Genomic DNA, 57,182 nt, shown 5'->3' with positions numbered 1-57,182 from the left:
CCGGAGATTTTTCCGCTTGGATGCGGGAACAGCAGGGGTCCCGTCCGCCAAGTCTTTGCAGGCAAGGGGTCGCTCGCCAAAAAGCGGTAAGCGATTTTCGATCTAGACCTTGAGATAAGATTGTTCCTGAGCCAGTCAGCTCAACGGCTGCCGGGTGGGATCCCAGGAAAAGGGAACCTTGCCAGCTCAGGCTACCATGTGAGGATCCCTCAACTTCCTCAGTCTGGAAAAGAAAAAGAATATTTACGGCTTTCTGCTCCTATGGAGTCTAACGACCGGCACCATCCATCGGCCAACTTGATTGGGGAGCGGGTGCGCTGGGTACGGGAGAAGCTGCAACTCACCCAAGATCAACTGGCGGGTCGCTTGGCCAAGTACGGTGTGCAGTTGGACTACGTCAAAATTGGCCAGGTGGAAAAGGGAAAACGGCGCGTCATTGACAAGGAACTGGTGGCCTTTGCCAAGGCGTTGGGGGTATCGGTCACTTGGCTGCTGAGCGGAGATGAATCCCACCTGTAGCGGCCTGCGGGAAAGTACATCCGATACAGGGATCCCGAACAAAAGGACGTGAAGATACTTAAATACCTTGTACTCTCGGACGTGATCTCAGTCATTTTCCGTGTAAACACGGTAGGCTGGACTCATGAATAGATTGGCTTGAGGCCAAACCCCAGCTTTTCCTTGACCATCCGCGGGGGTGGGAAAAGCAGAGAGATACAGCGCCGCGCCGGAAGTACGGGTTTTTCCAAGAAGGATCGGGATCACGGGCTTCTTCACCTAAACTTGATATTGTTGACTTGGCGTTAAGCTGCCGCCGTCTATCTGGCCGTCTATCTGTTTGTGTGAGGTTTGCCGATGCTCTCTTTCTTCTTCAATTCCAACAAGGCCAACAGCCGACAAACCGGAGGCCACCGTCTGCCTGCTGCCAGCAAAACCACAGGCACGCAACGGATCCCTAACTACAGCCGCCTGTCCGCTCCCCATGAAGTGCTCAAGCAGGAAAGGCAGATCAAGCGGGAGCAAGAGTTTACAGAAATGGAGCAAAACATCAATCGCATTCGCTACTTCTACCAAAAAGCAGACATGCCCCTGGAGATGCGGCAAATTCTGACCTACCGTAAGCTGATGGAGCTGGACTACTTTACCCCGCAGGCGGCAAAAGAGCTGCTCAAGCAATGGCAGCAGCAGGAAGAGCAAGAACACCGTCGGGCTTGAGAAAAGGGCAATCGAACCTTGGCAAGTAGGCTTGTTGAGCCAAGAGTTCCCGGTCTCCAGGTGGGGGAGCGTCTACGGGTAAAGGCCGCGATCCTGTAGGGCTTGGGCCACTCGGCCTACCCCTAGGGTGTAGGCAGCCAGTCGCAGCGACACTTGCCGCCGTTCTGCCTCCTGCACCACCCGTTCAAAGGCACGTACCATCAGACCTTCCATTTCTTGATAAACTCGCTCTTCATCCCAGAAGACGTAAGAGAGTCCCTGCACCCACTCCAGATAGCTCACCACCACTCCACCGGCATTGGTTAGGATATCCGGCAATACCTGGATCCCTCGCGATTCCAAAATCCGGTCGGCGGCAAGGGTGGTTGGCCCGTTGGCAGCTTCTGCCACAATCCGGGCTTGAATTTGGTGGGCATTGGCTTCGGTAATTTGATTTTCCAGAGCGGCAGGGATCAACACGTCCGCTTTTTGCACCAGTAGGTCGGCGTTGCTGATGGGCTCAGCCTGTGGAAAGCCCGCCATGCGGCCTCCCCGTTCCTTCATGTAAGCTTTGAGGGCGGGGATATCCAGTCCATTAGGATTGTAAAGGCCCCCAGAACTGCCGGAAACCGCCACAATCTTAGCTCCCGCCTCATGCAGCAAGCTGGCCGCTGCTCCACCCACATTGCCAAAACCTTGGATTAACACCGTTGCCCCTGCCAGGGATCCACCGCGTCGGGCCAAGGCTTCCCGTACCGTGATCATCACCCCCCGTCCGGTGGCCAGTTCTCGCCCTCGGGATCCCCCAATCGAGAGAGGTTTGCCCGTCACCACTCCCGGCACCGCATGCCCAACATTCATGGAATAGGTATCCATCACCCAGGCCATCTCGCGGGCGGAAGTTCCCATGTCTGGAGCGGGAATGTCCTCTGCAGGGCCGATATCCTTGATCAGCTCGCTGGTGTAACGTCGGGTGATGCGCTCCAGCTCCGAGACCGAATAACGCTTGGGATCGAGGGGGATCCCCCCTTTGGCCCCACCGTAGGGAATGCCCATAAGGGCGCATTTCCAGGTCGTAAACTACCCGACACCAACCGCTAGGCGGTACGGAGCGGGCTTTTAGTAGCCCTGCAGTTAGCAAGCCAACCACGAGCCTCTGGGGTGGTTTACAGCACCCCCAATCGACCGTTACCAGTGCCTTAAACAACCGTTTCTGGTGTCCGCAGTATTATTATAGCATTCCTCCCGACACCGACCCTACGGGTACAGTGTGGGGCTCCTGCAATTTCTAGCTGAGGATCGCCACCCAGCCGGGATCCAGTTTCAGCTCGCCAGCTGCCCAATCTAGGTAGCTGCAGGCCTGGGCAAGGGGACAGATATGGGCGGGAGAGGGAGGGGCAGAAGAGGCCAGCGCAGGACTTGCAGCCATGGCGAAGAGAAGCAAGGGCTGTTTCCACACTATACCGCCGGGAACCGGAGAGGAACGTTCCGTAGCAAGCGTTACAAATAGTTGAGGATCTGCAGCAGAACAAAACAGAGGCCGGCACTGGCCAGGGGCACGGTCAGGTTATCCAACCCCCACCAAGAGAACACCTCCAACCCCATGGTTATCCCCCCCACCAAGAGGCTGATGGCCAGCAAAGGGGGGGAGAAGCCAAAGTACCCCAGCAGCAGAGCCGCGATCACCAAGCTGCTCACCGCCCACATGGTCAGGGATCCCTCCCAGCTTTTTTGAATGGATCCCAGTTGGTAGGGGTGTTGGCCCCAAGTTTTGCCCACCAACCCTGCCAAGGCGTCGGCCCACGTCATCACCAATATGCCGATCACCGCGAAGACCTGTCGCTGGGGACGCCAAAACCAAAACAGCAGCAGGCCAATGCTGATGGCGTAGAAACAGGTGCCAAAGCTGCGGCGACCGACCCCATTTAAGCTGGGCAAGATGGCCACTCGGTAGGAGAGCAGCGCCAAGCCGGCGAACACCAGAGAGAATCCCACCCCCAGCCAGCGGGGCACTTGCAAGGCCCAAGCCAACAAAATGATATTGCCCACACCAATGTGGATGACCTTACGCACCCATTCCCCGTCCACCTGGCGGGAGCGCAGCCATTCCGCAAAAGCAAATACGGCGGCCAGCCAGAGAGCATAGCAAGCAAGCTGCTGGGCCAGGCCCATGAAACGGCCTCAGAGGGTTTTCAAGTAGCTGAGCAGATCTGCCATCTCCTGAGGATCCGGCTGGAACTGGGGCATGGGAGGCGTTTTGCCACCGGTCACCTGCTGAATAATAAACCGATCCGAGCGGCGGCTGCTCACCCCCCGCAGACTGGGCCCTACCCGGCCATCCGCTTCTTCCCCATGACAGGCGGCACAGTTGAGGGCAAACAAGGATGCACCATGGCTAACCTGCCCCTGTAAGCTGAGGACGGCTTCCGTGTAGGGATCCAGACGAGCCTCAGCACTTAGCCAAGCCCAGGTCAATATCGCCAGCCCTAGGCCGAGGAGGGCAAGACCCAGCCGAGTTTTTTGAGACCAGACACTTGTAAAGAACTGCTGCAAGGATTTGAGGAAGGGTTGTAAACGCTGTTGGGATGAAGGCTGAAGTCGCTTTTGCTCAAAGCCGACGCAACTGCCAGTTGATGACTGGCTGCTGCGGGATTGAGTGGTCTCTGAGAGGGAGGGAGACACAGACAACGCTGAGAGAAACCGTTTCAATCTTTTACATTTCAACCAACACGATAACCCAGGAGCCCTTTCCTGCCAATAATCTGTAATGGCATTTACTTTTTCTTAATGGTTTGCCGAGCTGCCTGAGATTCCGATCCCTCTGAGGGGGAACGGTTGGGAAAGAGCCGCCCCATCACCTCCGCTTGGGCCCAGGGATCCCGGTTGAGGCTGTGGATGGCATTGGCCCATGGAAAGTGCGCCCGCAGGCGACGGTAGAGAGATAAATTACCATAAATGACGACCGCTGCCACCCGCTCCCGATGCTGTTGCAGCCAATCCAGCACATAGTTGGGCAAGGGATTCCCAAGGAAACCTTGGAAAATCAACCCTGGGGCGTTGTCTAGAGCGGCTTCCAACCAAGGCAGGGGGGTAAGGGCATCGCTGAGCACAGGAAGCATGCCCAGGGCAGCCGGAACATGCAGGGCGGGAGACTGCAACTGCACATCGGCAGCACCCAAGGGGGGATCCTGCCAGATCCAGTTCAACCATCCGGGCTCTGCGGGCGGGCTGAGGGGCCGGCCTCCTTCCACGCCACCGCGGGCCATAGCCGCTTGACAGGGGGCGATATCCTTCTCGGCCAAGAGGGATCCCAGCTGTGCGGCTCTGTGCAGAGCAGAGGTCAGGTGGGAGCGCCTGTTGAACAACTTTCCCAACGCCGTTCGCGTCCGCGGAACGGAGTCCTTGTCCTTGGAGATGGGATCCCCCAACAGCAAAGGCTTCAGTTGCTCGGCGGGAGAGCCACGGTTGAGGGCTGGATCTGTGGGATCCTTGGCTCCCATCCATCCGCCAAGGGCGCTGAAGTCGGTTTCTGCCAGGGCCGGCCACACCTGTTGGAGGAGAGCTGAGGCGGCGGGTAGGAGTCGCTGTTTGGCCCGCAGCACCCGCGTCACCGACTGGGCAAGCTGGTCTGCGCTGAGGGATCCCTGTTGCACCGCTTCCAAAACGGCTGCCAAGGATGCCGTTGGATCGGGGGGGGTCAGAATCAGATCGGCACCGGCCTGGAAAGCCCGCACGGCCAATGAGTTGGGAAAGGACTCCGTCCCGCTAACGCGAACGGCCAGCTCTGCCAGAAAGCCTTGATCGAGGCTATCCACGACGATAAGCCCACCAAACCCCCATTCCTGGCGCAGCAGTTGGGTCAGTCGCCCCGGCAGCAGGGTGATAGGCCAGCGCTCATCCCACTCCGGCAGCACCACGTGGGAAACCAAGATCGCCCCCACCTGCTCCACCAAACCTCGAAAAGGCAGCCAAGGTCCCTCTTGGAGCTGGGCTAGGGTCAGGGTTAATCGGGGGCACCAGGGGGTGTCTGTTGTCTTTGGGGATGGCTTCAGTCCGGCCTGAACCGGATCCCTCCAGCCTTTGCCCGGAAAAGAGCTGGCTGTGGTTAGGATCCCGCCTGTGCTGCCCGGGGTGGCTTGCTCACATCCGCGCACAAAAGCTCGCGCCAGTTGCAAAGCAGACAGGGGATCCTCCGCCAGCGCCCCTTCCCCCAGCGGCTCTGCCACCGGGCTGAGCAACCAATTGATGCCGATGGCCGCCGCCTCCCGCGCCGTGATCCGCCCCCACTGCTCGGCCCAGCGCTCGGCTTCCGCCCCCAGGCGGCTCAACCCTAGAGGATGGGGGAAAGGGGTCGCCCCCTGCAGGGCCAGCCCCCGCCCGACCTCGGCTGCCACCAAAAGGGGCAGAGCCGCCCAAGACTGGGCCTCCTCGATCAGCAGCAGGGCCTCGGCCACGTGGCCATCCGTGAGCCAGATGCCCCCGATCCCCACCTCCTGGATAAGCCGTTTGAGGATCTCTCGGGGAGGAGACTGGGATCCCAGACGGGCCGAGACCGGCACCACCAACAGTTGGGCTACCTGCCGGGCTAGGGACAAGGGTCGGTCAAGTTCCTCGAGCGGAGATCCGGAAACACTCATAGGCACAGCCGAAAGTTCGTCAGCAAGGGGAACTGCTCCCTTTGCAGAAACGCAGATCATGATAGCCACTCCTGCCGGTTGCGGCTCGCAGCGGGCTGTTGAGGGCTAACGAGAAAGCCGACAACGGTCACAGGTGCCACAGGGCAGGCCGGGCTGCTCCCCAGGGTAGCCAAAATAGGGCAAGATCGCCTGCCACCGACAGCCGCGGGCGTGGATGAGGGCTTCCATCCCTTGCCAGGGATCCTCTCGTCTTAAAGGCTGCCAACGGCGGTGCAACACCTGAAAGTGAAAGGGATCCGGCCACCGCAAACAGCCCATCTCCTGCAGCAGACCCAAGGCCACCCGTGCCTCTCCAGGCGGCAGGTCGGCGTAGGATCCCTGCTGAGGCAAGGTTTGCAGCAGGTGGCGTGCTCGGGCCTGAAGGCGCTCCTGCTGGGAATAGAAATAGGCTTGGCGCCGGCGATCGCTGGGATCCAGCAGGCCCGTCGGCTCCGAGACCAGCATCAGGGCCCGACAAGGGCCACCATCCCGACCGCCTCGTCCCACCTCTTGCAAATAATCCATCAAGCTGGGCGGGGGATGAAAATGCAGCACCCAACGCACATCCGGCTTGTTAATCCCCATGCCGAAGGCGTTGGTGCAGACCAGAAAGCGCAGTTCCCCCTGCAGCCAGGATCGTTCTAGCCGGCGGCGGGATCGCGCTTCCAGCCCCCCGTGATAGGTGGCGGTTTTCAAGTTCTGTCGGCCCAGCCACTCGGCCAGCTCTTCCCCATCCCGTCGGGTGCGCACATACACCAGACCCGAGCCGGGATTTTCCCCCAGGAATCGCAGCAGACGGCGACGGCGATCCGCCGGGCTCCAGGCTATCGCGACATTGAGGGAGATATTGGCCCGCAGGGGATCGGCGCGAATGCACTCCGGATCCCGCAGCTCTAGGATTTGGCTGAGGCGGCTGCAGGTTTGGGGGTCAGCCGTGGCGGTAAAAGCGGCAATGGGAAAGGAGGACTTCACCGGGGCCAGAGCCGGGCGCAGCAATCCCAGACGGCGGTAGTCGGGCCGGAAGGATCCCCCCCAATGCACCAACGTATGGGCCTCATCCACGATCAGGCCGTTGATGTGCACCTGAGGCTGTTGCAGCCGTTGCCAAACGGGGGGGCTGAATAGGGTCTCCGGCCCCAGATAGAGCAGGCGCAGTCGGTTTTCCTCAAGGGCCTTCAACACCCGCTTGCGCAGGGCTGGATCCAGTTCGCTGTGGAGACAGGCTGCCGGCAGCTTGCGTTTCCAGAGATCCTGAACTTGGTCTTCCATGAGGGCGATCAGGGGCGAGACCACCAGCGTCACCCCTGTTTGCAGCAGGGCTACTAGCTGAAAGCACAGGGATTTGCCAAACCCCGTCGGCAACACCACCAGCGCGTCGCGCTTGTCCAGCAGAGCGCGGATCACCTGATCCTGGGGTGGGCGCAGCGTCTCGTAACCCCAGTGTTGCTTGAGGGCCTGTTGGATTTGCTGCCAATCCTGCAAACGGCAACCCCCTTTTCAACAATTTCCTTCAGCAATCTACAGCGATTTCGGGAGAAGCTGTCTTATAGGCTATTTCAAATCCCGCTGAACCTGCTAGCTCCCCTCTCCCAAGGGGTGAGGGCGCAGAGGATCGGCCCCACCGGCTTGCCTGTAGGGGATCCCTGTCACACCTATCCCCGTGTCCAGGGGGCTGGGGCGCTAGCTGACCCCCGGGTGGCGCGGGTGGCGCCCACCTATCCCCGTGTCCAGGGGGCTGGGATCAGGATCCCCGGCAGAGAAGGGATTCTCACCTGCTGCATGGGTGAAGGTGTCGATGGCGGCGGGCTTGTGCGATCCTAGAGCTGGGACTTCCCGCCTGCTTCGATACTTTTCCCATGACTGCCCTCGACTCCTCGCGCCTGCTCCAGCCCAGAACGGCCTCTGTTCACCGTCGCACTGGAGAAACGGATGTCCAAATTCATCTGAACCTGGATGGCAGCGGGCGCCATGAGATCGATACTGGGATCCCCTTTTTGGATCACATGCTGGCCCAGCTCAGCACCCACGGGCTGATCGACCTGCAGATCAAGGCCATAGGGGATCTGCACATCGACGATCACCACACCAACGAAGATGTGGGCATCACGCTGGGACAAGCCCTGGCGCAGGCTCTGCAGGATCGGCGTGGCATTCATCGCTTCGGCCATTTTTGGGCACCTTTGGATGAAGCTTTGGTGCAGGTGGTGCTGGATTTCTCCGGGCGTCCTCACCTCAGCTATGGCCTGGAGCTGCCCACGGAGCGCATTGGCCGCTACGAAACCCAGTTGGTGCGGGAGTTTTATCAGGCGGTGGTCAACCACGCCCAGCTCACTTTGCACATTCGCCAGGCTGCCGGCCTCAATGCCCACCATATTGTCGAGGCCAGTTTTAAGGCGTTTGCCCGCGCCCTGCGCATGGCCGTAGAACGGGATCCCCGCCGACAAGAAGGGATCCCCAGTTCGAAGGGAGTACTCTAGGCATGAACTGGCCACGGAGACTGTTGGCCTTGGCTCTGGGATTGGGGACAGTTTTCTTCGGTCTGGGCCAGATGGGGGGTGCAATTCTCAGTGTGGGCCTGTTGGCTCCCGCCTCAGCAGTCCAGATGGGGCAAAGTCTGTCCGGTAGGGATCCCCATTTAGGTTTATTCTGGACTTAGCCATCTTTCCAGAGTTGCACCTCAGCTTATGCGGGATCCGGAGTCGAAAACGGTTTCACCCCATCGGGATTCTGGCGGTGGCCAGCCCTGGAGGCTCTTGTTCCAAGCAGTCGGTAAATCAATCTATGTTAGGGGGGGATGAAAACTATGGACATTGATCTCCGTCCGCTGATCGTTCTGTCGCCCATTGTTTTGGTGGTTGCCTGGGCTGCCTACAACATCATCAAGGCTGCCATCAAGGGAGAAGCCAAGCTCTTCGGAGAGAAGGGCAACAACCCCTTCGGCAAAGGCGGGAGCTGAACGTGCGGATCCGGTCACAGCTGGCAGGCTCAGTATGCTAGGTGAGGAGACCCAGGCAGCGGTAACCCCTTCCGAGAGAGCCCGCTCAACATCCGCCGATGTGATTGTCATCGGGGCGGGAGTGGCCGGCTTGGTGTGTGCAAGGCAACTGCTGCGGGCAGGGCTCCAGGTTCTGGTGCTGGAAAAATCGGCAGGCTTGGGCGGGCGCATGGCCACCCGTCGAGTTGAGCACGCTGGGCAAACGGTGCCAGTGGATCATGGGGCTCAATACCTGACTGCCGATTCGGATGGCTTTTATCGCTGGGTGAAGGAGCTGCTGGGCCTGGGGCTGCTGGCGGAATGGACGCGCTCGCTGCATGTGCTGGATCGAGAAGGGCTGCGCCCAGAGGATCCCAACGATGAAAAACCGCGCTATGTCTGCCCCCAGGGCATGACAATGCTGGCCAAACACTTGGCTGCCCCGCTGTCGGTACACACCCAAACTCGTGTGGTCAGCCTCAAACCTTTGGCAACAAGCTGGCAATTGAGGGCGGAGAACGGCCAATGCTACGAGGCTGCTGCCCTGGTGGCGACAATTCCGGCCCCCCAGTTGCTGCCCCTGCTCCGGGAAGGGATCCCTTCGGCTGAAAACCTGTTGCCTCTGCTGGAATCCGCCCAGTATCAACCCTGCCTTGCGGTTTTGGCGGGCTACTCTGAGCATACGCCGCCTTGGAAGGGGATCAAGTGCTTGGAGGATCCGATGTTGGCCTGGCTGGGACTGGACAGCAGCAAGCGCCTGCAGCCGCTCCCGCCTGTGGTGGTCTTGCATGGGGGGGCGGAGTGGTCATCTCTGTACTTGGAGGCCGGCCCCTCTGAGCTGGAAAAGGCCGGTCGAGAATTGCTGGCCCACGCAGCCCAACGGCTGGATCCCTGGTTGGCTTCGCCACAATGGATGCAGGTGCACCGTTGGCGCTACGCTTTGCCTTTGGAAACCACGGGATTGGCCAGCTTAAGCACCCGTGTGCCGGTTTCCGCTGCTGAGGGATTGCCTTTGGTTTGTGCCGGCGATTGGTGCGCCGGAGGGCGCGTAGAGGGGGCTTGGCTCTCAGGACACAATGCCGCCAAAACCTTGCTCGAAATGCTTTCTGGGAAATGAGGGTATGCACAGGCCGACCCGGTCGGCAGGGCAAGTGCCTGACCTGGCGCAGGACAGAGATGACGGCAAGACCACTGGGAGGGTAGGCTGAGGGCCGCTGAGAATTTCCACCCTCTGGGCCGGGGAGTGTGTCAAGCTAAAGGGTGGATCCCCCGGCAGATGCTCTCCTCTCCACTCATGTCCAGAATCTGTACAATCTACCGCCGTGCGCAATTTGCCGCCAGCCATCGGTACTGGTTGCCCGAACTCTCAGAAGCCGAGAACTTAGCCCGCTTTGGCCCAAATGCCCGTTTTCCCGGCCATGGCCACAACTATGTGCTGGAGGTGGGCATGAGTGGTGAGGTGGATGACTATGGGATGGTGCTCAACCTCTCGGAGGTGAAGCAGGTGATCCGGCAGCGGGTGATTCAAGATCTCAACTTTGCTTATCTAAATCAAGCTTGGCCGGAGTTTGCCCAAACCTTGCCCACTACCGAGTTTATCGCTTACGTGATTTGGCAACGCCTGGCCGATGCCTTGCCCCTAACCAGCGTCCGTCTGTACGAAGATCCTGAGCTTTGGGCCGAATACCGAGGAGAAGCCATGCAAGCCTACTTGACTGTTGCCACCCATTTCAGCGCCGCCCACCGCTTGGCTCTGGATCACCTGAGTTTTGAAGAAAACAGCGCCATCTACGGCCTCTGTGCCCGTCCCCACGGCCACGGCCACAACTACGGCCTGGAAATTACCGTCAAGGGATCCATCGACCCGCGCACAGGGATGATCGTGGACTTGGCGGCCCTGCAGCGGCTGATCGAGGAGCAGGTGGTGAAGCCGCTGGATCACACCTTTTTGAACAAAGACATTCCCTACTTTGCCCAGGTGGTGCCTACTGCCGAAAACATCGCCCTCTACATCCAGCGGCTGCTGACTCTGCCCCTGCGGGAGCTGGGGGTGCAGTTGCATCGGGTTCGCCTGCAGGAGAGTCCCAGCAACAGCAGCGAGGTCTACGGGGAGTTTCCGCTGGAAGAGCTGCTCAACTCCTCAGAAGGACAAGATGTGGCTTCTTCCGCTTCTGGCAGCCGTATTGCCATGCAGGGCTGATGCGGCCATCATGTTGGATCTGGTTAAGCTGAGCGGGCAAATTCCTACCTTCACGCGGCACCTGCAACAGGAGTCGAAAGCCAGCCAAGAACGCCTCCGCCAAGCCTGGCAAGTTTTCGAGCGCTGGCAGCAGGAGCCGCAGGTTTGGCAGTCCCGCTGGGCCGAGTGGGGACCCCATCTGTCGTTTGTTTGCGCCAGCCCCGCCGAGCCGCCGGAAGCTTGGGGATCCCTGCCCAAGGTTGAACCTCTGCAGGGGCGACACACGGTGGTGGCCACGGATGGATCCCAGATTTTGCCCAGCCATCACGAGATTGCCTATTGCTCGCTGATCAATGTTGGGCGCGTGGTTCTCCACTACGGCACCCAGGAGTGGCCGCTGTTGGACAGCCAGCCCCTGCTGCTGTATGGAGATGGGCCCCTTGCCCAGCAAAACCGCTCAGACTCCCCTCTCTCGGAACCGCGGGCAGAAGGGTTGCCGAGGGCCCCCCTTAACCGGCGAGACTCTCGCCCGCAGCGCGCTCCAGGTGAACGCAATCCTACCAGCGGCACGGAGTCCTCGTTGGGGCTGGAAGAGATACTGGCCTTACGACGCTCCCAAGCGGAACTGGAGGAGCTGGCTCGTTTGGCTCTGTCGGTGCCCCGTCGCCGCACCACGCTGGCGCTCCTGGATGGATCCCTAATCCCTTGGGGACTGGAGCCTCTGCCCCAGTCGGCCCGGCGCCCCTGGTTGGATCCCATTCTGGCGACCTTGGAGCAGTTGCGGGCGGCCCGCATTCCTCTCGTGGGTTACATCAGCGCCTCCCGCAGCAGCGAAACCCTCAACTACCTGCGCTTGGGGCTGTGCCCGTACCTGGGCTGTGACTGCTACCGCTACTGTCCCGGCGAGAAGTCTCCTCCCTGCCATCCCTTCGCCCCCCTGGCAGACCGCGTCTTTTGGGGATCCCTGCTGCAGCCGGGAGAGCGCAGCCCCCTTTGGCGCAGCGGCGCCAGCGTGTTGGACGCCTTCGGGGAACACCACGTCCACTGTTGTTACCTCAATGTTGGCGAGGGATCCCTGGGCCAAGCCGAAATTGCTCGCCTGGAGTTTCCCGCTTGGGTGGTCCAGGATGCGGAGTTGCTGCAGCGGGCTCTGGCAGGGGTGCTGAGCCAAGTGCACAAGGGCTTTGGCTACCCCATCGCCTTGGCGGAAGCCCATCATTTGGCGGTGGTGAGAAGCGGGGATCGGCAGCGGTTTTTTGCCTTGATCGAGCAGGAGCTGCTCCGGGCCGGCCTGCGCCACGTGGCCGTCTCCCGCAAGGAAGCCCAGAAGCGGAGTGGCATTGCCTGAACCGACGCCGGGGATCCCTGGCACCCAAGAGAAGGCTATAGCCTATTGAGGGGATCCCCATTCAACGGCTAGGGTTGCCAAGGTGTCCCAATCCTGTCTCTGTTGCCGACATGACCGACATGATGATCCGAGCCCCTCTGCGCAGCCTCATCTCCCCCCTCACCCACGACCCCCTTTGGTACAAAGATGCAATCATCTACGAGCTGCCGGCACGGGCCTTTTTCGACAGCGACGGCGATGGCGTGGGCGACTTCCAGGGCCTGACCGAAAAGCTGGACTACTTGCAAGAACTGGGGATTACAGCCGTCTGGCTGCTGCCGTTTTTCCCCTCGCCTTTAAAAGATGACGGCTACGACGTTTCTGACTTTACCAGTGTTCACCCTGACTTGGGCACCCTAGAAGACTTCAAGATCTTTCTGGAGGCTGCCCATAAGCGGGGGATTCGCGTCATCATTGAGCTCATCCTCAACCACACTTCGGATCAGCACCCCTGGTTTCAGCGGGCCAGACGAGCTGCCCCCGGCACCCCCGAGCGGGACTTTTACGTTTGGAGCGATACCCCCGAAAAGTACAAAGAGGCCCGCATTATCTTTCAAGACTTTGAAGCCTCCAACTGGACCTGGGATTCAGCGGCCAAGGCTTACTACTGGCACCGCTTTTACTCCCACCAGCCAGATCTCAACTACGACAACCCCGCCGTACAAAAAGCCATGTTCGAGGTGGTGGACTTTTGGCTGAGCTTGGGGGTAGATGGCATGCGGCTGGACGCGGTGCCTTATCTCTACGAGCGGGAGGGCACCACCTGCGAGAGCCTACCGGAGACCCATGCCTTTCTCAAGGCTCTGCGCCGACACATTGACCAAAGGTATCCTGGCCGCATGCTGCTGGCGGAGGCCAACCAGTGGCCAGAAGATGCTGTGGCCTACTTCGGCGATGGGGACGAGTGCCACATGGAGTTCCACTTTCCCCTCATGCCACGGCTGTTTATGGCCATCCAGATGGAGGATCGCTTCCCCATCATTGACATCCTGCAACAAACCCCTCCCATTCCTGAAACCTGCCAGTGGGCCCTCTTCCTGCGCAACCACGACGAGCTCACCCTGGAGATGGTCACTGACGAGGAGCGGGACTACATGTACCAGGTGTACGCCAAGGATCCCAACGCGCGGGTGAACCTGGGGATCCGCCGCCGCTTGGCCCCCCTGCTGGGCAACAGCCGCCGCCGCATCGAGCTGATGAACAGCCTGCTGTTTTCTCTGCCCGGCACGCCGGTCATCTACTACGGGGACGAGATCGGCATGGGGGACAACATCTACCTGGGGGATCGCAATAGCGTGCGCACCCCCATGCAGTGGAGCGCCGACCGCAACGCCGGCTTTTCGCGGGCCAACCCTCAGAAGCTCTACCTGCCCATCGTCATCGACGCCGAGTACCACTACGAAGCTGTCAATGTGGAGGCGCAGCGAAACAACCCCCATTCCCTGTGGTGGACCATGAAGCGGCTCATCGCCGTGCGCAAGCGATTCCAAGCTTTTGGCCGCGGCTCCTTTGAGCTGCTCCACCCGGAAAATCGCAAGGTGCTTGCCTTTATGCGGGCCTTTGGCGATGAGCGCATCTTGGTGGTGGCCAATCTCTCCCGCTACGCCCAGTGGGTGGGGCTGGATCTATCGCCGTGGGAAGGATTGATCCCGGTGGAGATCTTTGGCCACACCGAGTTTCCCCCTATTGGGCGACTGCCCTATTTCCTAACGCTAGGCCCCCATTCCTTTTACTGGTTTTCCCTTGAGCCCAAAACGGAGACCATCCACCTCAGCCCCAGCAAAGCGGAGGAGCAGGAACGCCTGGTCCCTCTGGTTGTTCAAAGTGGTAGTCCTCTGGTTGTTCAAAGTGGTAGTTGGGACAGTCTCTTGCAAGGGGAAAGCCAAAAGCAGCTGGAGGCAGTCTTGGCGGACTACCTCTACCGCTGTCGTTGGTTTGGCTCCCAAAACCGCCAGCTCCAGGCGATCCATATCCTGCAGGCTATCCCCTGCCGCCGAGAAGAGGAGTCCTTGCTGGGCAGCCAGATCTTGCTTCTCCAGGCCGAGTTTATCGAGGGCGATACGCAGCTCTACTCTCTCCCTGTGGGCTATGCCACCCAAGAAGCAGCCGTACACCTGCGCCTAGAGATGCCCCAGGCGGTCATCCTCCCTGTGCAAGTGGCCGGAGGGCCGGCGGGAGTAATTTTCAACGCTCTGGCTGACAAAAGCTTCTTGCTGCGGCTGCTGCAGCTAATTGCCCAGCAGGGCCGCCTGCGTCACCGTCAGGGAGAGCTCTGGGCCACTAGCTTTGCTGCCCTTGAGCATGACCTGGAACCCCGCCTCCTCAAGGCGGAGCAGAGCTACGCCTCCGTTGTCTATGGCAACCACTACCTCCTCAAGCTCTACCACCGGGTGGCCGAGGGGGTAAACCCAGAGCTGGAGATAGGCCGCTACCTGCTGGAGCACCATCCCCAGGTGCGGGTGCCACGGCTGCTGGGATCCCTGGAGTATCGCCGTCGTCGCGGGGCCCGTGGGTTTGATCCCGCCGATCAGCCCATTACCCTGGCCATTTTGCAGGAGTACATCCCCAACGAGGGAGATGCCTGGCACTACACCCTGGACAGCCTGGGGCAATTTTTTGAGGCGGTGCTGGTTCACTACCAAGAGGTGGATCCCGTGCCCGTGCCGCAGGGATCCTTCTTGGAGCTTTCCCAACAGCCCTTGCCGGAGCTGGCCTACGCCACCATCGGCAGCTACCTAGAATCGGTGCGGATCTTGGCCAAGCGCACCGCCGAGCTGCACATCGCCCTGGCTGCCGATACGGAGAACAAAGACTTTGCCCCAGAGCCTTTCTCCAGCCTGTACCAGCGCTCCGTTTACCAGTCCATGCGCAACTTGGTGGGGCAGGTGTTTCCGCTGCTGTTCGCGTCAGCGGGACGGAGTCCTTATAAGCAGCTCCCCAAGCTGCCGGAAGCAGAGGCCAACTTGGCTCGGGCTGTTTGCGACCAAGAAGGGGAAATCATGAGCCGCTTCCGCCTGATCCTGGAGCGGAAGATCACCGCCCTGCGTACCCGCTGCCACGGGGATTACCACCTGGGCCAGGTGCTGTTTACCGGCAAAGACTTTGTCATCATCGACTTTGAAGGGGAGCCGGCCCGCTCTTTGGGCGAACGGCGTCTCAAGCGTTGCCCCTTACGGGATGTGGCGGGGATGCTGCGATCCTTCCACTATGCTGTCCACACAGCTTTGCGCCAGCAACTGGAGAGCGGCTTGGTCTGCGCCGACCACTGCCCCGACATGATGCGGTGGGCCCAGTTTTGGCACCGCTGGGTCTGCGCGGGCTTTTTGGCCGAATATCTGCAGGTGGCTTCCCAAGCGGCTTTTTTGCCCCGCAGCCTGCAAGAGATAGAGGTGTTGTTGGACGCCTATCTGCTGGAAAAAGCCATTTACGAGCTGGGCTATGAGTTGAACCACCGCCCCGAGTGGGTGGAGATTCCCCTGCGCGGGATCTTGCAACTGCTGGGCATTTCCACCAAGGTTTAGGGGATCCTGTCGGCAGGCCATTTGGGGTGAGCGACTGGGGGACAAACATGTGTGGACGGTTTAGCCTGGCAGTGGCCCCAGAAGTGCTGATGCAGCATTTCGGCTTGCCGGCGGCAGCCCAAGAAAGGGCAGCTGTCCCCCGGTATAACATCGCTCCTTCTCAGCCGGTGCTGGCGGTGGTGGCGGGATCCCTTCAGCGCAAGGCAACCCATTTTCGCTGGGGCCTGATCCCCGCTTGGAGCCAAGCCGCCAAGGCCGGGTTGATCAATGCTCGTTCTGAAACGGTGGCCGAGAAGCCTTCTTTCCGCGAAGCTTTCCGCCGTCGTCGCTGCCTGATCCCGGCAGATGGCTTCTACGAGTGGGCCGACCAGGGTACAGGCAAGAAGGGCAGACAACCCTACTGGTTTCACCTGCTGGATCGACCGGTATTTGCCTTTGCCGGGATTTGGGAACGCTGGCGCAGTCCAGAGGGGGTGGAGGTGGAAACCTGTGCCATCCTCAACACCGCTGCCAACCGTCTGATGCAGCTTTTTCACGAGCGGATGCCCGTGATTTTGACGGAAAACGACTACGACCTCTGGCTGGATCCCCAGGTGCAGGATCCCAAGCTGCTTTTGCCCTTGCTCCGCCCCTACCCAGCAGAAGCCATGGCGGCTTATCCGGTCAGCACCTATGTGAACAACCCCCGCCACGAGGATCCCGCTTGCCGTGCTCCTATCGGAGAAGCAGTGCAGGGATCCAGCCTCAGCGAGCCCGCTGGTAGCGCATCCCCGGCAGTTGTACCAGCCAGCCTTCCAATTCCATAAGCAGCAGGGTACTGGAAAGGGTGGCAATATCCATCTGGCTAGCCTGGGCCAGGGCATCGAGGCTGAGGATGCCCTCCCCTAGCAGCTGCCAGAGCAGTTGCTGTTGGGGATCGCTGGGGCCAGTGGACGAGGGCTGCTTTAGCACAGGGGATCCCTGGAGGAGGCCCAAGTCTTTCAACAGCTCCTCGATCCCCAGGATCATGCCGGCGCCGTCGCGGATGAGCTGCAGGCAGCCGCGGGCTGCTGCCGTGTCGATGTTCCCCGGCAGGGCATACACTTCCCGACCGTAGTGGTTGGCCAGGTGAGCAGTAATTAGCGCTCCCGAGGTTTCCGGAGCCTCCATCACCAAAGTGGCGCGGCAGAGGCCGGCAATGATGCGGTTGCGCTGGGGAAAATGCTCCTTGGCCGGTGGCGTGCCGGGGGGATATTCGCTGAGGATGGCCCCTTGGGCCAGGATGCGCCGGTAGAGAGCTTGATGGTGAGCTGGGTAAACTTTGTCCACCCCCGTTCCCACCACGGCCACCGTCTTGCCGCCGGCATCCAGACAGGCCTGGTGGGCAATGCCGTCGATCCCCGTTGCCAGCCCCGAGACCACCACACAGCCAGCTTCCGCCAGGGCAGCGCTGACTTTCTGGGTCCACTGTCGACCGTAGGCCGTAGGGGCGCGGGTGCCGACGATGGCAATAGCCGGCTGTTGCCAATTGGGACATTCTCCTAGGGCATAGAGAATGGGCGGGGGATCTGGCACCTCCCACAGCAGCGGCGGATAGTCCGGATCTGCAGGCGTGAGAAAGGGGATCCCCGCTTTGAGGGTTTCCTCCAGGATCTGCTCGGGATCAAGGCCAGGACGGGCAGAGACAATAGCCTGGGCCAGGGTGGGGCCAATGCCTTCCACCTGCCGCAGGGCCGGGGCATCCGCTTGCCAAGCCCGCTCCAGGGATCCAAAAAACTCCGCCAGCCGCTTGAGCCGGTGGGGGCCAATCCCTTTGATGCGGGCCCAAGCTAGCCAGTAGGGCCGCTCCCGTTCTTCATGGCCTGGCCCACGGGAAGGCTCCCTCTTGCCAACAGGATCTGAAGGGGAAAGGGGAAAAGACAATTTAGCTCTGCGCAGTAGTGGCTGTATCTTAAATGATTGGCAAAAGGAACGCTTGGCAAAAAAGCAGGAGATGGGTAGATGTCAGGGTTGGATCCCGCCGGTAACCTTCAAGGATCAAGGCAGCTGCGGTTTGGGCGGATGCGCCAAGCTTGGGTGTGGGGGGCCTATCCCCTGCTGTGGCTGTTGACCTGGGTGGGATCCCGCTCGGCCCAGCCCCAGTTTTTGGGGATCCCGGCCTGGTATTGGCTGGCGGGATTGGCTGTCCTGCTGTTGGTACCTCTTAACTTCTACATTGTGCGCGTTTGCTGGCCGAGAGGCGGAGATGAGTAACACGGTTTTGAGTCTGGGTGTGGTGGGGGTGTACTTGCTGCTGCTGGCAGCCATCGGCTTCTGGAGCTATCGCCACAGCGGTCGGGATCCGGTTAGCTACTTTTTGGCGGGGCGGGGTCTGGGATCCCTGGCTCTAACCTTGACGACGCTGGCGACGCTGCTCAGTGCCTTTACCTTCATTGGGGTGCCGGCAGATGCCTATACCCACGGCCTAGGGATCTTCCTGGGGGTGGGGGTGACCACCGCCCTCATTTCGGGGCTGTTTTTGTGGGTGGGCTACCGGGTATGGCTAGCAGCCCAACACTTTGGCTTCATCACCCCTTCCGAGTTTTTCGGCCACCGCTTCAACAGCCCTCTTTTGGCTCTACTCTACTGCCTTAGCGCCCTGATGTTTACCGCCCCCTACATCAGCATCCAGATCATTGGCGGAGCCCGCACCCTGGCGGCGGTGTTGGGGGAGGGGATCCCCTACTGGCCCTTGGCGGTGGTGGTGGCGCTGGTGATCTTGGGGTATGTGCTCTTTGGCGGATCCCAGGCGGTGGTCTGGACGGACGTGGTGCAGGGGATCATCTTGATTCTGGGGATGGGGGTGGCCTTTGTTGCAGTGGCTTTCTCCCTAGGGAGAGAAGCGGGTAGCGAACTGGATCCCTGGCTGAGCTTGCCCGGCCCCCAAGGACGCTGGAGCTGGCAAGGGTTACTCGGCAATCAACTGCTGTTTTTCATGGCCACTCCCCTTTTCCCACAATTTTTCCAGCGCTTTTACATGGCCAGGAGTGCTCATCCCTTCAAGACCCTGATGGTAGTCTGGCCGCTGCTGATTCTGCTGGTCTTTTTCCCGGCAGCTCTTCTTGGGGTTTGGGGCCGCCTGGCTTTTCCCGGCCTGGAGAAAGCGGACCAGATCATGCCCCTGATGTTGCAAACTCTGCCCGGCGGTGTGGCAGCGGTGGTGATTACAGCAGCTCTGGCCGCCCTCATGTCCACGGCAGACTCACAGCTCCTTACGGCCAGCTCGTTGGTAACGCGGGATCTGGTAGTGACCCTCTTTAGACGCCAGCTTTCCCCCCACCAAGAAGAACAATTGGGACGCTGGGTGGTGCTGGGGATCGGTTTGGCCTCTTTTGCCATTGCCCTTAACCCGCCGGGGCTGATTGTGGAGATCGCCACCTGGAGCTTTCAGGGAAATGCCATGCTGTTCCCAATCCTGATAGCCGGTCTGTACTGGAAGCGGGCTACCCGCGCTGGGGCTGTAGCCGGGGCCCTCGTCTCCAGTGGCCTGACTTTAGGTTGGCTGTCGGGTCTGTTGCCGCGGGCTTGGACAGGGGGCTGGTTACCCGTAATCCCGGCAGTGGTGATCGGCAGTGGGGTGTTAATTGGCGTAAGCTTGCTTACCCAGCCGCCCAAGGAGCAGGTGACCGCCTACTACGAGGAAGGGCCTTGGGGAGAGTAGGTTATTCTTTATCGATCAGCTCAATCAACGCTTTTCCAGGTCTGCCGGTAGCCAGCCAGCTTGAGCCAGGCCGTTGAGAAATGCGAAAGTCCCTCCTAGAAAAAGCAAGCCCATCAGCCCGGCCAAGGGGTTGCCGCCGATCCCGGTCAGCCACTCGGGCACCCTGCCGGTGTAGTCTATCCAGGCCAAGTTGTTGACCCAGACCATGCCCCATACCCAACCCGCGTGCAGCCCCAGGCTTAAGCCCAGCTTGTTTTGGTTCCAGACCCTCGCCTGCACCAGCAGCAGCCCCATCAGCCACAGTCCGGGAAATTGCGGCCAGGTGGCGAGAATCTCAGGCAAAGGCTTCAGGAAATGGGCCATAGCAAACAGGAAGCTGGATCCCCACACCGCAGTGCTGCAACCGTAGTCCAGCAGCATCTCCTGCAGCAGCCAGCCGCGAAAAAACAGCTCCTCCGCCAGCGCCACCCCCAAGCCCAAAAGCAACCCCAGCAACCCATAGACCAGCAGGGATCCCCCTCCTACCGCCCTCCAACTCAGCCAACCCAGGGATCCCTCCAGGCCCAAAAGCAAGAAAAGCCCCCCGACCCCGATCCCCAGGCCCCAGAGGATCCCGCCCCGACAGGCCCAACTGCTATCTAGCCCATAGGCAGCAAATCCAGATCCCCACAGCCCCAGCCAGACCAGCAGCAAGGCATACAGGGGCAGCCACAGGTAGGCTCGCGCTTCCGGAAAAAACCACCCCCCCAGCCCGACCCACGGCAGCCAGGCTAGGAGGGGGATCCCCAAAAACAGCAACAGCCGCAGCGGCAAGGGCAAAGCCTTGAGTTTTGCAATCAGCAGGCCCACCCCAACCGCTCCTGCTTAGCGTTCCGGCTCAATGGAGCTGGTGAGGCCGTGCTGACGCAACTGCTCACAGTAAAACTCCGCGTGCTCCCGCGGCACCACGATCACCACAGCAACGCCGTTGTGGTGGGCTTCCAGCATGATCTCAGTGGCTTGCGGCGGCATCATCGCCGGGATCACCTTCACCAGCACCTGCACCACGTACTCCATGGTGTTGACATCGTCGTTGTGCAGCAACACCCGGTACATGGGCATGTGCTTTGGGGTTACAGAAGGCTTGACCAGAGTCTCCGTAGCCACGACGATCCCTCCTTCGGCAGGGTCAACAAGAAGTCTAAGGAACGCAAAACCGCAAAAATGGGGCAAAAGCAGGAAAAACTGTAATGAAATTTTAGCCTTCTCAGCAAGCTCTGTGAAAAGGCCGTGGGGAACCTGGGCGCAGGGGTCAGAGCCGTTAAACCAACCCTAACCCAACCTTCACCTGCCCACAACCTCAGCTTGGGGGCAAAAGTGCTTGACTAAAAAGGCGATTGGCCTTTGTTGCGGATCCCTTTACATTTGCCTGTGTCCCTGAGGTGGGCCCTATGAGTTCCCTGCGTTCCCGTCGCTTTTTCCTGCAGTTGCTGATGTTTGGAGGTGGGGCAGCCGCCCTGGCTGCCTGTGGAGGCACCTCCAGTTCCTCGATTCCCCCCCTGGGAGAGCCTGGATTTCCCCAAGGGGTATTTGCCGGGGATCCCACCTCGGAAGGGGCGGTGCTTTCCACGCGGGTGATCCCGGCCAGCGCGACAGATACGGTTGCGGTGACGTTGCAGGTGGCTGAGAATTCCGAGTTCAACCCCATTTCGCAACAAGTTTCGCTTACTGCTCGCCGTGTGGCGGGCCGCAACTACCGCACTGAGCCAGGCGACTACATTGCCCGCGCCGTCGTCACCGGCTTGAGGCCAGCGCAGCGCTACTTCTACCGGTTTGTCAGCGAGGGGTTTACCAGCCCTGTAGGCCAGTTTCGCACCCTGCCAGCTCCTGGGGATGGACGACCCATTCGCTTCTTACACATCAGTTGTGCCAACGAGCCTCCCTTTCCTATTGGGGCAGCCATGCTGGCAGAAGTCAGCCGCGGCGATATCGATTTCATTTCCTTTAACGGCGATACCGTCTACGCCGATCGCTTCTGGCTGGGGTTAGATCCCATCGGCAATCTGGAGTTCTACCGCAGCCTCTATCGGGATCAGCGGGATCCCAACTATGCCGGGCGGGAGTTCGCGCAACTGTTTGGCCGGACTTCCTTTGTTGTCAACTGGGACGATCACGAGGTGATTGACAACTACAGTGGCCAGAAGGCCCGCGGTGGCCGGGCCACTCAGCTGAACGACACCACCGGGCAAACCCGCGATGTGGAAGATCTCAAGGTGCTGGGCTACCAGGCTTTTTTTGAGTACAACCCCATTACCCCCAACCTGACAGATGTGGCCGGTGTGGATAGCCGGGATCGGCTGTTTCGCAGCTTCCGCTACGGGGCCAATGCCGAAGTCTTTATCCTGGATCTGCGCCAGTACCGGGATTTGGCGGCGGTCACCCCCATTTTGCCCATTTTGCCCCCCGGCCTGACCCGGCAGCGCTTTTTGGAGCTGGCTGGCATTCGTCTTACGCCCGAACAGGAAACCCTTTTCTTCGGCCCACCCGGCTCCGAACAAGCCCTGTTTAACCTGCTGCGCCGCACGCCCCGTACCCTCTTGGGCAATCCGCAGAAGCAGTGGCTGTTCAACGGCCTGCGCAACTCCACCGCCACCTACAAGTTCATCGTCAGCGAGTTTCCCATCACGGTGACCTACTTCCGCTCCAACGATGTTTGGGAAGGCTACTGGCTGGAGCGGCAGGAAGTCATTGACTTTATCGAGAGCAACAACATCCGCAACGTGGTGTTCTTGACCGGCAACAACCATGCCGGCTTCATCGGCCAGGTCAACCCCGGCAGCAGCAACCCCATCTGGGAAGTGTGGACTGGCCCCACCGGGCGGAGCGTTACGGCCCTGAGCATTGACGAGCTGGGCAATCAACTGGGGATCCCCAATGCCAGCCGCCTGTATTACCGGATTGTGAACGGCTTTTTGGCACCGGTGAACCCGACCAATCCGCAAGTGAGCGGGATCCCAGGGGTAACGACGGGCAACTTGCGCTTTTTGGAGCTGGCGGTGCCCAACTACAACGTTATTGAAGTGTCCGGCAGCCGCTGCACCATTCAAATCAAAGGCCCCGCCGGCAGTGTTTTGACGGATCCCTTAGGGCGAAGGGGGGAACTGAGCTTGCCACAATAAAACCACAATAAAGAAGTCGGCTCAACCGATGAGCCAGCTGCGCCGGATTGTCAATCAGAATTAAGGGATCCCTGCTCTACTCGGGATCCCTTTTTTTGTAACTCTTTTTCGCGATTTTCAGCATGAGATTCTTAAGATCCTTAACGTGATCTGAATCATTCGGGAGAAACGGATCTGGGTGCTAGAGTGTGGGCGTTGAGGTGGATCCCTGTAGAAAATCTATTCTTTCTCCGTTTTTCAGTAGGAGGGCAGTCTTATGGCTTCGGTGCGGGGCTGGTTGGTGGCAAGCTTAATAGGAGCGGCCACAGTTATCGGGGGCGCTGCCGCCTGGGCTCAGAGCCGTAGTTTGTGGCTTCTTAATGGACAATCGACCGTAGTTACAGGCTATTTCTACCGAGGTGAAAACATCTGGGCGCAGTGCGACCAGGATTGCTTCGATGTGGATCTGGTGCTTTACGATGCCAGCGGTCAGGTGGTGGCTGCAGACGAACTGTTGGACGATTTCCCCATCGTGCAGGCGCCCTACGAGGGCAACTTTTCTGTCAAGGTGATCATGGCTAGCTGTCTCCACCCCAGTGGTTGTGCTGTGATCGTAGACTCGGACTACAGCTTCTAGAAGGGTGCTGGCTGGCCTCACTTCGTCGCCACTGCTTGGGAAACCGATTCAGTAGCCTAGGCTGCTTTGTGAGCAGCTTCCTGGACTTTGGCGTGGGTAAACTTGCTCAGGCCGTGGATGGTCTTTTCCCAGTAGAAGGGCTTGGTGAAAAGCTGCCACAGAGCCATGTAAGCTGCCATAGAGTGCAGTTGCCAGTAGATGGGGTTGAGCAGGGCATAGAAGGCCAGATCGTAGTACCCTCGCCGGAAAACGGCCACCAAGTTGAGGTAAATCCCAATGGCATTGCCCACCAGGAGGTTAAACAAGCCCAGATAAACCAGCCAACTGGGAAATAGGTTTTGCAGCCAATGGGCGCGGGTGAGCAGCCAGTAAATAAACAGCAGCCACATGATGGGGCTGGTGAGAAAGGTAAAGAAGCTGCCCCCGATAAAAAATTGGTAGGATAGCCAGTTTTTGAGGCCCAGCTTGCGCAAGGAGCGCAGGGGGTTGCGGTTGTGGACCAGCCAAGTTTGCATGTAGCCTTTGATCCAGCGGGAGCGCTGCCGGATCCAGTTTTTAACGGCACAGTTGGCCTCTTCGTAGGTGGTGGAGTTGATCACGCCCACGGTATAGCCGTGCTGGCTGGCGCGGATGCCCAAGTCGGCGTCTTCAGTGACGTTGAACGGATCCCATCCCTGCAGCTCCCGCAGGCGGTCAGTGCGAAAGTGGTTGCTGGTGCCACCCAAGGGGATCGGCATTCTCAGAGTTTCCAAACCCGGCAGAAGGTAATCAAACCAATAGGAATACTCCAGGGTGAACATGCGGGTGAGGAAGTTCTCGCTGCGGTTGAAGTAGTTGAGGGCAGCCTGGACGCAGACCAAGCTGGGATCCCCTTTCTGGAAGGCGATGACCGCTTTTTTGAGTTGATCTGGGTCAGGAATATCTTCAGCGTCGTAGATGGTGAGATATTCGCCACGGGCAAAGGCCAGGCCGTAGTTGCAGGCTTTGGGTTTGGTCTTGGGCTTGCTATCCGGTACCAGCAGCAGGCGCACGTAGCGGGGGGGCTTGGCAGCCCGGGCCGCCTCAATGGTGGCGCGGTCGTTTTCTTCTAGCAAGATGAGCACATCTAAGCGCTCATGGGGGTAATCCAGCTTGGAGAGAGACTTGATCAAAATCGGCATTACTTCCGGCTCTTTGTAGACCGGCACCAGGATGGTGTAGATGGGCAAGGTGCGGTCATCGAGGGCGGCCACTTCTTCATCGGTAATCTGGTGGAAGCGATCGGCGGATCCCACTAGGCTGAGCAGCAGTTTGAACAGGATCGAAGCGACGTAAAAAAGATTGATCAGCAGCACCAAAATGGTCAGAGTCGTCCAGGGAGCAGTGGCCAACCCCAATAGAAATAGCAGCAGCAGGCCGTAGCCCACCGCAATCTGAGAAGGAGTAAACACCCGCGAGGCCGATTCCTCCGGCAGGCGGGCCATCAGCTTGTACACCGCCTCTTGGCTGAAGCGGGATCCCTGGTCTTGGCTGAGCAGTTGCGTGATATCCTGCTCGGTGCCCAGCACCTTTTCAATCCGCAAGCCTGGCCGCCAGCTGTAGAGCAGCTCATCCACCGCCCAGTCCAGGGGGTCATTGACCATCACTGTAAGGGTGTGCTCATCCGTCCAGCTCAAGGGGTAGAAGAGGTGGCGCATCATCACCTCGGGATCAAACTGCCGGCTCAGGCTCTCGTCGCGGTGGAGCAGCCCTGTCCCCATTAGTTCTGAGACAGCGGGGTAGCCCAGCAAATGGGCTAGGATGCTGAGATACTCGGGGGTGGAGAGGTAGCTCAGCCGGGTCAGCACCTGCCCCAGGCTGGAGCCGGTGCGGCGGCGGATCTCCAAAGCCTGCTGCCACTGCTCTAAGGTAAGACGGCTGCCCAGCAGCTCGGCGGCCAGCTTGCGCTCAAGGATGACCGTCAGGATCTGCTTTTCAGTGGCTGGGATCTCCCAGAGTTTTTCTGCTTCCGGGCACAGGTGTTTCACAGACTGCCAAATGGCGGGGAAGCCCGGCTCTTCTGTGGCCACCACAACAGTTTGCGGGTCAAGCCAACCACAGGGCAAAAAGCGCACCGGCACCAAATCAATAGGCTCAATCAGCCAAGGCAGCTCTGGATCTAGGGAGTGCTTGAGCAGCCAGTCTCTCAGCCTAGGCCGGTCCAGAATCTGGCGACACAAGTTGACAAACTTGCCCGGGTGCATGACTCGCAAGCTCCAAAGAGCCCTAGGCAAGGAGCAACTAGCTGCTTCGCGATACTCCTCAGCCTCAGCCAATTGCTGCCGGGTAAGGTAGCCCGTGCGCAAAAGCGAGGATTTGAGGGACTGGAGCATGGCTGGAAACCCTATTCGCGCAAGTGGGACGGAGTCCTTGCTTGGCTCAAGTCTGGTTTAACCGGAAGTCCTCTGCCAACCCCCCTAGGAAAGGGTGGGCGACTCAGGGCGGCGGGCCAAGCGTTGGTAGGTATTCCAGGCTCCTACTGCCAGCAAAAGGGCCAGCAGCAGCACTAACCAATAGCGGTATTGCCACAACAAAAGCTGCCAACTGAAGCGACCAGGGTAGCGCACTCGATAGCCTGCCGGCGTGAGATCCCAGCTTTGCACTTGGGTGAGATCGGGGGCAGCGGCATAGGCGGTGAGCACGTTTCCCTGTAGCTGGCTGGCCAGGCGGGTGCGCGGATCGGCAAGGCCGCGGCTGAGGCGCTCTGCCAAAGCCGGGTCAGATCCCCACCAGGAAAGCCAAAGGTTCGGCTTACCTTTCAGGAGAAAGTACTGCAAAAGGCCGAGGTTTTCTTGAGGCTGAGCGGCCAAGGCCACCTGCCGGTTGAGGGGATTGATGATTTCAAACTGGGATCCCAACCGGATGGGGCTATTAAGCTCCACCTGCTCCGGCCCGGCCACGATCACCTGCCAGGCAAAGTTCCCCGTCTCCAGGTTGGCTTCCTCTTTGGGCAAAACCTCAAGGGTGGGCAGCAGGGGTCGGGCAGCCAGCCGGCTGAGGGCACCGACCAGGTAGGCGGCAGCCGGCAGCAGTTGGGGATCCCCCAGCCCAACCCGTCCGGATCCCTGCAGCACCGCCGGGATCTCCTGCAGCTCGCCGCTAGGGGCTTGGTAGCCGCTCCAGAGAAGGCCAGAGCTATCGGAACGCACTTGCAAAGTCAGCGGGGTCAGGGATCCCTGGCAATTACCGGGGCTGGCGCCATAGTCAAAGCGGAGCTCCAGTTGATTAAAGCGGCGCAGCAGGCGGGTGGGCAGGGTCACAGTTTCGTTGAGCTGGGTGCGGCCTGTCAGGTTGTAGGTGCGCAACAGAACGCCATTCAAGAACACGTAGCCGGTGAGGCGATCCCCCACTCGGCCATCCACCGGGTTCATAATGACGTCTAGTTGCGCCGCCAGATCCCGCGGCCGCCCCCCCAATTGGGACAGGTTGAAGTTGAAGACCAAAGACTGGCTGCCAAACCCCCGCAACATGGGATCCACGATCCCCAGCTCTCGCAGGCTGAGGCGGTTGGCCCTGAGCGCTCTCTCCAGATCCGCCACCCTTGTCACCTGGATGCCGCGGCTGACCAGCCCCGCCCGCTTCCATTCTTCATAGAGAGCAAGAATAGCTTCCCGGCGGGCGGCCACTCGCAGGCGGGATCCCTCTGGGGTAATTTGATGCTGCAAGTGGGGGGTGAAGTCCGCCGGCTCCAAGATCACCTGTGGCCCTTGCGCCGGACGATTGCTCCACAGGATGGGCGTTTGCGGAAACAGGTGAGAAAGGAGGCTGTACAGCCACAGAGCTGCTTCCGCCGTCTCAGAGGAAGGATTGGCCGGCACTACCAAAGTAACCTGAGGATACAGCCGGCCCAGAAAACCGGCCACTGTGGCATCGGGAGCGCGGGGCACCAGCTCAAAGAAACTATCCCGCCCCACCGTCAGCAGCAGGTTGCCGGTATTCAAGTCGGCACAGATGTCGTCAGTAATGCTCAAAAAAGGCTGCACCGATAGGGTGATGAAGCGCTCGCTCCACGCCAAGCTGGGGATGGGCACTCGCACCACCGGCTCCTGCCGCAGATCTTGCACCAGGAAGATACCCGCCAGCTCGTCATTGATCAGCACCCGCACCGTGGACGTAGGTTTCAACACCGGCGAGGGATCCAGGCGCAACTGCACAAAGCTGGCCTCGGGGTCAAGGCCGTTGAGGGGGGCAGGGACAGTAACATCCAGGCGCGGGTTGGATCCCTGCAGCAGCACCGAGCGGTCGTAGCCCAACCTTTGCAGAGAGATGGTTTCCGCTGCGTGGACAGCCGTCGGCCCGCAACACCAAAGCAAACCGGCAACCCACAAAGCCCACTGCCTTGCCTTCTGCGTCACCTTGACCCCCTCTTGCTTATCCCTCACTTGTCTAGTGCAGGCAAGCCCCTTGGCCCACCTGACCCAAGTTTGCCCAACATGCAGAAATCTGTAAGCTTTCGGGGGTCTTTACGCACAAACCGTAGATTCGGATGCCCAGGGGATCCCTCTACTGGCGGGCGTAGTCATCCTCAAAGCGCACGATGTCGTCCTCCCCGAGGTATTCCCCGTTTTGCACCTCGATCAACACCAAGGGAAGGGTGCCGGGGTTTTCCAGGCGGTGCTTGGTGCAGGGGGGAATGTAGGTGGACTCGTTGGAGCTCAGCAGCATCACCTCTTCTCCACGGGTAACCTTCGCTGTGCCCCTGACCACGATCCAGTGCTCGCTGCGGTGGTAGTGCATCTGCAGGCTGAGCCGATGGCCAGGCTTCACCTCGATGCGCTTGATCTTGTACATCGGGCCTTCATCCAAAACCCAGAAGGATCCCCAAGGACGGGTTTCTGCTTGAGAGGGTACCAGCTCAAGCGCTGGAACTGCTGCATCATTCACGTCCCGCACAGCCTGCAACATAAGATCATGTCCTTGCAAAGTCACCCTCATTCTCTCTCAGCGTCCGAGACCTCCTCATCGACAATATGGCTGAATTGGCCTACGCCAAAACTCGTAGATAAAGTCTCTCAGGCCAGGGAATGCTAATCTAGCCCTGTGTCCAGTTCCCAGACACGTCAGCCCATCCCCATACTTTTTCTGAAACTTGTTCTCATCAGACAACTCTTAAGGCTTGATTCGCTGTTGAATGAGTTGCCTTCTAACTTCTTGAAGTCGTTAAAGCAACCCATGTTTCTCACCAAGCTCAGGGCTTTCTTGCGGCTCTTCGGGTCTACCGGGATCCTGTTTCTGCTGCTGGCTAGCCTTCTGTGGGGTTTGAAGGAGGGCTGGGGCTGGGTGAGCTTGGAGATGCAGTTTCTCGGCTACAAGGGATCCGTGGCGGTTTTGGGGCCGGATCCGCGCCTGCCCATTGTGGGCACCACCTTTCCTCCCTTGCTGGTGCTGGCTACGGCCATTCTGGGACGATCCCCGCTGTTGTTGCAGACTGTCTTCGGCTCTCTGGTGCTGGGCTGGGTGTGGCGGCAGTTACGCCGTTTGCCGGTGGAAGTGGGATGGCGCTGGCTGTGGGGTTTGTTGATGATGCTGCAGCCGGCTTTGATCTTGATGCTGCTGCGCAGCCCCGCTTGGACGGCCACCTCGCTTTTGCTGGGGGTAAACATGGCCTTGTTGTTTCCCCTGGCTGACGAGAAACGAGCAGCGGGGAAGTCAGTGGCGGCAGGGGATGAGCTGCCTATTACCCTGAGGCTGCTGCTCGTTGGGCTGGCGCTGGGGCCCCTGATGGTGCTGCGCTGGGAAAGCGGATGGCTGCTGCCCTGGGCGGGGATGCTGCTGCTGGTGGCCTTTCGCCGAGAAGTCTGGGGGTTTCGCTGGGCCTCGCTGTTGGTGGCCGGCTTTGTCAGCCTAGCCTTGATCCTGAGCTGGCTGTATGTGAATTGGCTGTCGGTAGGGGATCCCTGGGCTTTCACCTACCAGGTGGGCAGCGGTCTGCGGCTGCCGCAATTGCGGGAAGACTTGCAGCAGGCGGGTGGCTGGCGGGGGGTGCTGGAGGCTGGGAAATGGCTGGCGGTGCTGGCCCCTGCCTATCTGCTGTTGGGGCTGGGATCCCTGCTGGGCCGAGGCCCGGGTCGCTGGGTATGGGCTCTGGTCTGGGGGATGCCGCTGGTCATCCTGCTGGCTTCTCTAGGGCAGGGGCTGTTTTTGCGGGAGCTGAGCCGCTTTGGCCTTTTCTGGGTGCCGCTGCCTTTGCTGATGGGCGCCTACTTGTGTCGCGGAGCCGGCCCCGGCTGGGCTAAGCGCCTGTTGATCACTGCCCTCTTGGGGTTGAACTGCCTCACTGCCGGTTATGGGGTGAGCCAAGAGCCGGGTTTCCTCATGCCCCTGGTGGCCGAGGAGCGGGATCTCTGGGAGCGGCTGGTGGCAGGGGTAGTGCCCCTTAGTGGCGAGTTGGAAGCTGCCCAAAACCTGTATGAAGTAACCTCTGCTGGGCAAGCCCTAGAAGACTGGCGGAGGCTGCGGCAGGAAAAGCGCCAGGTTGGGCAGTATCTCTATCGCCACCTGTTGCCCGGACAAAAAGTGCTGGTGGACGACGACATCCACTTTGAGGCTATCTTTTGGGCAAGGGATCCCCGCTCTTTCCTTACTCCTCACCAGTACGAGTTTGCCCTGGCCCTTCAGCATCCCCAGGAAAGGGTGGACTACCTCTTGGTAGCGGGGCTGGCGGATCCCTTGCGGAGCGCCGATCGCATCCTGCAATTTTGGCCTGAGCTCAATTTTGAGGGGCTGCCGGGCTTCAGGGAGGTTTATAGCTCCCCCCAAGTGCGGCTGTGGGCTCGCCAACACCAAGAGGAACCGCAGGAGGAGAGGAGATGAAAAGGAGACGATCCTGGCAGCGGCGACAGGTGCTGCAAGCGGGCGGAGCGCTGCTGGCTGCCTATGGGGTTGCCGGCTGTGGCCAGGAGTTTTTGAGTCAGCAGGGGAGTCGCAGCCCGGAAAATGCCGAGACGGGAAGCATGAACTTGTCAGAGCTGCTGGCCCGCTGGCAGGTGGGCATTGGCGAGGATCCCGGTCGCTTCCTCTGGGAAATCGAGTCGGATCCGCAGGTGGCGGCAGTGGCGCAGGGGTGGGATCCCCATTTCCTGAGCGGTTGGCTGAACAGCTTTGATCACCGCCAGGGAGATCTCTCCTTTTGGCGCAACTGGCACCAGGCTGGGCTCTTGCGGCAGTGGTTTGAGCGGGGCTATACCCTGCATGTCATCACCTGGGAAGACGACACCCACCGCCCCTGCGGCGACTATCACATCTCCCCGCAATTTGTGGAGGACGTGGCCGAGCTGGCGGGCTATATTGCCCAAGCCAATCCTCAGGGCCGCCCTACCTATTGGAGCCTGGCCACGGAGTTTTCCTATTGGCGGATCCCAGCAGATACCTACAACGCCGACACTGCTTTCTACTACCAAGCCCTGATGCGCAATGTCCTCAAAGCCCGACAGGCCATCAAAGAGCGGCTGCCAGAGGCCGAAGTGGCCCTGTGCTGGGGGGGCTGGATTGCCACCTTTGACGACCCTTCCCAGGGGGCAGGCCGCAGCATGGTGGAGCCCTTTGCCGAGACTATGAGCCAAATGGACGGGATCGCCTTCCAGTCGATGCGCCAGCGGCGGCCCGGAGAGTTTAATCCAGAGTTGAACGGCCCGGATCCCGGTAACCCGGAGCAGATCCGCCTCTGTTGCCGCCTGTTTTCCCCCATCCACTCCAACCTGATGTTGGCCCACTACGAGCCATCGATTAAGGACAAGCACCCCAGCGGCGGACGGGCCGACACCGTCCATACAGACTTTCAGCTCATGAGCCAGCCGGAGTGGCTGCAGGAAGTGTCTCAACTGGGGCTGCGGCGCTTTTCTCTCATGCACTACGGCCTGTATAAGGGGGATCCCTTCGGAGCGCTGACCGCCGCTCGCCAATTCCGGGCACAGGTGGGCCTACCGGCTGCCACCTCATAGTTAGCAGTCGTTCCAAAGCCGGTTTTGTCCCGGATCTTGGCCCAAATCTTGATCCTAGGGATACAATCCCCCTGAAGCTGCCGGGATCCCTGCCATGGAGAAGCTGAGATTTCTAAGGGCAAGCCTGCTGGCGAGTCTAGTGGTTAGTGCAATGCCGCCGGAGCTGCCGGCCTGGGCAGGATGCGGTTTTCCCCGCGGTGCCGGCAAGACTTTTTTTTCGCTGCAGCCGGAGGTCTATCGGCCTCGCACCCGCTTTGATCAGGGGGGACGCCTGCAGCCGGCCCTTTCGGAGTACGGAGAAACCCGCCTCAACCTTTTCGCCGAGACTGGCCTTAGCGATCAGCTCACTCTCAACCTCAACACCAGCTACGTTTTCATCGAAAATCGCTTTGCCAGCGGGGCTGACACCGTTACCCAGCGCAACCAGGGCCTGCGGGATCTGGAACTGGGCCTGCGCCATACTTGGGGGAACGGGGATCCCTTCTTCTCGGCTCAGCTAACGGCCTTGATCCCGCCCGGATATGCCACCCAAGACATTCCCCTGCCCTTGGGGTACGGTGTTTTCGGCTACGATCTCAAAGTTGGGGTGGCGGCCAATACCCAGTTGGGATCCCTGCCTGCCTTTTTCGACTCCTGCCTCACGTTCCGAGATTACTTGGGCTATCCCGGGGATCGGGTCAAGGCCAACCTGACCTTCGGGGCAGACCTGACTCCTGAGCTGCAGGCCATCCTGGCCCTGGATGGGGATTTTACGTTGGGCAACGGCGCGCCTTTGTTGTTCGGGGATTTGGCCGTTCAGGATCCCGACTACGACAACCTCAAGCTTTCTGGCCAGCTCAACTGGCGGTTGGAGGGAGGGTTAACGCTGGGCTTGGGAGGGTTTCAATTCTTGACCGGCCGCAACACCAACGCCGGCGGCGGCTTTACCGGCTATGTGTGGCTAAGTTACTGAAACCAAACAAAATGTTGCAGGATATCCCCTACGGTAACAGGGATCCGCAGGGGCAGATCTAGGATGAGTCTTGGCAAACTACGGCCCGGAGAACGGATCCCATGTCTCGATTTGAGAACCTCATTGCCGCCATCGATGGCAGCGGCCCCACTGAGCAAATGGTGCATACCCTTCTGTCTCTGCCGGCCTTTGCCCAGTGCCACGTGACATTGCTGCATGCGGTGCCTTCCCAGACCTCTGCCGAGGAGATGCGGGCTGCCTGGCAAAAGGGGCAGGAACTGCTGGCCCAAACCCTGCAGACTTTCCCCCCCCGCCCAGGGCTAAAGATCAGCACGCAACTGGTGGAAGGGGATCCCAAGGTGGTGGTGCTGCAGGTGGCCGAGTCTATGCCCAATCCCTTAATTGTCATGGGATCCCGGGGGCGCAACCGCATCATGGCCATTTTGCAGAACTCGGTGAGCCAATATGTGTTCCAGCTCGCCTCCTGCCCAATGCTGCTGGTCAAAGACGACGCCTACGTCAAATACCCCAGCCATGTCATGGTGGCCCTGAACAGCTCCCCCGCTGCTCAAGCTGCCTTTGCCACGGCCCTTGACTTGATCTCCGGCATTCAAGGGGCCCAGATCTTCCTGGCCTCTGTGCAGTTGGATGCCGACAACCCAGGTAGAGATGAGGCCCTAGATCGGGCAATCGACATCCTCAAAAACCGGCAAATCGGCCACCAAGTGTTAACTGCCGTCGGGGATCCGGCTACGGAGATTGTCCGCCTGGCTGAAGAAAGCAAGGCCGATCTGCTGGTGATGGGATCCCCGGATCGCCGACCTACCATTGCCCGCAGCATCCCCGACCTGGATCGGCTGCTGGGGCGTTCCATCTCCGACTATGTGCGGGTGCACATCGGCTGCCCCGTGCTGATGGTGCGCTCCGTCCAAGACTAAACAGGACTCAAGAGCGAGGGATCCCTAAGGCAAGATAGAGCGGTGCTCTGTAACTCGGTCGCTCTGCTGCTGGCGATCCGGGCTGACGGCCCAAGCTTCAAAGATCAGCTCGGGGACGCCTGGGGGAATGGTCATGCGGGTTAAAGCTTGCCACTGCCCCTGATCGTCGCGGGAGAAGTCCAGCAACCAGCGGGGGCCATCCACCAACGAGCGGGTGCGGCCATGCTTGACCCAAAACTTGATCCAATAAGGTGGCTGGGAGGCGGCGCCGGCGGCGGAGGCAGGGGCCAAGGCCGGCAAACGCAGCACCACATCGAAATTGTCGCCCGCTCGCAATTGCTCAGGCACCAGCAGTTGTGGCGCCGGGCACACTTCTGGCGGCGGGGGCGAGTTTTTGGTGTCCTTGCTGGTGGCAGGCAGGGCGAATGCAGGCGGAGGTGGGGTGGCCGGGCTCCCTGCTGGGGCTGGCAGGGCGGCATCCTCGCCCATTGGCTCAGCTTGGGGGGGTGAGGGAAGAGGGGAAATCGGCGCCGCAGGCTGGGGGTTAGGTTCGGGTGCGGCCTTAGCAGAGGGCTCTGCCGGCTGAGTCGAGCCGGGATCCCCTCCAGCAGGAGCACTGTGCTGCCAGATGCGCAGCAGCTTTTGCAAGGTTCGTTCGGGAGAGAGCAGGGTTGCGGTCGAGGCAGGACTGGCAGCATCGGCCAGCCTCTCTTCCTCTTGCTGCTGCGGGAGGGGGATCCCTGCGCCAAGAAGTCCTGCCTCTTGGCTGCGACAGCGAATGGAAAAGGGGATGGTCAGGGTCTGAGGCGACGGCTCTGGATCCCACCAGGAGGAGGGAGTAAGGGCCAGTTCTCCCCGTAAAGGACGGGCCCACACTTGGCTGGGCAGGGTGATGGGGATGCTGAACACCGCCGTCCGCGCCCCCGCCGGGAGTTGAATTTGCCGTTGTCCCTGGAAAAGCGGCCTCTCCTCCCCTTCTGGCCAAACCTGTACCCGCAGCTCGCCGCTGCAGCCGATCCGCCCCGTCAACACCAGCACCTCCTCCGGGGATCCCTCCAATTCACTGTGCACTAGGGAAAACAGCTCTGGCGGGATGGCGACCTCTTTTTTCTGGGGGGGCTCAAACCCGGCCTCTTCAGCCACCGGGGCAGGGATCCCTCGTTCCGGCTCCAGAGGGGCAGGCACAACCTGAAAACGGAGACAATTGTCCAACTCGGTTTCACCGAACAGTTCTGCGATCAAGTCGGCATCTCGGCAGTGCAATTCCCAAAACCCAGGGGTGAGGCGGCTGGCAGGCAAAATAATGCCGATCCCTTCATCGTTGGTGCGCACAGAACGGGTTTGGACCTGTGGAGGAGTCGTGCCGGTGTTGGGGCCCTGATTCTGTGGCCCTAGAGGACGCTGCCGGACTTCCACCGTGATGGTGAAGTGGGGCTGGGGCGAACGGGCAACAATGGTGTAGGTATCTTCTTCCAGAACTGCTCCCTCGGCTGGTACTGGCTGCCAGTCTTCCTGGCCGTCCCGCCGAACCCAAAAATTCAACATGGCTCCATCACCTTAGGTGCTCCGCACTGCTGACGCGAATGGGATGCCAGATACTGAATCAGATCGGCTTGCAAAAGGGTTTGCTGTTGCCCTGTAGGCAGGTGCTTAAGCTGTACCTCTCCGGCTGCAGCTTCCGCATCCCCTAGCACAACAGCCCAAGTTGCGCCGCTGCGGCTGGCCCGTTTGAACTGCTTGCCAAAGGCGCTGCCGCTCAGATCCAGCTCGGTGCAGAAACCGGCTCGGCGCAGCGCTTGAGCGATCCGGAGGGATTGGGCCTCAGCCTTCGCCCCACGGGAGATCACGTAAACCTCGACCGGTGCTGGCGGAGCCTCCCCTTGTTTCTTTTGCAACAGCAGCACCAGCCGCTCCATGCCGACGGCCCAGCCCACCGCTGGGGTAGAAGGTCCGCCCAGCTCTTCCACCAAGCCGTCGTAGCGACCACCCCCACAGACGGTACTCTGGGATCCCAAGTCAGGTGAGACGATCTCAAAGGCGGTGTCGGTGTAGTAGTCCAGGCCCCGCACCAAGTAGGGATCCAACTGGTAGGGAATATCCAACATCTGCAGGTGAGCTTGCACCTGCTCGAAGAAAGCCCGCGATTCTGGGCCGAGGTAATCCGGCAGCTTGGGGGCCCCCTCGGCAATCTCGCGGGTGCGGGGATCCTTGCTGTCTAGAATGCGCAGCGGGTTGCGGGTGAGACGCTCTTGGGAGTCGGGATCCAGCTTCTCCCGCAAGGGAGTGAGGTAGTCCACCAGGGCCTGGCGATAGGCCCGCCGATCCTGCAGATCCCCCAGGGAATTGAGCCGCAAGCTCAGGTTCTCCGCCCCCACCGCTTGCAACAGCTCCCAGGCCAAGGCGATGACTTCCGCATCGGCGCGGGGATCCCGGCTGCCCAGCAGCTCTACCCCCAACTGGTGGAACTGGCGTTGCCGCCCCGCCTGGGGACGCTCATAGCGAAACATCGGCCCACAATACCAGAGGCGTTGCACATCTCCAGCCGTTTGCAGCCCGTGCTGGATGTAGGCCCGCACCACACCTGCTGTGTTCTCTGGGCGCAGGCTCACCTCTTGCTCGCCACGGGTGCTGAAGGAGTACATCTCCTTGCCCACCACGTCGGTGGCACTGCCAATGCTGCGGGCAAAGAGCTCCGTCAACTCCAGGATGGGGGTGCGAATTTCTTGGTAGTTGGCCCGTCCCAGGATCTCTCGGGCGCTGGCTTCCACCTGCTGCCAGAGCCGCACCTCCTGCGGCAGAATATCTCGGGTGCCCCGCACCGCCTGGATCATCTCCATTCTCGTTCTCCCTCCCTGGGGTGGGCCTGGCCGCCTGCTATGCCAATGGCTGTTCTCGTCAAAGGACTCCGTCCCGCTGACGCAAACGGCCTAGTTATTGATTATCGGCGACAACACTCCCCGTCGCTAGCGGAGCCAAATGACCCCGATCCAAGCTCGAGTCCAACCAGGAGTAGGTAGCGGCAATTTGGCTGGTGGCAACAACAGCGGCGGTGGTGGCTCGCAAGATGGTAGGGCCAAGGGAGACGCACACCCCCCCATATTCCTCAGCCTGCCGACGTTCGGCAACCGTCCAGCCCCCTTCTGGGCCAATGGCTATGGCCAAGGCCGGGATCTGCAGCTTTGGCAGGGCCTGCACCAGCAGGGGGGCGTTCTCGCGCGCCACGGCTATACCCCACCAGAAGGACTCCGTCCGAGTAGCGCGAACGGCTTGCAGCTCCGCCAGCCAACTTGTCCAAGGGGTGGGGGGATCGACCTGAGGCCAGCGCAACCGCTCACATTGTTCTGCGGCCTCCCGCACAATTTTTTGCCAGCGTTCCTGCCGCCCAGATCCCGGTTCCAACACGGTGCGCTCTGTCAGCAGGGGGGTAATTCGCGCCACCCCCAGCTCGGTAACCTGGCGGAGCACCTCGTCAAACCCCTGCCCTTTGACCACCGCCAAGCCCAGATGCAAAAAAACGGGCAATTCCCGCGGCAGCGTCTCCACCTCGCCCACAATTTGGGATCCCTGAGCTTGCCAACGGGCCGCCCACAGCTTGCCTGAGCCGTCCAAAACCAAAAAGAGATCCCCTGGCCTGAGGCGGCGCACCCGCTGCAAGTAGTGCTGTTGCGGGCCGGTTAAACGGAGAACACCACTCGGATCCCGCTGCGCCGGGTCAATCGCCAACCGGGGCAAAGCGCTCAGGTCATGCGTGCGTTCAGACAACACCATTCCCCCCGTCGCCAGAGGGCTGCCACCACCCATTCGTTGGCCTCCAGCATCTCCGCCACCAACTTGGCCTGCTCGATGAGGATGCCGCTGAGGATCAGCCATCCCCCCTCCTTCACCACCAGCCGAAACTCCGGGATCATATCCAGGATCACATCTGCCAGGATGTTGCACACCAGCCCATCCACCATTTCGGGAATCTGCTCCAGGCTGCCCTGAGCGACCACAATGCGATCCGTCAGGCCGTTGAGATCGCGGTTGTGCATCGTGGCTTGCACCGCCAGGGGGTCGATGTCCACCGCAAACACCCGCTTCACCCCCAACAGGGCCGCCGCCAACGACAAAATGCCGGATCCACAGCCCACATCCGCCAGCGTCGCCGCCGGGGGATCCCCTCCCCAGCTCTCCAGGCGCATCTCCAGCGACTCCAGACAGAGCTGCGTGGTGGGGTGAGTGCCCGTGCCGAAGGCCATACCGGGATCCAGCCGCAACAGGTGCCGACCGGGGTGAGGGGGCGGATCCAGCCAGGCCGGACAAATGAGCAACTTATCCCCGATGGGTTGGGGCTGCCAGTGCTGCTTCCAACTGCTGCTCCAATCTTCCGCCTCTATGCGTTCCCAGCGCAGCTTGGGAACCCGCTGACCGGCAATGAGGGCATCCTGCTGCAGGCGCAGGGAGAGGGCTGCCAAATCCAAGAGGCTGACGTGAGGCCAAGGCAGATAGGCGTGAATGCAAATCTGATCTTCGCCATAGGCTTGGCTGGTCATGCCCCGACAGCCAAAATTCTCCAGCCGCCAAAAGATCAGGTCTTCTTGGGCAGGGGAGGCGATGAGACTGATATCCCACCAGGCTCCACCGGGATCCGGCGCTTGTGCGGGCGAAAACGGAGTGGGATTGGCAACAGTTCTGCTCACAGGGATCCCTTCACAAACCTAAAGGAAAACCAAAGTGATGGCTAACAAGATGGCGCTCCAAGTCGCCAAGCCAGCTACACACAATGCGGTACTTTATATCAAAAATTGCAGCACTCTACTCAATCCATAGTTTAGGCTTTAAGAGCCTACTCCAGCTATCCCGGCTATCCTAGGATTTGAAGGCTTACGCCGTCGGTTCAGCAGCGAAAAAAGGGGGGGAGCCCCCCAATTGGGGGATGACCCTCAGCGGCTCTTTGGATGACCAGCTCAGCCCTGTGAGATAGATTAAGTCCAAAAGCATTGAACAAGAATTGGATGCAGCGTTGACATTCGTTCCGAGCCTCAGTGATTTTGCGGATAGATGGGGTTTGGCTGGGGCGTACTGAGCAACGATGGAGAAGGAGCAACGCAGGTGGCGAGGTCGATGTCAACTGATGAGCAATCAGCACAGCAGGGCACTCCCCAGCCCAAGGTGGCTTCTCTAGGAGTTGCCGGGGATCGGGAAGCGCGGAAGAGGGCTGCCCATGAAGATCTTCAGCCGCTCAAAGTCAGCACCCGCAAGGACTCCGTGCCGCTGACGCGATCCGCTCTGATGCGGCGTTTTAACCAGAGCTTTCCGCCTTTTTACAGCCAGTTTGTCAGCAGCGAGGTACAGGCCCAAAATCTGCGCTTGGCTTACACCCTCTACCAGACCCGCAAGGCGGTGGTACAGGTGCAGGACGAAGGTCGCAAGACGGTGGTCTGTCTGGCCTACCGCAACCGACCTTCTCTGCTCAGCGATCTGTTTGGGGTGTTCACCGCTTTTAATCTCTCGGTGCATGGCATTCATCTCTATGGGCAGATCTACTCACCACACCTGGTGTTTATCCGCACCATTGTCTCCCGCGATGGCCACAGCCTTTCTTCCCAAACCAAGCTCAGCCTAGAACGGGCCATTCACGAATGCCTGGCGGGTGTGTTTCGCGTTCATGAAACCTTGGCGCTGGAGTTTGATCTCAAGGCCGGCCTGAAAGAGGCGCAGGTTTCTTTTTACTTTGACCCAGTGTTTCATTTGCCCACACTTTTGGTGGATGTGGACAACCAGCCGGGCGCGTTTTACCGGGTGATGACGGCCCTCGCGCAGGAGGATTTGACCGTTGTTAACCTCAACTTGATGCTCCGCCGCAAGCAGACGCGCTTTATTTTCTACTTGCTGGGGCCGGATTCAACTCCAACCATGCCGGAGTTCCTGGGGCAAAAATTGGCCTTGAGCATCCAGCAGCGGCTGCAAGGGGATCCCGCCTAGATCTGCACGGGACTGGGAGGCAAATCGAAAAGGACGGTGTTCATGTAGCGCTCTGCCCAGGCGGGACCGAAGGCTTTTTCCAAAACGCGGCGGGTGCGGTCGTTCTGCTGTTGCTGGCTGCAATAGCGCTGCTGCCCCTGGTAGTGGGCCAAAATCTGGCCGGGATCCGTCTGTGGGGGGATCTGCTGCGCCAGCCGGCAGTGAATTTCCAGGAAACGGCGGGCAAAGTGCAAAAAGCGGTCGGCCTCTGCTTCGTCGGCAGGACGCACGAACAGACAGTAGGGAGAAAAAATCGTGCCCCACTCCGGCAACCGGCGCCGGTGTTGGAAAGGGACGAGATGGGATCCCAACGCTTCCAGCTCCTGGATATAGAGATCGGGCAAGCTGGGGGTCACCGGCGAGAGATCGACAATGGCGGCGCTCACCTGTCCGCGACCGACCACAATGTCGCAACCGAACAGCGGCAGCGGGTACTGCGGCTGCGGAAACATAACGCAATGGAGAATATCCAGGCTCTGCCCGGCCTGGGCCAGCTCCAGGTGCAGTTTGCGAAAGGGATCCCCTTGGTAGCAGCGGTTTTCAATTTGCAATTTCTCACCCTCTAGGCGGCCTTCCACGTAGCCCAGATCTTCAGGCAGAGGATAGGGGGCTAGGGTGAGGGTAGATCCCCAAACGTTCAGGATTGCCTCAGATAAGCCCTGAATGAGCGGATGCAGTTGGGCAGAGAGAGCAGGAGCGGTGAACATAAGACTCTAGAAGAAAGGCCAAGAACCCCATCCAACCTTGACCTTGGCTCCATGCCAAAGTGTTATGGGGGAACCGCACCGCTGATGCGAAGGGCTTGGGTGGGATCCCCAAAAATCCCAGAGGCCCTAGCTGGGCAAGGCGTTCTAAAACTGTATGCCTGAAGACGGAAGGGGTGGGATTCGAACCCACGGTGACCTTGCAGTCACAACGCTTTTCGAGAGCGTCACAATCAACCACTCTGTCACCCTTCCAGTCAGCTGTGGGGCTTTACCATCTTAACGGCAAACCGAGTCTCCTGCTTCTTCCCAGCCTCAAAGCCAAGCTTGCTTCCCCCACGGGGTGCGGTTGATGGGAAAGTGCTCCGCACCGCTGGCGGGAACGCCCAGATGAGATCATAGGGATATGGCTGCTCTATCCATTCACCACTTTCGCCAGGCCAAACAGGCGGGTCAACCTTTGGTGGCCCTCACGGCTGCCGACTACGCCACCGCTCAGATTTTGGATCAGGCTGGGATCGACTTGATCCTGGTGGGCGACAGCTTGGCCATGACCCACTTGGGGTATACCAGCACCCTGCCCCTGACGCTGGAACAGATGCTCCATCACGCCCAGGCGGTGCGCCGCGGGGTAGAACGGGCCTTTTTGGTGGCCGACTTGCCCTTCTTGACTTATCAAGTCCACAAAGAACAAGCTCTCCTCTCAGCAGGGCGGTTGATGAAGGAGGCAGGAGTCAACGGGGTCAAGCTGGAGGGGGGCTACCCCGACATGGTGGAAACGGTGGCCTTTCTGGTGCAGCGGGGGATCCCGGTTTTGGGTCATATCGGCCTCACTCCGCAGGCCAAACATCAACTGGGAGGCTATCGCCAGCAGGGAAAAACCACTCCGGAGGCGGAGCGTCTGCGACAAGAGGCCCTCAGCCTGGAACAAGCAGGGGCATTTGCCCTGGTTCTGGAGCACATGCCGGCGGAATTGGCTGCCCAAATCTCGGCCCAAGTGGGGATCCCAACCCTGGGCATTGGAGCCGGGCCGGCCTGCGATGGGCAGATTTTGGTCACCCACGACCTGCTGGGGCTGAGCGAGCGGCTCCCCCCTTTTGCCAAGGCCTATACCAATTTGAGACAGGCGATCCGAGAAGCAGTGGAAGCTTTCGCCGACGATGTTCGCCAAAAAGTATTTCCCCCCCGCTGAAGGGATCCCTTACCCATTCAAAGCTTGGGCAGAGCATGACTCTAGTCAATAATAAGCTCAACTATACTGAAAATAATGTATAATATGTTCAGTACGGATTACTACCAGTTGATCTTTCTGTTTACTTTCGAGTCTGCCAACATGGTAGCCAAAGCAAAGCAGAAAATTGGTAGTAAGACGACACGGAAACTGCGCTTTGGGTATTCTACTCAAAGCTTTGCGGGATACCGCCATTCTGTTTGGAAACAAACAGAATGCTATCGCTGCATAGTTGAACAGTGATGTTCAGCAGTGTTCAGCGTAAATGTATCAGGTGCTATGCCTACGGCACCTCATACTGCTACCTACTGCTACGCAATGCTTATGGGAACGGGAACCGCACCGCTTTCTCAAGGCTGGGCAAGGATAGGGCGACCTCAGGGATCCCTGAGCAGCACCGTCCCGGTCACCACAGCGCTTTGACCCAACCGGTCGAAGACCCGCAAGCTGAGCAGGTAGGAGCCGGGCACCAAGCTCAGGGGAGGGCGAATGCGGAAGCGGGTTGTACAGAACACCTCTCCAGACACACAATTCACCTGGGCTGCCGATAGCGTCTGCACCTCAATCCCCGACCACGACACCTGAAACGCCAGCTCCGCCGGGATCCGGCCCGGCACCGATACCGAAACCCCCAGCTCCAAAAAGCCGTTCCGATTCACCACAGAAGGAATATCGCTGCTGGTGATCAAAGGCGGCGGCGGAGTACTGGCCGTCAGCGCATCGGCACCACAACCGACCAAGGCCACACCCAGCAGGCCCAGCACCCATCCCCAAGGTTTGGATCCCAGCTTCATCACAGGGTTCATCTGAAAACTCACCTTCTCAGTATAGAGGGTGGGGATAACAGGCTTAGCGTCCTTTTCGAGAAAAACTAAAAATTCACGCCACATATAGTGGCGAGCTGGATTTTCATCCAGACCATCTGCTACAGTAAGGCCCATAACCTGTCGAGCAGCCTGGATATGGAAGGGGAAGAGGAGCTAAAAGCCTTGCGGGCGCGGGTGCGCAACCTAGAGCGATCCCTCGCCGAATCGGAAGCGCTGTCATTGCAGCAGATTGAGTGCATCCATCGCCTGGAACATCAACTGCTGGAAGCACAGGCCCAGATTCAAGAGCGGGATCAAGCTTTGCAAGCGTGTCAAGAGGAGAAAGCACGGCTGGCCCAGCGCCCTACCCCAGAGGCTTTTCAGCTTCAGCAACAGCACATCGAAGAACTGCAGAATCTCCTGTGGGAAATGGAGCGCCGTCCAACGCTGGAGCACTACCACATTCTGCAGCAGCAGTTGCAAACCAGTCAGACGGAAATTGAAACCCTCAAGGCGGAATTGCAGCGGCGCGTCGATCCGGCCCGATTTTACCAACTGCAGCAGGAGCTCCTGGAGCTGAAACAGCAGGCCAACCAATTGGGAGAATACGCCGTCAAGTTGCCGCAGGTGCAGCTTTTGCAAGCCCAACTGCAGCTCCGTGTACAGCAGCTAGAGGAGGAAAAAGCACAATTGCAAGCGCAAATCCAAGAGTTGGCTGCTCGACCTTCTGCACAAGAACTGGAAACCCTACGGGCGGAGCTAGAGGCTGCCCACCGCCAAGCGGAAGCCGAATGGCAGCGTTTGAAGACCCATCTGGAAACCGAAAAGGCACACATGGAAGCTGACCTGAACACCGCCCGGCAACGTATTCGCGAACTGGAAGAGCGTCCTACCCCAGAGCAATGGGCACGCTTGCAGGCGGAGCTGGATCATCTGCGCCAACAGGCCTCTTTTGCCAAGGCCGAGCGGGCCACCTTGCTGGAAGAGCTGCAGCAGAGTCAGCGGCAGCAGGCCGAGCAAGCCCAACAGATTGCCAAGCTGGAAGCGGAAGCAGCCCAGGCCGCCCACCTCAGGGAAACAGAGTCCTCACAGGCGCAGCGAATCCTTGCCCTGGAGGAGCAGGTGCAGGCTTTGACCCGCGAGCTTGGTGCTTTGCGAGCCGAGCGGGATCAGCTCATGCAAGAGTTGGCCCAGCGTCCCACCCTTGCCCAGTGGCAGGAAGTTCAGCAGCAGGTGCAGGACACCCGAGAAAGCCTGGAAGCAGCCCGGCGGGGGCGAGAACTGGCCGAGGCCCATCATCTGGTCAGCCAAAAGCAAATCGAGAAGTTGCAGCAGCAGGTGATGGCTTTGAAAACCGAGTGTGTGCAGGCCCACGCCTACGCGCAAACCCAAGAAAAGGAAGTGGCCCTGCTGCAGCAGCGCAATCAAGAACTGGAAGAGCAACTGGCCACACTGCGTCAGTCGGCCTCCGCTTCCCCTCAGCCAGCGGTTGTCGAGGCCAGGTCGAATCATCGGGCCCAGGAACGGATTCCTGCCGCGGCTGACGAGTCTGCTCCTTCCCCGGCCACCACCTGGAGAACACCCACCCCAGGGATCCCGCCGCTCACCCTGGACGAGCGGGAAGAAAGTGCCCCGCTCGGCTGGCGCCAACGGACAGAAAGGCTCCTGAAACGCTCCGCTTTGGCCGCTTCACGGGCAGGAGGGGAAACGGGCAGTCGCAACCGGATTGAGTTGCCGACTTTTGTGCAGCGGCGGCCCTACTGAGCGCTCCATTCTCGGGGATCCAACCGTTCTCCGGCTTGAAAACGAGGCCAAGCCCAGCGCAGCAGGGATCCCAATTGGGCGTGAAATCGCTCCGGGGCAAATTGCAGAGCATGGGCCCGAATCCGCTGCGGATCCCATTCCTGTCGATCCGCCTGCCGCAGCCCTTCCACCAGCGCTTCCACACTGGCCTCGGGAATGAGGATGCCGGTTTGGCCGTGGATGACCGTCTCTTGGGCACCTCCCCGGTTGAGGGCAACCACGGGGCGGCCGCAGGCCTGGGCCTCCACTGCCACTAGGCCAAAATCCTCCTCCCAGGGGAACAGCAGCAGCCGGCAATTGGCTAGCAGTTCCCGGAAACGATCGGGGGGCTGATGGGGCAAAAACTCCACCTGCGGCCCCGCCAGTCGCTTGAGCCGAGCCAGCTCCGGCCCTTCGCCCACAACCAGCAGCCGACGACCCAGCCGTTCACAGGCGGCAATCGCCAGATCCACCCGTTTGTAGGGCACCAGTCGGCCTGCCACCAGGTCATAATCGGCGCTGGGATCCGCCACCGGCTCCAACCCCTGCAGCGGAACGGGCGGATAAATGACCACAGCCTCGCGGCGATAGAGCTTGGCAATGCGGCGGCGAATGTGCTGGGAGTTGGCGATCAACAGATCTGGACGTTGAGCTGCCAGAAAATCCCATTGGCGCAAGCGGTGCAGCAGCCATTGGCCAATTGCGCCAACAGGCCCGCTTCTCCCCAGCCCTTCTCGCTGCAGATACAGCTCCCGGTTCTCCCAGAGGTAACGGGTGGGGCTGTGGATGTAGCTCAGGTGCAGGGTAGAGGCTCCCGTCAGGATCCCTTTGGCAAAGGCGTGGCTGCTGGAGATCACACAGTCATAGCCGGAGAGGTCGAAGCTCTCATAGGCCAACGGCATCCAGGGCAGCAGATACTTGAGGCGGGCATGGTAATCAGGGCGCAACACCCCCAGCCACTTGGCCCAGCCTTGCAAAAAAGAGGTGTGAATTGTCAGCTCCTGCCAGCTCGGCGGCAGGGTGTGAGCCGAGAAGAGACTAACGTAAAGGGGGGCCTGTGGGGCAAAGGCCACCAGCTCCTGCAAAACCTTTTCCGATCCCCCCGGCCAGATCAGGTACTCATGCACCAACGCCAGGCACCCAGGCCAAGCGAATGCTGGCCCGGGAGAAGGGGAAAGGCCACAGGAAGGGATCCCCAAGGCTCAGGCACTGTCAGGACTTGGCAGAGCGGCGCTTTTTGCCAATTGGGCCGCTCACCTGCTTGGCTTTCTCGTCGATCCGCTCATTGATGTAGTTGTAGATCTCGCGGAAGCGAGGCAGGGCCCGCATCTCCAGGCGACTGCCGTCCTTGAGGGTGAGCACCATGTCTCCCCACACGCCCAAGCCACGGGGCACCATAACCACCTTGGCAATCTCGCCGTAGATTACATCTGAGCGCTCCTTGCCGCCCCATCCCCCAATCACGGTGATGCGACGATTGGTAATCCGATAGTGTACCCACAGCTTACGCACCAGTGCCCCCACAAACAGAGGCAAGCCGACAAGTGTAGCCCCAATGAAGGAGTTCAACACCAAATCGCCACTGTGGGGGCCGCCCTCAAAAAAAACCTCCTCTTGCACCGCCATGCAGAGCACCGTCCGGTTGTTTAGAGTGTTGCCGTTAACGATCTTAAACGATTTCTCAGCTTTCCCCAACTGGGGCTAACGGCAGGTTCGGGATTGGGTCAGCCTTCGGACGGCTTGTAGGGAACGGCAGGTGGCCAAGACCAGGTAAACAAACAACACCATCACCACCACCGCCACCGCTGCGGCTCCGGCATTACCCAGCCAGCCCCACCCTTCCAGCCCCGTCAGGGCCACCAAAGCCCAAGAAGCCGGGTGCAGCATTCCCCCCAACAGGAGAATTTGCGAGAGCATTTGCCCAGCCGTAAAGCGGGATCCCAGCACCACCAGGGCCAGTCCGCCGCCGATGTTGATCAACCCCATGTTGCCCAAAAAGGCGTAGCAAATGTGCCAGGCGTACTTTTGTTTGGGCACCTCCTGCCAGAGGAGGGGCTCGGCAGGGATCCCCGAAGCCTCCTGGGGGGCGAGCGGCAACGGCTGAACTTGGCTGAGGATCCAGCCGAGGACAATGGCGGCAACCAGCATCGCCACGCCCGCCTTCACGTTCAGCTTGCCGGGGATGGTTAGCTCGGGGTGGGCCAACATCGCAGATCCTCCTGCAACCCGTCCTAGCCTATCCTGTCTTTGCCCCAAATTGGCCAACAGCCTCAATCCCTTGGATAGAGCAGTGTGCCGCAGCGCTTGCAGAATTGGGCATCCCCATCGTGCTGGGAGAGGCCACAGCCTGGGCAGGCCCATTGCACCGAGTTGCCGCTTTTCACCAATTGTTTGATCAGCTCCCCCACTTGCCAGGGAATTAGAGCGATCCCCGTCAGGATCATCAGCACCGTCAGCAGCCGGCCCAGCTCAGAAGTGGGGGTGAGATCCCCAAACCCCACCGTGGTCATGGTAACGACGGAAAAGTAGAAAGCATCCAAAAAGGTGGCAAAAGCGCCAGGATTCACTGGATGTTCTACCTGGTAGATCAGCCCAGAGTAGACGAAAACAATGGCAAAGAGGGTGAAGAAAATGCGCAGCAAAATGCGGCTATCGGCGGAGATCACTTGCCCAAACAGGGTTTTGCCCTCTACCAGGCGCAGCAGCCGCAAAATGCGAAACCAACGGAAGATGCGAATGAAGCGAATATCGGTTAGCCCGGCAAAAAAAGGCAAAATGGCGAGCAAATCGATGAGCGAATACAAGCTCACGACATAGCGCAACTTCTGCGGGGCCGCTGCCAGTCGGAGCAGATATTCCACCACAAACAAGCCGAGAATGAGGCGATCCACCCGCTCCAGCCAAAGACGTACCTCAGGGGGAATGGGATAGGTTTCCACCACAAAGAAGGTGGATGAACAGAAAACCAGCGCCGCCACCAGCAAGTTCACCCAGCGGCTTTCCGGGGTGTCTTGATCCCCCCAATAGCGCTGGAGGATCCCAGAACGGGCAAGATCGAGATCAGCTTGGGTGGGGAGAGTGGTCACAAACGGGATCCAGCTGGGAAGATATCGAGAGAGTTTCCTTTCAACGCCCATCAGGCGCATACTAACTAAGCTAATGGAAACTAGCTCACAGAGCGAACTTCCCCTAAGCAAACGTCCAGGCTTTGGGTGTTAATTAGGTGTTGAGTCGATGTTGCCTCCTATCGTACTGGCCTCGCAATCCCCTGCCCGCCGCCAATTGTTAAAGGCTGCCGGGATCCCTTTTCGCGTTCAGCCCAGCTATTTTGACGAAAGCCAAATCAAAAGCTCAGATCCCGTGGAGCTGGTGCAGAAGCTGGCCTCGGCAAAAGCCGAAGTGGTGGCGGCCCAGCAACGGGAGCCCGTCTTGGTCGTGGGGGCCGACTCTGTGCTCTACCTAAATGGCGAGATCCTAGGTAAGCCGCCCAATGCCCTAGAGGCGGAACGGCGCCTGCGGCAAATGCGGGGCGAAGTGGGAGAGCTCTACACAGGCCATGCCTTGATTGACACGAAGCAGAACCACCGCCTCACCCACTATGCGGTGACGCGGGTGTTTTTTGCCAAGCCCAGCGACGAGGAAATCCGCGCCTATGTGGCCACCGGTGAGCCGCTCAATTGTGCTGGCTGTTTTGCCATCGATGGCCGCGGCAGCCTGTTTGTGGAGCGGATCGAGGGGTGCCCCGGCAATGTTATCGGGCTGAGCTTGCCCCTGCTGCGGCGCATGATGCAGGAGTTGGGCTATTCCCTCACCGATGCTTGGAGCTAGCCGTCGAGGTGTTGCTTGAGCAGGTCGTTGGCCAGCTTTGGATCTGCCCGTCCCTGAGTTTTTTTCATCAACTGCCCGACAAAGTAGCCGAAGAGCTTGGTTTTGCCCCCCCGATACTGCTGCAGTTGCTCGGGGTTTTCTGCCAGCACCTCGGCGATCATCTGCCCCAGCAGAGCGCTATCCGAGATTTGGGTCATGCCCTTAGCTTCCACCAGGGCGCGGGCCGATCCCCCTTTTTCCAGCAGTTCCGGCAGGATCTCCTTGGCGATTTTGCTGGAGATGGTGCCCTGCTCGATGAGGCCAATCAGCTCGGCCAGGGTTTCCGGCTTCAGGGCAATGTCGGGATAGTCCAGCTTGTGGGTGTTGAGGTAGCTGGCGATGTCGCTCATCATCCAGTTGGCGGCTGCTTTCGGGTCGGCACCGGCGGCGATCACGGCTTCAAAGTACTCGGCAGTATTGCGCTCGTCGCTGAGGTAGCGGGCATCGTACACCGAGAGACCGTACACCTCCTGGTAACGTCGCCGCTTCACACCGGGCAATTCTGGCAGCTCTGCCTGCCAGCGGGTTTTCTGCGCTTCGGTAACGCGAATCGGCGGCAGATCCGGCTCCGGGAAATACCGATAGTCGCTGGATCCCTCTTTCTTGCGCATGCTGATGGTGCGCTGGCTGTTTTCTTCCCAAAGGCGGGTCTCTTGCACGATCCGCTCGCCCGCCTCCACAACCTTGACCTGGCGGTTGAATTCGTACTCGATGGCCCGTTGGATGGCGTTGAAGGAGTTCATGTTTTTAATTTCCACCTTCGTGCCAAAGGTCTGGGATCCCAGCGGACGCACCGAGATGTTCACATCACAGCGCAGGGATCCCTCCTGCAGGTTGCCATCGCACAGCCCGGCATAGCGCAGGATGCGGCGCAGCTCTTGCACGTACTCTGCCACTTCTTCCCCGCTGCGGATGTCCGGCTCGCTGACGATCTCGATGAGGGGAACCCCCGCCCGGTTGAAATCCACCAAAGAGTAGCTGGATCCCGATAGGCGGTCGCTGCCAGCGTGGACCAGCTTGCCCGCATCTTCTTCCATGTGCAGACGGGTGATGCCGATGCGCTTGGTACGACCGTCGCTGAGCTGGATCTCAATCCAGCCGTGGGTAGCAATCGGCAGGTCGTATTGGGAGATTTGGTAGTTTTTGGGCAAGTCGGGGTAAAAGTACTGCTTGCGGTCGAACTTGCTGTAGGGGGCAATGGTGCAATTCAAGGCCAAACCCGCTTTGACCGCGTACTCCAGCACCTTTTCGTTGAGCACCGGCAGGGTGCCGGGCAGGCCCATGCAGATGGGGTCAATCTGGGTGTTGGGGGGAGCGCCAAAGGCTGTCGCGCTGCTGGAGAAGATCTTGGAGCGAGTGCTGAGCTGGCAGTGAACTTCCAGCCCAATCACAGCTTCGTATTGCACTTTGGCGGGGGCAGCAACAGTCATGGGATAGGAAAAACTGGCGGTGTAACCATTCTAGTGTGACCTTGCAGGGATCCCAGCTCACAGACAGTTTCTGGGGACGGCAGCCCAGAACCCAGGACGAGGCCGAAGCAGCCCAGCTTGAAGCAGATCCTCAGAACAGCGAAACTTCCTCAAACGGTAGGGCGAATCTCAAAAGTGGGTAGACCTTCCGGCGGCTCGGAACGTTGCTCAATGGCCTCCACAACCGAACCGGGGCTGCCCTGTTGGCACCAGCGCAGCATGGCCTCCACCGCAGCAGGGGATCCTTCAAAAACGGCCTCGACGCGACCATCCCGCAAGTTGCGCACCCAGCCGCCAACACCGGCATTGCGGGCCATGGCTTCGGTGTGGGCGCGAAACCCCACCCCCTGAACCCGCCCCCGTACCCAGACGTGAACGCGAACCCTGTCACTCATGCCGACGGGGATCCCTCCGTTGTGCTGCAGGGTTCTGGCGACTCGGTCGGCTCCTCCGGAGTCTCTGAGGTCTGCCGATCCAGCCACCCCACAAGAACGTTGACCAGGGCAACCAAGCCTAGGAGCCCTAGCGAGATCCCACAGGCATACCCAATCGCTTGCCACAGCACGGAAGACATGAACCCAACCTCACGAACGCTTGTGCAGAGGATCCCACCCTTCATGCACCGTGACATCCTCCCGGCGCTCGTCCTACGGACAGAGCGCGGGCCACCCTTCCCGTCAGCAGGACGGAGTCCTTACCTCGCGGCTGGGCATTCCTGCCCCACGCCACTTGTCTGGGTCTACAACCCCCGACAAAACGACTGGACAGGTGGTTCCCCTTCCCCAGCCTCCCTGGCTACTGCCAGCTTGCAAAACAAGTCTAATCCACAGGGAACGGTGCATCGGCAGGCAGGATGGACTCCTGCACCCAGGAACCCCTGTCCACCGGACAAGAGCAAGAGGCATCTGGATCAATCCGGTACTTGTAGGTTACCGCCAGCATAAGTAGGTTTTACTACAGATTTCGCTCAACAGATTTCGCTCAGAGGTATGGCGGGGATCCCTGTATCCCGGTGCTCACCCTGCGGGTAGAGTGCAGGACTGATTGCCCCTGCACCCCCGTTAGTTACCGCTAGCTACACCGCCGGGAAGCCCCGCCCTCTATTAGTTAGTGGCTAGTGAATAGTGAATAGTCACTATCCACTAACCACTATCCACTATTCACTATCCAGGCTGAGGGTCGGGATGAAAGGCGGGGACATGATGTTTTGTCCTTACTGGTGCCATAAAAAGTAGCGGGGTTTTATACACTGCCGCTATAGACATCAAGTACAGGGGCGGGGCATCCCGTCCTTTTCGCGTTAGCGGGACGTAGTCCTTAAGCCCAGGAAATGTCCTTTTCGCGCTAGCGGCGCGGAGCGCTAACCGGAGTCACTGTTCGCGTCAGCGGGACGGAGTCCTTGAAGCCCGCACTCTCTCGCTTTAGCGGCGCGGAGCGCTTTGCATCAACATGAGTGCGGGAGTATGTCACTTAAAATGACTACACCAGTCTTGTTCAGCACCAATCTATTGGGTTAGCGCAACACCAGGGCTAGAGCAGTCCCTTGGGATCCCGTCTCGACCAACCGCAAGTCCCCCCCGTGGGCCTGCAGGATGCGCCTGGCGATATATAGCCCCAGACCTCCTGAGCCGGTTGGGTAGTGGTGGCCGGCAATGTGAATGGGCTGGGTCACGTAGGGTTGGGCCAACTCTTCTAGGGGAGCCGGCAAGCCGGGGCCATCATCCTGCACCTGGATCTGGTGGGGGCTGACGATTAACACCACCGCATGGCGTGCGTAGCGCAAGGCGTTGTCCACCAGATTCACCAGCGCCCGCTCCAGCTCTGCCTCATCGGCGTTGCCCCACCCTTCTCCTTCGACTCGCAGATCGATCCCCCGCTCCTGGGCCAGGGATCCCATGCGCTCGGCCACCTTTCTGGCCAGGGATCCCAGATCACAAGGCCGAGGATGCAACTCGATCTCTCCCCGCTCCAGGCGGTGAGCCTCCACCATTTTCTGCACCAGAGAGAGATTGTGTTGATTTTCCTGCAGGATGCGATCCAGCAGAGCGCGACGTTGCTCCGGCTCGAGCTGTTGATCCTGTTTAAAGGCGCTCAGCAGGTGCCCAAAGGCGATGAGGGGGGTTTTGAGGTCGTGAACGAGGGTAGCGGTAAAGGCTTCTCGCCGCATTTGATCGATCTGGATCTGGCGCAGCAACTGGGCAAAAGCCTGCCGCAAGATCAGGGCTTCCTGGGGATCCCCGGGGCGGAGCAGCAGATTCCAACGGGCGGGCTGGTTAATCAAGGTTTCCAAATGAGCCAACTCGCGGGCCAGCAGGGTGAGGGGGCGCAAAATCATGGAGGACAGAGCATAGCCCACCACCGCCGACAGCACCGCCAGCAACGGGATCCACAGCAGCAGCAGGAGGATCCCTTCAGTGCTGAACTGCGTGTCGGGCCAGATCCACTGCACCGACAGGATGAAAACCAAGTTGGGGACGAACGAAAGGCTGGCAATGACCAATGCCACCTGGGTGCGCAAGCTGTGGGGAAAGCGGCGGCGCCAAAACTCAAGTACGCGGAGTGGTTGCTGTTTCAAACTCGGTGCGCTCGCTTTGACAAGACCTGCTTAAATAATGAACCAATGGTACGGAAGAATGAACATCCCCTCACGGTCAAGGCTGAAGAGTTCTTTCCTAGGTCTTAGAATGACCGTTATGTCTTGAGCCACTTCATCCCCATGAATAAAGAAGGATGCCGTAACCCCAGCTTTTAGGATACCCAGCTACCCCATTCTTTAGAGAAGCCGCGCCGTATTCCGGTTGGCAAAGCTGTGGACATCACGGCAAAGGCAGCTTGATCCCCGGGCATGACCAACGTCGAGCAATTATGGCCATCTTATAGCCATTTCAAACTAGATTGAGACACTCCCCAAGCGCTCTGCGCCGCTTCCGCGACCACCCCAAGCCCCTCTCTTTTTGGGAGAGGGGAGTTAGAGAGCAATGAACGAAAATGTTTTATTCCTATTCAAGATGACTATAATGCGGAGCACTTAAGCTCCTAGGACATGAAAAAACCCCTGGGCGTCTGTCCGTGTTTCGACCCCAGAGGCTTCTTCTCTTCACTCCTCACCACTATTGAGCGTAGCCGCCCTTCCAAAGGCTGTCAAGCACTTTCCCATTGGGGTTGGCGTGTGGGAAATTGCGCTAGGGTGGCACTGCCGTACAGGATCATCTGCTGGGGCTGCAAGTTCACCCGGTCTACCCGCAGCTCAGTGCCTCGCAAGGCGAGCCGATCCAAATCCAGAAGCTCATTCAGGCAGCGTACCAAAGCTTGGCTCAAGGCTAGCTCCTCTTCTGTACCGCTTTCAAACACTGGATCTGTAAAGCGGATGCGACGCCGCTCCAGCACCTCAACCTGGGCGGAAAAACCGACGCAGAAAGCCCTGGCTTCTCCCTGCTGTACATTTGCCTGGAATTGCAGTCGTCGCGCCGGGGTGATGCTGATATGGACGTGATGGAAGGATAGGGGGCTATCATCCTGCTTTCCTAAGGCCAGCCTATTCAGCACAAAAGGTGTGTTAAACGATTGCGCCAGATCGTCTTCGCTCAGCACCACGCGCATTGTGGCCTGTACTGGCTGGCGCAGCTTGATCTTCCCCTGCCAAATTTGGCTGAAATCGATGGCCACCGCGTTGCAAAACAGCTCTAGGGCCGAAAGCCTCAGGCCGTTGTACATCTGCAGATGCTGGCCCAACAGTTCAAAGCTGTCGATACGACCCTGCAACAATTTGGCAACAGGCTCCACTCGCACGCGCGCCTCCAGCCGCTCTGCATGCTTAAAGAGGGCACGAATGGCTGCGCCTACCCCTCGGCTAACCCAATCGACAGCCATGGGATTCTGCAGGGAAAGTTGGGGCAGGAGTCCTGTAGCCATGGGAAAAGGTAAAGAGCGCCTACAGGGATCATAACCAACCATTAAGAAAAGTTACAACCTTTGCCAACGGAGAGGCTGTTCTCTCAGGGGTAGGTGCGTCCCTCCTGCATAGCCGAGCGGGCCACGGCTGCGATCCCCTGGTCGGTGGCACGGGGCAGATGAAAGTACCGTCCGCCCGCCAATTCCGCCAGCTCGGCGCTGAAGCCGGTGGTTACAAAGCGGCTTTGGGAGTCGATCAAGAGCAGCTTCAACCCCAGGGCGCGGATGCGCAGGGCGATCTCCCGCAGCTCTTGCTTGAGGTCGATGGGAGCCGCTCCCAACTGGCTTTTGCTGTCGCTCCGTCCCAAGGAGCGGCTGAGGGGAATGTTGGCCCGGCCATCGGTGAGAGCCACCAGCATCACCTGGCCCACGTCGCCGGCAGCACGGGCATTGACTCCCATCCGCACGGCTTGGGTGAGGGCATGGGCAAGAGGGGATCCCCCGCCGCAGGGCAGAGATTCCAAACGGCGGCGGGCCAGCTCAATGGAGCGGGTGGGGGGGAGCAACACTTCGGCAGTTTCCCCACGAAAGGCGATGAGGGCCACCTTGTCACGGTTTTGGTAAGCCTCGGTGAGCAGGCGCAGGGCGGCACCTTTGGCCGCTTGCATGCGGTTGAGGGCCATGGAGCCGGAGGCGTCCACCACAAAGATCACCAGGGCTCCGGCCTTGCGAACCAGCTTTTTGGCGCGGATATCGCTCGGCTCCACAATCACGCTACGTCCCGGTTGCCGCTGGCGGCGGCTTTTCTGATAGGGGGCAGCAGCTCGCAAGGTGGCATCGACGGCAACGCGGGGGTTGGATCCCTGGGGCAGGATGGGCTTGACGTAGCGGCCTCGGTCGGCGCTGAACACCAGGCTGCGGGATCCCGTTTTTCCCTGCTGGTTGAGGGACTGGGCGAAGGCCAGCAGGCGCGGGTCGAGGGCAATGCGCTCCGGCTCGAAGAAAAACTCTTCCGGCAGACTCAGGTTTTCCGGCTGGGGATCCGTTTCCTCTCTATCTTCCCCATCCTTGTCGGGATCCGGCGGCGGGGGATCCGACTGTTGGGATGGTGGCGGGGGGGGAGGGGGGGGCTGGTCGGGGTCGTATTGGGCGCGGGGCAGCAGCACCAGTTGCACAGCCTGCTGCAGATCCTCGGCCAACAGGCGATCCCGTCCTTCCAGAGCTGCCAGGGCACAGGCGGCTCGCAGGGCAAATTGTTCTCCCCGGTGCCCTTGGACGTTGCCGCGGATGGCCTCCTGCACCAGGTAGAGGAGCTGTTCCCGCTGCGGCTTGACCTGGGGCAGCCACTCCCGCGCCAGGAGGATGCGGGTGCGGATTTCCTCCAGTTCCGCCTGGTGCTCGGCCAGGAAGGGCTCGGGAGCATCGACAAATTGCGTTGCCCGTTGGACAATTTCCCCTCGCTCTTCTAGGCTCAGCTCCTGCCCCACCGGCACCACCAGTGCCAGGCGATCCAGCAGGTGGGGGCGCAGGGATCCCTCTTCGGGGTTGTAGGTGGCCACCAAGAGAGGCCGGCAGGGGTGTTGCAGACTCAGCCCCTCTCGTTCCAGGCGGTTGACCCCATCCCCCACCACCGTCAGCAACAAGTTGACGATGGCGTCGTCCAAGAGGTTGATGTCATCCATATAGAGCACGCCCCGGTGGGCAGCAGCCAAGAGCCCTGGCTGGAAGACCGTTTCCCCCTGCCTGATGGAGGCCTCCACATCGACGGATCCCAGCAGCCGATCTTCGGTGACGCCCAGGGGAACCTGGACAAAGGGGGGCGATATCACTTGGGTGGGCGGCACCTCTCCGGCTGGGTAGCGAGCCTTGGCCCAGTCGGACCAGGTATCCGGCTGCGCTGGATCGTCGTTGCAATAGGATCCCGCAATCACCTCGATGGGCGGTAGCAAGGCGTGGATCCCTCTGGCCAAAACCGACTTGGCGGTGCCGCGAGGCCCCACCAGCACCACACCCCTTAGGCTGGGATCCACTGCTGCCAGCAGCAGAGCCAGCTTGGCCGCCTGTTGCCCCACTACAGCGGTGAGGGGAAAGGTACAAGGAGCGGATAGAGTTGCGGATCCCATGGTTGGCGGGTAGGCTTGGCGAGCAACGGTTCAATCGAGCAGATTCGCAGCGGAGCGGGAGCTGTACACCCCAGTCTATCGCTTGAGTGCTCCGCACCGCCTTTGCAACTGAGATTTTCTGGGGAGGTTCCAAACCGGCTCCAGACAGTTCCCCAAGCCCTCTCCCAAGGGGAAGGGGTAGGTCGGAATCAAGGCCACCAATGGCCTACGGCGACTGGGAATACCCCTGGTGAGCCGCCGCTGTTTGGTGGTCATCTTCTGTTCAAAATGGGCATCACTTCAGCGGGTTGCAATCATCACGTGTTTGGTGATTTGGTAGTCGCGCACCGCTTCTGCCGAGAGATCTTTGCCAAATCCCGATTGCTTAAAGCCGCCATGGGGGGCCTCAGAGGCAATGGGAATATGGTCGTTGATCCAGACGGTGCCGAACTCCAGATCGGCGGCCAACCTCATCGCTCGTCCGATGTCTTGAGTCCACACAGAAGCCGCCAGCCCGTATAGGACGTCATTGCCCAAGCGTAGCGCTTCCGCTTCTTCGCGAAACGAGCCGAGCGTGAGAACCGGCCCAAAAACCTCACTCTGTACGATCTCCGCTTTTTGATCGACATTGGCAATCACCGTGGGTTCATAGTAGTAGCCCTGGGCAAGCTGGGAAGGGATCCGACCGCCGGTCAGCACCTTGGCTCCCTCTGCTTTGGCCCGCTCCACAAATCCCATCACCCGCTCCCGCTGGGCTGCTGAGACCAAAGGCCCCATCTCCACTCCCGCCTCGAAAGGGGATCCCACCGTTACTTTGCGCATGGCTTCTACAATGGCCTCTTGCGCCTGCGCCAGCTTGCTCTCGTGCACATAGACGCGGGTGGCTGCCGTACAGTCTTGGCCGGTATTGACGGTGGCAGCAAATGTGGCCTTGGCAGCAACGGTCTCTACGTCCGCATCCTCGAAGACGATAAACGGCGCTTTGCCCCCCAGTTCCAAATGCACCCGCTTCAGGGTATCTGCCGCTGTCCGCATCACCTGCTTGCCGGTGGCGGTAGAGCCGGTAAGGCTGACCATGCGCACCTGGGGGTGCTCCACCAGGGCTTGGCCGGTGGCATTGCCTCCGGTAACGATATTGACTACCCCGGGCGGGATCCCAGCCTCGGCGATCAGTTCTCCCAGCATCAGGGTGGTCAGGGGGGTGGCAGGAGCGGGCTTGAGCACCACCGTACAGCCGGCGGCCAGGGCGGGGCCGATCTTCCAGACGGCCATCATCAGCGGATAGTTCCAGGGGGTAATTTGAGCGCACACCCCCACCGGCTCTTTGCGAAAGAGGGAGGTGTAGCCCTTGGCATATTCCCCGGCGCTAAAGCCATGGATGTCGCGGGCGGCAGCGGCGAAGAAACGCAGATTATCCACCGCAAATGGCAGATCTCCCCCCAAGCTGAGGAACTCGTAGGGCTTGCCAGTGTTTTCCGATTCCAAGCGAGCCAATTCGGCGGCGCGAGCTTCGATTAGATCCGCCAATTTCCAGAGGGCCAGGGAGCGCTCGCCGGGGGTGAGTTTCGACCAACGGCCATCGTAGAAGGCTGTTTGGGCGGCCTGCACCGCCCGATCCACATCGGCAGGGCTGGCATCCACCACCTCTGCCAGTTTCTCGCCGGTGGCCGGGTTCTCGATGGTCATCAGGCCCCCCCCTTGGCTATCGACCCATTGGCCGTCGATCCAGAGTTTGTAGGCCATAGCGATGTCCTCAACAGCTTGGTGAAATGGCTCTCCCCATTGTGCCGAATCTTTTTGGCTCGGCTTGAATCATAAGCTTCATTCAACTTTGGCAACTTTGGGGTGCAGAGATGGGATCCTTTGGGATTGGGATGGCCCAAACGGCTATTCGCAAAGCGGGCCGTAGACTGTGGCCAACGGCGCACTGGTGAGGATCCCGCATCTGCTAACTAACGGAGGTGCAGGGGCAATCAGTCCTGCACTCTACCCGCAGGGTAAGCACCGGGATACAGGGATCCCCACCATACCCCTGAGCGAAATCTGTAGCAAAACCTACTTATGCTGGTGTAACCTACAAGCACCGGATTGATCC

Annotated in this window: 48 protein-coding genes, 1 tRNA gene and 2 pseudogenes; 21 read left to right on the top strand and 30 right to left on the bottom strand. The window is 60.0% G+C overall.

Annotation, left to right across the window (positions count from 1 at the left end; genetic code table 11):
- Positions 1–261: 261 nt before the first annotated feature.
- Together ACVWZF_RS09750 and ACVWZF_RS09745 are read left to right on the top strand one after the other, a co-directional pair.
- Positions 262–519 (top strand): helix-turn-helix domain-containing protein, encoded by a 258-nt coding sequence (locus ACVWZF_RS09750; RefSeq protein WP_041436246.1) that lies wholly within the window; start codon positions 262–264, stop codon positions 517–519.
- A gap of 336 nt (positions 520–855) precedes the next feature.
- On the top strand, positions 856–1,215 hold the full coding sequence (locus tag ACVWZF_RS09745) for a hypothetical protein (protein WP_041436248.1): 360 nt from the start codon (positions 856–858) through the stop codon (positions 1,213–1,215).
- 72 nt (positions 1,216–1,287) lie between these two features.
- Here ACVWZF_RS09745 and ACVWZF_RS09740 read toward each other — a convergent pair.
- The 6 genes and pseudogenes from ACVWZF_RS09740 to ACVWZF_RS09715 form a co-directional block, all read right to left on the bottom strand.
- A pseudogene (locus tag ACVWZF_RS09740) lies at positions 1,288–2,271 on the bottom strand (Glu/Leu/Phe/Val family dehydrogenase); the annotation flags it as partial.
- Between the two features lie 210 nt (positions 2,272–2,481).
- Positions 2,482–2,623 (bottom strand): annotated as a pseudogene (locus ACVWZF_RS09735) (glutamate dehydrogenase); the annotation flags it as partial.
- Between the two features lie 71 nt (positions 2,624–2,694).
- Entirely contained in the window at positions 2,695–3,366 is a 672-nt protein-coding gene (locus ACVWZF_RS09730; protein WP_457411347.1) for a diacylglycerol/polyprenol kinase family protein, read from the bottom strand.
- A gap of 9 nt (positions 3,367–3,375) precedes the next feature.
- The gene (locus ACVWZF_RS09725) at positions 3,376–3,705 is read right to left on the bottom strand and encodes a c-type cytochrome (RefSeq protein WP_049749615.1); all 330 of its coding nucleotides are present in this window, start codon (positions 3,703–3,705) and stop codon (positions 3,376–3,378) included.
- A gap of 263 nt (positions 3,706–3,968) precedes the next feature.
- Entirely contained in the window at positions 3,969–5,789 is a 1,821-nt protein-coding gene (locus tag ACVWZF_RS09720; RefSeq protein ID WP_457411345.1) for a glycoside hydrolase family 3 N-terminal domain-containing protein, read from the bottom strand.
- Between the two features lie 147 nt (positions 5,790–5,936).
- The gene (locus ACVWZF_RS09715; RefSeq protein WP_457411343.1) at positions 5,937–7,352 is read right to left on the bottom strand and encodes a RecQ family ATP-dependent DNA helicase; all 1,416 of its coding nucleotides are present in this window, start codon (positions 7,350–7,352) and stop codon (positions 5,937–5,939) included.
- A 374-nt stretch (positions 7,353–7,726) separates the two neighbouring features.
- Between ACVWZF_RS09715 and hisB the strand changes: the two genes are divergently transcribed.
- The 7 genes from hisB (at position 7,727) to ACVWZF_RS09680 (ending at position 16,737) form a co-directional block, all read left to right on the top strand.
- Positions 7,727–8,347, top strand: coding sequence for an imidazoleglycerol-phosphate dehydratase HisB (gene hisB, locus ACVWZF_RS09710; protein WP_011432314.1), 621 nt, complete (start codon positions 7,727–7,729; stop codon positions 8,345–8,347).
- 326 nt (positions 8,348–8,673) lie between these two features.
- Positions 8,674–8,826: a photosystem II protein Y gene (locus ACVWZF_RS09705; RefSeq protein ID WP_011432316.1), complete on the top strand. Its 153-nt coding sequence runs from the start codon at positions 8,674–8,676 to the stop codon at positions 8,824–8,826.
- Between the two features lie 34 nt (positions 8,827–8,860).
- Positions 8,861–9,961 carry an NAD(P)/FAD-dependent oxidoreductase gene (locus ACVWZF_RS09700; protein WP_011432317.1) on the top strand — a complete coding sequence of 367 codons (1,101 nt, stop codon included), beginning with the start codon at positions 8,861–8,863 and terminating at the stop codon, positions 9,959–9,961.
- A gap of 177 nt (positions 9,962–10,138) precedes the next feature.
- On the top strand, positions 10,139–11,044 hold the full coding sequence (locus ACVWZF_RS09695; RefSeq protein ID WP_457411352.1) for a 6-carboxytetrahydropterin synthase: 906 nt from the start codon (positions 10,139–10,141) through the stop codon (positions 11,042–11,044).
- Positions 11,045–11,054: 10 nt separating this feature from the next.
- Positions 11,055–12,371 (top strand): DNA double-strand break repair nuclease NurA, encoded by a 1,317-nt coding sequence (locus ACVWZF_RS09690; protein WP_457411342.1) that lies wholly within the window; start codon positions 11,055–11,057, stop codon positions 12,369–12,371.
- A gap of 122 nt (positions 12,372–12,493) precedes the next feature.
- On the top strand, positions 12,494–15,931 hold the full coding sequence (treS, locus tag ACVWZF_RS09685) for a maltose alpha-D-glucosyltransferase (protein ID WP_011432320.1): 3,438 nt from the start codon (positions 12,494–12,496) through the stop codon (positions 15,929–15,931).
- Positions 15,932–15,978: 47 nt separating this feature from the next.
- The gene (locus ACVWZF_RS09680) at positions 15,979–16,737 is read left to right on the top strand and encodes an SOS response-associated peptidase (protein WP_011432321.1); all 759 of its coding nucleotides are present in this window, start codon (positions 15,979–15,981) and stop codon (positions 16,735–16,737) included.
- Here ACVWZF_RS09680 and dprA read toward each other — a convergent pair.
- Positions 16,676–17,833 carry a DNA-processing protein DprA gene (gene dprA, locus ACVWZF_RS09675; protein ID WP_011432322.1) on the bottom strand — a complete coding sequence of 386 codons (1,158 nt, stop codon included), beginning with the start codon at positions 17,831–17,833 and terminating at the stop codon, positions 16,676–16,678. The genes ACVWZF_RS09680 and dprA overlap by 62 nt on opposite strands.
- Positions 17,834–17,971: 138 nt before the next feature.
- On the opposite strand from dprA, the gene ACVWZF_RS09670 reads away from it, so the two are divergent.
- Positions 17,972–18,163 carry a hypothetical protein gene (locus tag ACVWZF_RS09670; RefSeq protein ID WP_238376882.1) on the top strand — a complete coding sequence of 64 codons (192 nt, stop codon included), beginning with the start codon at positions 17,972–17,974 and terminating at the stop codon, positions 18,161–18,163.
- Positions 18,156–19,610: a sodium:solute symporter family protein gene (locus ACVWZF_RS09665; protein ID WP_011432324.1), complete on the top strand. Its 1,455-nt coding sequence runs from the start codon at positions 18,156–18,158 to the stop codon at positions 19,608–19,610. Before ACVWZF_RS09670 ends, ACVWZF_RS09665 begins: the two co-directional genes overlap by 8 nt.
- Positions 19,611–19,634: 24 nt before the next feature.
- Here the strand turns inward: ACVWZF_RS09665 and ACVWZF_RS09660 are convergent, their stop codons facing one another.
- Both ACVWZF_RS09660 and clpS read right to left on the bottom strand, forming a co-directional pair.
- Positions 19,635–20,459 carry a CPBP family intramembrane glutamic endopeptidase gene (locus ACVWZF_RS09660; protein ID WP_011432325.1) on the bottom strand — a complete coding sequence of 275 codons (825 nt, stop codon included), beginning with the start codon at positions 20,457–20,459 and terminating at the stop codon, positions 19,635–19,637.
- A 15-nt stretch (positions 20,460–20,474) separates the two neighbouring features.
- On the bottom strand, positions 20,475–20,756 hold the full coding sequence (gene clpS, locus ACVWZF_RS09655; protein ID WP_011432326.1) for an ATP-dependent Clp protease adapter ClpS: 282 nt from the start codon (positions 20,754–20,756) through the stop codon (positions 20,475–20,477).
- 284 nt (positions 20,757–21,040) lie between these two features.
- On the opposite strand from clpS, the gene ACVWZF_RS09650 reads away from it, so the two are divergent.
- Positions 21,041–22,768, top strand: a complete 1,728-nt coding sequence (locus ACVWZF_RS09650) for an alkaline phosphatase D family protein (protein WP_457411340.1) — start codon at positions 21,041–21,043, stop codon at positions 22,766–22,768.
- A 256-nt stretch (positions 22,769–23,024) separates the two neighbouring features.
- Positions 23,025–23,384 (top strand): hypothetical protein, encoded by a 360-nt coding sequence (locus tag ACVWZF_RS09645; protein WP_099812809.1) that lies wholly within the window; start codon positions 23,025–23,027, stop codon positions 23,382–23,384.
- Between the two features lie 56 nt (positions 23,385–23,440).
- Here ACVWZF_RS09645 and ACVWZF_RS09640 read toward each other — a convergent pair whose 3' ends face one another.
- The 3 genes from ACVWZF_RS09640 to ACVWZF_RS09630 form a co-directional block, all read right to left on the bottom strand.
- Entirely contained in the window at positions 23,441–25,735 is a 2,295-nt protein-coding gene (locus tag ACVWZF_RS09640; RefSeq protein WP_457411339.1) for a glycosyltransferase, read from the bottom strand.
- Between the two features lie 84 nt (positions 25,736–25,819).
- A complete protein-coding gene (locus ACVWZF_RS09635) occupies positions 25,820–27,757 on the bottom strand; it encodes a cellulose biosynthesis cyclic di-GMP-binding regulatory protein BcsB (RefSeq protein ID WP_457411338.1) in 1,938 nt (645 codons plus the stop codon).
- 148 nt (positions 27,758–27,905) lie between these two features.
- A complete protein-coding gene (locus ACVWZF_RS09630; RefSeq protein ID WP_414412749.1) occupies positions 27,906–28,307 on the bottom strand; it encodes a cupin domain-containing protein in 402 nt (133 codons plus the stop codon).
- A gap of 267 nt (positions 28,308–28,574) precedes the next feature.
- Between ACVWZF_RS09630 and ACVWZF_RS09625 the strand changes: the two genes are divergently transcribed.
- The 4 genes from ACVWZF_RS09625 (at position 28,575) to ACVWZF_RS09610 (ending at position 33,232) form a co-directional block, all read left to right on the top strand.
- Positions 28,575–30,215, top strand: a complete 1,641-nt coding sequence (locus ACVWZF_RS09625; RefSeq protein WP_457411337.1) for a hypothetical protein — start codon at positions 28,575–28,577, stop codon at positions 30,213–30,215.
- Entirely contained in the window at positions 30,212–31,342 is a 1,131-nt protein-coding gene (locus ACVWZF_RS09620) for a hypothetical protein (protein ID WP_011432333.1), read from the top strand. Before ACVWZF_RS09625 ends, ACVWZF_RS09620 begins: the two co-directional genes overlap by 4 nt.
- A gap of 139 nt (positions 31,343–31,481) precedes the next feature.
- A complete protein-coding gene (locus ACVWZF_RS09615; protein WP_457411336.1) occupies positions 31,482–32,294 on the top strand; it encodes a hypothetical protein in 813 nt (270 codons plus the stop codon).
- A 101-nt stretch (positions 32,295–32,395) separates the two neighbouring features.
- Complete coding sequence (locus tag ACVWZF_RS09610; protein ID WP_457411334.1) at positions 32,396–33,232, top strand: universal stress protein; 837 nt, start codon at positions 32,396–32,398, stop codon at positions 33,230–33,232.
- 24 nt (positions 33,233–33,256) lie between these two features.
- Here the strand turns inward: ACVWZF_RS09610 and ACVWZF_RS09605 are convergent, their stop codons facing one another.
- The 4 genes from ACVWZF_RS09605 to prmA all read right to left on the bottom strand — a co-directional run bounded on the left by ACVWZF_RS09605 (position 33,257) and on the right by prmA (position 37,911).
- On the bottom strand, positions 33,257–34,777 hold the full coding sequence (locus tag ACVWZF_RS09605) for a hypothetical protein (RefSeq protein ID WP_457411333.1): 1,521 nt from the start codon (positions 34,775–34,777) through the stop codon (positions 33,257–33,259).
- Positions 34,771–36,069: a histidine--tRNA ligase gene (hisS, locus tag ACVWZF_RS09600; RefSeq protein ID WP_457395064.1), complete on the bottom strand. Its 1,299-nt coding sequence runs from the start codon at positions 36,067–36,069 to the stop codon at positions 34,771–34,773. Before hisS ends, ACVWZF_RS09605 begins: the two co-directional genes overlap by 7 nt.
- A gap of 94 nt (positions 36,070–36,163) precedes the next feature.
- The gene (locus ACVWZF_RS09595) at positions 36,164–37,000 is read right to left on the bottom strand and encodes a 16S rRNA (uracil(1498)-N(3))-methyltransferase (protein ID WP_457411332.1); all 837 of its coding nucleotides are present in this window, start codon (positions 36,998–37,000) and stop codon (positions 36,164–36,166) included.
- The gene (prmA, locus tag ACVWZF_RS09590; protein WP_011432339.1) at positions 36,970–37,911 is read right to left on the bottom strand and encodes a 50S ribosomal protein L11 methyltransferase; all 942 of its coding nucleotides are present in this window, start codon (positions 37,909–37,911) and stop codon (positions 36,970–36,972) included. The genes ACVWZF_RS09595 and prmA overlap by 31 nt, the downstream gene beginning before the upstream one ends.
- A 424-nt stretch (positions 37,912–38,335) precedes the next feature.
- Between prmA and ACVWZF_RS09585 the strand changes: the two genes are divergently transcribed.
- Positions 38,336–39,196, top strand: coding sequence for an ACT domain-containing protein (locus ACVWZF_RS09585; RefSeq protein ID WP_011432341.1), 861 nt, complete (start codon positions 38,336–38,338; stop codon positions 39,194–39,196).
- On the opposite strand, the gene ACVWZF_RS09580 is transcribed toward ACVWZF_RS09585, so the two are convergent.
- On the bottom strand, positions 39,193–39,942 hold the full coding sequence (locus ACVWZF_RS09580) for a phycocyanobilin:ferredoxin oxidoreductase (protein ID WP_011432342.1): 750 nt from the start codon (positions 39,940–39,942) through the stop codon (positions 39,193–39,195). The two genes, ACVWZF_RS09585 and ACVWZF_RS09580, sit on opposite strands and share 4 nt — an antisense overlap.
- A 165-nt stretch (positions 39,943–40,107) precedes the next feature.
- Positions 40,108–40,194: transfer RNA gene (locus ACVWZF_RS09575), tRNA-Ser, on the bottom strand.
- 151 nt (positions 40,195–40,345) lie between these two features.
- On the opposite strand from ACVWZF_RS09575, the gene panB reads away from it, so the two are divergent.
- On the top strand, positions 40,346–41,131 hold the full coding sequence (panB, locus tag ACVWZF_RS09570; RefSeq protein WP_011432343.1) for a 3-methyl-2-oxobutanoate hydroxymethyltransferase: 786 nt from the start codon (positions 40,346–40,348) through the stop codon (positions 41,129–41,131).
- 416 nt (positions 41,132–41,547) lie between these two features.
- Here the strand turns inward: panB and ACVWZF_RS09565 are convergent, their stop codons facing one another.
- Entirely contained in the window at positions 41,548–41,976 is a 429-nt protein-coding gene (locus ACVWZF_RS09565) for a hypothetical protein (RefSeq protein WP_457411330.1), read from the bottom strand.
- A 156-nt stretch (positions 41,977–42,132) separates the two neighbouring features.
- Here ACVWZF_RS09565 and ACVWZF_RS09560 point away from each other — a divergent pair, with 156 nt between their 5' ends.
- The gene (locus ACVWZF_RS09560) at positions 42,133–43,740 is read left to right on the top strand and encodes a hypothetical protein (RefSeq protein ID WP_011432345.1); all 1,608 of its coding nucleotides are present in this window, start codon (positions 42,133–42,135) and stop codon (positions 43,738–43,740) included.
- Here the strand turns inward: ACVWZF_RS09560 and ACVWZF_RS09555 are convergent.
- The 4 genes from ACVWZF_RS09555 to ACVWZF_RS09540 form a co-directional block, all read right to left on the bottom strand.
- On the bottom strand, positions 43,734–44,885 hold the full coding sequence (locus ACVWZF_RS09555) for a glycosyltransferase (RefSeq protein WP_457411351.1): 1,152 nt from the start codon (positions 44,883–44,885) through the stop codon (positions 43,734–43,736). The genes ACVWZF_RS09560 and ACVWZF_RS09555 overlap by 7 nt on opposite strands.
- A gap of 85 nt (positions 44,886–44,970) precedes the next feature.
- The gene (locus tag ACVWZF_RS09550; RefSeq protein WP_011432347.1) at positions 44,971–45,384 is read right to left on the bottom strand and encodes a PH domain-containing protein; all 414 of its coding nucleotides are present in this window, start codon (positions 45,382–45,384) and stop codon (positions 44,971–44,973) included.
- A 75-nt stretch (positions 45,385–45,459) separates the two neighbouring features.
- On the bottom strand, positions 45,460–45,966 hold the full coding sequence (locus tag ACVWZF_RS09545; RefSeq protein ID WP_011432348.1) for a hypothetical protein: 507 nt from the start codon (positions 45,964–45,966) through the stop codon (positions 45,460–45,462).
- A gap of 62 nt (positions 45,967–46,028) precedes the next feature.
- Positions 46,029–46,844, bottom strand: coding sequence for an ion transporter (locus ACVWZF_RS09540; protein WP_414382337.1), 816 nt, complete (start codon positions 46,842–46,844; stop codon positions 46,029–46,031).
- Between the two features lie 148 nt (positions 46,845–46,992).
- On the opposite strand from ACVWZF_RS09540, the gene ACVWZF_RS09535 reads away from it, so the two are divergent.
- The gene (locus tag ACVWZF_RS09535; protein WP_457411328.1) at positions 46,993–47,586 is read left to right on the top strand and encodes a Maf family protein; all 594 of its coding nucleotides are present in this window, start codon (positions 46,993–46,995) and stop codon (positions 47,584–47,586) included.
- Here ACVWZF_RS09535 and gatB read toward each other — a convergent pair.
- The 7 genes from gatB to ACVWZF_RS09500 form a co-directional block, all read right to left on the bottom strand.
- Entirely contained in the window at positions 47,583–49,055 is a 1,473-nt protein-coding gene (gene gatB, locus ACVWZF_RS09530) for an Asp-tRNA(Asn)/Glu-tRNA(Gln) amidotransferase subunit GatB (protein WP_457411327.1), read from the bottom strand. The two genes, ACVWZF_RS09535 and gatB, sit on opposite strands and share 4 nt — an antisense overlap.
- Before the next feature lie 149 nt (positions 49,056–49,204).
- Positions 49,205–49,489 (bottom strand): acylphosphatase, encoded by a 285-nt coding sequence (locus ACVWZF_RS09525; protein WP_414351467.1) that lies wholly within the window; start codon positions 49,487–49,489, stop codon positions 49,205–49,207.
- Positions 49,486–49,668, bottom strand: a complete 183-nt coding sequence (locus ACVWZF_RS09520; protein WP_041436250.1) for a hypothetical protein — start codon at positions 49,666–49,668, stop codon at positions 49,486–49,488. The genes ACVWZF_RS09525 and ACVWZF_RS09520 overlap by 4 nt, the downstream gene beginning before the upstream one ends.
- A gap of 939 nt (positions 49,669–50,607) precedes the next feature.
- On the bottom strand, positions 50,608–51,669 hold the full coding sequence (locus ACVWZF_RS09515; protein WP_011432354.1) for a sensor histidine kinase: 1,062 nt from the start codon (positions 51,667–51,669) through the stop codon (positions 50,608–50,610).
- 566 nt (positions 51,670–52,235) lie between these two features.
- On the bottom strand, positions 52,236–52,964 hold the full coding sequence (locus ACVWZF_RS09510) for an LmeA family phospholipid-binding protein (RefSeq protein WP_011432355.1): 729 nt from the start codon (positions 52,962–52,964) through the stop codon (positions 52,236–52,238).
- Between the two features lie 125 nt (positions 52,965–53,089).
- Positions 53,090–55,108 (bottom strand): magnesium chelatase ATPase subunit D, encoded by a 2,019-nt coding sequence (gene bchD / locus ACVWZF_RS09505; protein WP_011432356.1) that lies wholly within the window; start codon positions 55,106–55,108, stop codon positions 53,090–53,092.
- 279 nt (positions 55,109–55,387) lie between these two features.
- Positions 55,388–56,830 carry a gamma-aminobutyraldehyde dehydrogenase gene (locus tag ACVWZF_RS09500; protein WP_414412980.1) on the bottom strand — a complete coding sequence of 481 codons (1,443 nt, stop codon included), beginning with the start codon at positions 56,828–56,830 and terminating at the stop codon, positions 55,388–55,390.
- Positions 56,831–57,182 lie beyond the last annotated feature (352 nt).

The organism is Thermostichus sp. OS-CIW-30, assembly GCF_054060215.1.
Note: the sequence above shows the minus strand (reverse complement) of the source record. Positions and strands in the feature narration are given on the sequence as shown.

Excerpts from the sequence above, each read along its gene's own strand:
- ACVWZF_RS09750 (WP_041436246.1), top strand. The coding sequence starts at position 262 with ATGGAGTCTAACGACCGGCACCATCCATCGGCCAACTTGATTGGGGAG.
- ACVWZF_RS09745 (WP_041436248.1), top strand. The coding sequence starts at position 856 with ATGCTCTCTTTCTTCTTCAATTCCAACAAGGCCAACAGCCGACAAACC.
- ACVWZF_RS09730 (WP_457411347.1), bottom strand. The coding sequence starts at position 3,366 with ATGGGCCTGGCCCAGCAGCTTGCTTGCTATGCTCTCTGGCTGGCCGCC.
- hisB (WP_011432314.1), top strand. The coding sequence starts at position 7,727 with ATGACTGCCCTCGACTCCTCGCGCCTGCTCCAGCCCAGAACGGCCTCT.
- ACVWZF_RS09705 (WP_011432316.1), top strand. The coding sequence starts at position 8,674 with ATGGACATTGATCTCCGTCCGCTGATCGTTCTGTCGCCCATTGTTTTG.
- ACVWZF_RS09700 (WP_011432317.1), top strand. The coding sequence starts at position 8,861 with ATGCTAGGTGAGGAGACCCAGGCAGCGGTAACCCCTTCCGAGAGAGCC.
- ACVWZF_RS09695 (WP_457411352.1), top strand. The coding sequence starts at position 10,139 with ATGTCCAGAATCTGTACAATCTACCGCCGTGCGCAATTTGCCGCCAGC.
- ACVWZF_RS09690 (WP_457411342.1), top strand. The coding sequence starts at position 11,055 with ATGTTGGATCTGGTTAAGCTGAGCGGGCAAATTCCTACCTTCACGCGG.
- treS (WP_011432320.1), top strand. The coding sequence starts at position 12,494 with ATGATCCGAGCCCCTCTGCGCAGCCTCATCTCCCCCCTCACCCACGAC.
- ACVWZF_RS09680 (WP_011432321.1), top strand. The coding sequence starts at position 15,979 with ATGTGTGGACGGTTTAGCCTGGCAGTGGCCCCAGAAGTGCTGATGCAG.
- ACVWZF_RS09670 (WP_238376882.1), top strand. The coding sequence starts at position 17,972 with ATGCGCCAAGCTTGGGTGTGGGGGGCCTATCCCCTGCTGTGGCTGTTG.
- ACVWZF_RS09665 (WP_011432324.1), top strand. The coding sequence starts at position 18,156 with ATGAGTAACACGGTTTTGAGTCTGGGTGTGGTGGGGGTGTACTTGCTG.
- ACVWZF_RS09650 (WP_457411340.1), top strand. The coding sequence starts at position 21,041 with ATGAGTTCCCTGCGTTCCCGTCGCTTTTTCCTGCAGTTGCTGATGTTT.
- ACVWZF_RS09645 (WP_099812809.1), top strand. The coding sequence starts at position 23,025 with ATGGCTTCGGTGCGGGGCTGGTTGGTGGCAAGCTTAATAGGAGCGGCC.
- ACVWZF_RS09640 (WP_457411339.1), bottom strand. The coding sequence starts at position 25,735 with ATGCTCCAGTCCCTCAAATCCTCGCTTTTGCGCACGGGCTACCTTACC.
- ACVWZF_RS09630 (WP_414412749.1), bottom strand. The coding sequence starts at position 28,307 with ATGTTGCAGGCTGTGCGGGACGTGAATGATGCAGCAGTTCCAGCGCTT.
- ACVWZF_RS09625 (WP_457411337.1), top strand. The coding sequence starts at position 28,575 with ATGTTTCTCACCAAGCTCAGGGCTTTCTTGCGGCTCTTCGGGTCTACC.
- ACVWZF_RS09620 (WP_011432333.1), top strand. The coding sequence starts at position 30,212 with ATGAAAAGGAGACGATCCTGGCAGCGGCGACAGGTGCTGCAAGCGGGC.
- ACVWZF_RS09610 (WP_457411334.1), top strand. The coding sequence starts at position 32,396 with ATGTCTCGATTTGAGAACCTCATTGCCGCCATCGATGGCAGCGGCCCC.
- ACVWZF_RS09605 (WP_457411333.1), bottom strand. The coding sequence starts at position 34,777 with ATGTTGAATTTTTGGGTTCGGCGGGACGGCCAGGAAGACTGGCAGCCA.
- hisS (WP_457395064.1), bottom strand. The coding sequence starts at position 36,069 with ATGGAGATGATCCAGGCGGTGCGGGGCACCCGAGATATTCTGCCGCAG.
- ACVWZF_RS09595 (WP_457411332.1), bottom strand. The coding sequence starts at position 37,000 with ATGGTGTTGTCTGAACGCACGCATGACCTGAGCGCTTTGCCCCGGTTG.
- ACVWZF_RS09585 (WP_011432341.1), top strand. The coding sequence starts at position 38,336 with ATGTCAACTGATGAGCAATCAGCACAGCAGGGCACTCCCCAGCCCAAG.
- ACVWZF_RS09580 (WP_011432342.1), bottom strand. The coding sequence starts at position 39,942 with ATGTTCACCGCTCCTGCTCTCTCTGCCCAACTGCATCCGCTCATTCAG.
- panB (WP_011432343.1), top strand. The coding sequence starts at position 40,346 with ATGGCTGCTCTATCCATTCACCACTTTCGCCAGGCCAAACAGGCGGGT.
- ACVWZF_RS09565 (WP_457411330.1), bottom strand. The coding sequence starts at position 41,976 with ATGAACCCTGTGATGAAGCTGGGATCCAAACCTTGGGGATGGGTGCTG.
- ACVWZF_RS09560 (WP_011432345.1), top strand. The coding sequence starts at position 42,133 with ATGGAAGGGGAAGAGGAGCTAAAAGCCTTGCGGGCGCGGGTGCGCAAC.
- ACVWZF_RS09550 (WP_011432347.1), bottom strand. The coding sequence starts at position 45,384 with ATGGCGGTGCAAGAGGAGGTTTTTTTTGAGGGCGGCCCCCACAGTGGC.
- ACVWZF_RS09545 (WP_011432348.1), bottom strand. The coding sequence starts at position 45,966 with ATGTTGGCCCACCCCGAGCTAACCATCCCCGGCAAGCTGAACGTGAAG.
- ACVWZF_RS09535 (WP_457411328.1), top strand. The coding sequence starts at position 46,993 with ATGTTGCCTCCTATCGTACTGGCCTCGCAATCCCCTGCCCGCCGCCAA.
- gatB (WP_457411327.1), bottom strand. The coding sequence starts at position 49,055 with ATGACTGTTGCTGCCCCCGCCAAAGTGCAATACGAAGCTGTGATTGGG.
- ACVWZF_RS09525 (WP_414351467.1), bottom strand. The coding sequence starts at position 49,489 with ATGAGTGACAGGGTTCGCGTTCACGTCTGGGTACGGGGGCGGGTTCAG.
- ACVWZF_RS09520 (WP_041436250.1), bottom strand. The coding sequence starts at position 49,668 with ATGTCTTCCGTGCTGTGGCAAGCGATTGGGTATGCCTGTGGGATCTCG.
- ACVWZF_RS09510 (WP_011432355.1), bottom strand. The coding sequence starts at position 52,964 with ATGGCTGTCGATTGGGTTAGCCGAGGGGTAGGCGCAGCCATTCGTGCC.
- bchD (WP_011432356.1), bottom strand. The coding sequence starts at position 55,108 with ATGGGATCCGCAACTCTATCCGCTCCTTGTACCTTTCCCCTCACCGCT.
- ACVWZF_RS09500 (WP_414412980.1), bottom strand. The coding sequence starts at position 56,830 with ATGGCCTACAAACTCTGGATCGACGGCCAATGGGTCGATAGCCAAGGG.